The organism is Aequorivita echinoideorum (assembly GCF_018476645.1).
Taxonomy (GTDB): Bacteria; Bacteroidota; Bacteroidia; order Flavobacteriales; family Flavobacteriaceae; genus Aequorivita; species Aequorivita echinoideorum.
Genome location: NZ_JAHCTB010000004.1, coordinates 230,687 through 288,357, shown reverse-complemented (window position 1 = coordinate 288,357; position 57,671 = coordinate 230,687). Strand labels below are relative to the sequence as shown.

Genomic DNA, 57,671 nt, shown 5'->3' with positions numbered 1-57,671 from the left:
TTTTCTTTTGTGGCAAGGGTTTCCAATTTATCGTAATCTATTCTTCCGGTTTTTTCGTCAACGCCGTAAAATATAGGTTCATAGAGTTTTCCGGAAAAATTTACGGGAGAACCGTGGGTAAGGTGGCCTCCGTGGGAAAGATCGAAACCTAAAAATTTGTCGCCCGGCTTTAAACACGCGGCAAAAACAGCCGTATTTGCTTGGGAGCCACTATGCGGTTGCACATTGGCATATTCAGCCCCAAAAAGCGTTTTTGCCCTATCAATCGCAATTTGTTCCACTTCATCCACTACTTCGCATCCACCGTAATAACGCTTACCGGGATAGCCTTCCGCATATTTATTGGTTAAAACCGAACCTGCCGCCTCCAGCACTTGTTCGCTTACAAAATTTTCTGAAGCTATTAATTCCAAGCCGTTTAATTGGCGTTCTTTTTCTTCTTGAATAAGGTCAAAAATCTGTTGGTCACGATTCATATTCTATATTTCTTTTTAAGTTTTATATCTTGATTTTTGTTGAAATTATTTCGAAGTAAAACCAAGATTATAACACTGCATTTTTTTTGAAAGTTAATTAATTCCAAAAATACTAAAAGCATTCGTTTAGTATTATGAAATCTATATATTTGAAACATATTTTACTAACAAAAATTTCAGGCTCAAGTAAAAACTTCGCTAATTACATTATTAATAATCAATAGATTAAAAAAAATTAGTTAGATTTATTTATCTGAATTAAAGCTACTTAACAATGATTACCGCCAACGACCCTAAGCGCAAAACCTGGTTAGACACAAAACCGGATACCGACTTTCCCATACAGAACATCCCCTTCGGCGTATTTTTAACGCGCGATGATATTATAACCATTGGAACCCGAATTGGAGATTATGCCATCGATCTGGGCGCGCTTCACCAATTGGGATATTTTAATGGAATAGAACTTACCGATGATATTTTTCTTCAAGATACCTTGAATGACTTTATAAGTGACGGAAGAAAAACGTGGCGACTGGTGCGAAACCGAATCGCAGATATTTTTGATAAAGAAAACCCGAAGCTCCGTGATAATGAGGAGCACAGAAAACACATTCTATTTACGATGGAAGAGGTTGAAATGCAACTTCCCGTGCAAGTAGGTGATTATACAGATTTTTATTCAAGCAAGGAACACGCTACAAACGTGGGTACTATGTTTCGTGGGAAGGACAACGCGCTTATGCCGAACTGGCTCCATATTCCTGTGGGATATCACGGTAGGAGCTCATCCATTATCCCTAGCGATATAAATGTGCGCAGGCCGTGGGGGCAAACAATGCCCGATGGCGCCACCGAGCCCGTTTTTGGTCCGTCAAAATTAGTAGATTTTGAGCTGGAAATGGCTTTTATAACTACAGATGCCAATGCACTTGGCGAACCCATTCCCGTAAACGAGGCCGAGGAATATATTTTTGGTTTGGTGCTGTTCAATGACTGGAGCGCACGCGATATTCAAAAATGGGAATATGTGCCACTTGGGCCATTTTTGGCCAAGAATTTTGCTTCATCCATTTCCCCTTGGATTGTAACGTTGGATGCGCTACAACCCTTTAAAGTTGAGGGTCCTAAACCGGAAATGGAGCAACTCCCCTACCTTCAGTATAAAGGGAAAAAGAGCTATAATATAGAATTAGAAGTCTATATATGTCCGGAAAATGGAGAGGAAAATAAGATTACTTCGTCAAATTTCAAATATATGTATTGGAATATGGCGCAGCAATTGGCCCACCACACCATTAACGGTTGCAATGTAAACAGCGGCGATATGATGGGTAGCGGAACCATCTCGGGCCCAACTCCAGATTCTTACGGCTCTATGCTCGAGCTCACGTGGCGCGGTGAAAAACCCATCAAACTATCTGATGGAAGTGAGCGTAAATTCATAAACGATAACGATACCGTAATTTTGAGAGGACATTGTTCCAACGAGCATGTGCGTATAGGCTTCGGCGAATGTCGCACGAGACTGTTACCTGCAAACAAGCAGTAAGTTCTCTGTTTTTAAAATAATAAAACCAAGAATTCACGAAATAAATAAATCGTGGGTTCGTGGTTTTTTTTGGGTATCCCAAAGAATTTATGCCACTATTTTTTTAAGGTGTTCCGCATCAATGGAGTGGTGTGAATCGTGGTGGATTACCGTACCATTTTTAATTACGATCATTTGTGGACTTTCGTGACGTACGCCAAATCGATTGGCAATTTCATTTGAAATATCCCTATTTTCTAGAAGATCAAGAAAATACAATTTAATTTGGTCTTCATTCAAGTTATAATTTCGCTCAAACATTTTTAGGACTGCCCGGCTTATGCCACATCGGGTGGAATGCTTAAAAATGGCCACTGGCTTTTGTTGTGACTCTTCTACTAAAGTTTCCAGTTGTTCCAATTGGTTTAAAATGTGCCAAGGAACTTCCACAATTTCTTCCTTTACAATATCGCGTTGCGTTTTAAATTTATCAAAAAATCCCATAGTTGTTTCTCTTTTTGCAAAACTAAGATATATGACTGATTATTGCCGAAACTTCGCTGTTAAAACCGTCATAATGTCTGTATAAATGCAGGTTTTAGCGGACATTTTGTCTTAAATTTAGTGTGGCTTTATAATTGATTCCTGCTCGTGCGAAGAATAATTCTTCAGATAAAAATTAAGTAAAAACCAAGTTTTTCAAAATACTATATATATGAACTTCAATAATTTCACAATAAAAAGTCAAGAGGCCATTCAGCAAGCACAACAAATTGCTCAAGGCCTTGGACACCAACAAATAGAGAACGAACATTTACTGAAAGCTATTTTTGAAGTAGATGAAAATGTTCTCCACTTTATTCTCAAAAAATTAAATGTGAATCTTACCACACTGCAACAAATTCTAACCAAGCAGTTGGAAAGTTTTCCCAAAGTTTCTGGGGGTAATATTATGCTTTCAAGGGAAGCGAACAAAACGGTTTTGGAAGCTACAAACATAGCGAAGAAAATGGGCGACAAATATGTTTCCATTGAGCATTTACTTTTGGCGATTCTCAATTCCAAAAGTGGGATTGCCCAGAGCTTAAAGGATCAAGGCGTTACCGAAAAAACAATGAATGCGGCCATTGATGAGCTTCGCGGCGGCGAAAAAGTAACATCGCAAAGCGCCGAGGAAACTTACAATTCCTTAAATAAATATGCCAAAAACTTGAATCAGTTGGCGCGCGATAGCAAGCTTGATCCAGTAATTGGGCGTGATGAGGAAATTCGTCGAATTCTTCAAATACTTTCCCGACGCACCAAAAACAACCCTATGCTCGTGGGCGAACCGGGAACCGGAAAAACCGCAATTGCAGAAGGTCTTGCCCACAGAATTGTAGACGGCGATGTTCCCGAAAATTTAAAGTCGAAAGAAATTTATTCCTTGGATATGGGCGCGCTTATAGCCGGCGCCAAATATAAAGGGGAATTTGAGGAACGCTTAAAGGCCGTGATCAAGGAAGTAACTTCAAGCGAGGGTGATATTGTCCTTTTTATTGATGAGATTCACACCCTTGTGGGTGCCGGTGGCGGACAGGGGGCTATGGATGCGGCCAATATCCTGAAGCCCGCACTTGCCCGTGGGGAACTTCGTGCAATTGGTGCCACAACGCTGGACGAATACCAAAAATACTTTGAAAAAGACAAAGCGCTGGAACGCCGTTTCCAAAAGGTAATGGTTGATGAGCCCGATACGGAGAGTGCTATTTCCATTTTGAGAGGAATCAAGGAAAAGTATGAGACGCACCACAAAGTGCGCATTAAGGACGAAGCAATCATTGCTGCGGTAGAACTGTCTGAAAGGTATATTACCAATCGTTTTCTTCCGGATAAGGCTATTGACCTTATGGATGAAGCCGCCAGTAAACTTCGGATGGAAATTAATTCAAAACCCGAGGAATTGGATGTTTTGGATAGAAAAATTATGCAGCTTGAAATTGAAATTGAAGCCATAAAACGTGAAAAAGATGAAACCAAATTGAAATCCCTTCACGCAGATTTGGCCAATTTAAAGGAAGAGCGCAATGAACTTAATGCAAAATGGCAGAGTGAAAAAGAAGTTGTGGACAATGTTCAAAATCTGAAAACCCAGATTGAGGAATTTAAGCTGGAAGCAGAACGTGCTGAGCGCGAGGGTGATTTTGGGAAAGTTGCGGAACTTCGTTACGGAAAAATTAAGGAAGCACAAGAAAACCTAAATAAATTGGAAAACCAATTGGCTGAAAATCAAGAAGGTTCTTCCATGATTAAAGAAGAAGTAAACCGAGAGGACATTGCAGAAGTGGTGGCAAAATGGACCGGGATTCCGGTGACTAAAATGCTTCAAAGCGATAGGGAAAAACTATTGACGCTTGAGGACCATTTGCATAAACGTGTAGTGGGTCAAAATGAAGCCATTCAAGCTGTAAGTGATGCCATTCGCCGAAGCCGCGCGGGATTGCAGGATGAGAAAAAACCGATTGGTAGCTTCCTTTTCCTTGGTACAACAGGAGTAGGTAAAACCGAGCTTGCGAAAGCCCTAGCGGAATATCTCTTTGACGATGAAAACGCCATGACCCGTATTGATATGAGCGAGTACCAAGAACGGCACAGCGTAAGCCGTTTGGTGGGTGCACCTCCAGGATATGTAGGGTATGATGAAGGAGGGCAGCTTACCGAGGCCGTTCGCCGCAAGCCTTACAGCGTGGTGCTACTGGATGAAATCGAAAAAGCGCACCCAGATACTTTTAATATTTTATTGCAGGTCTTGGACGAAGGTAGGTTAACGGACAACAAAGGCCGTCTGGCGGATTTCAAAAACACGATTATTATTATGACCAGCAATATGGGCAGCCATATAATCCAAGAGCGTTTCGAAGCCGTGAAGGATCCGGACACTGCGATGGAAGGCGCCAAAGTTGAAGTACTCGCGCTTTTAAAACAAACGGTGCGTCCAGAATTTTTGAACAGGATAGACGATATTATTATGTTCACCCCGCTTTCAAAATCTGATATTAACAAGATTGTGGAATTGCAGCTGAAAGGTGTCTCAAAAATGCTTTTAAAGCAAAACATCGTGCTGGATGCCACGCCAGAGGCCATCGCCTATCTTTCACAAAAAGGATTTGATCCGCAGTTTGGCGCCAGACCTGTAAAGAGGATTATTCAGCGAGAGGTTTTAAACGAGCTTTCCAAAGAGATTCTTTCAGCAAGAATTACTACGGACAGTATTATTCTGCTGGATAGTTTTGATGATGGGCTGGTTTTTAGAAATCAGGAGAACTTGGTTGATGGTTGATGGTTGATGGTTGATTGTTGATGGTTGATGGTTGATGGTTGATGGTTGATGGTTGATGGTTGATGGTTGATGGTTGATGGTTGATGGTTGATGGTTGATGGTTGATGGTTGATGGAAAATAGAAAACCCCTTGCTTTTGCTTGGGGTTTTAAAATTTTATTATGCTTTTTATTTAAAATTGTATCACATAACAGCCATCTCCAGTTTTATATTTGAATTTTTAGTATAAATGTAAAAGAAAGTAATTTAAGTATATACATTTAGCCTGATCTTTTATTGTTATAGCCTTGCCCTATTTAGGTAGTTATTTATATTTTAAGTCCAATACCAATTTTCAGTAAGTTGACATTTGTGTTGAATTTTTCATTTGGGCCATCTTTTATATTCAGTTTGGTGAAATCATATTGAACTTGCACAAAAATCTTGTTACTAATGTCATAGGCAACGCCTAAATTTAGTCCAAATCCACTCAAATTTTCAGATATACCAGAAACATCTATTCCGTTATTTGAACCTGACAATTGATAGTTCATAAATGTATATCCTAAACCTAAAAAAGGATGTAATTTTTCGATTGATTCAAGATTTAGTTCTCCGAATACTTTAGGTTGAATAATATACGTAGTCACCAAAAAATCTTGTGGAGAATTATTTTGATTTGAATTATCTATTAGAACCCCACCATTTAGACTAACTCCAATCTTTATCGGGTTTAATTCCACAAATCTATACTTTAACCCAATATCAACTATACCATATGCATCTTGTAGAAAATTGTTGTCAATTGTAATGGGGTAATTAGCCTCAATACTGAATTTTGAATCTTGAGAATACGTATTAATTGTAAAAATCAATAATAATGTCAGTAATAAATTTTGTTTCATAGTTGTGTATTTAATTAATTATAAAGGTTTGTGTCTATTTTTGTCGCTTTCGAAACGCCATCTTGTTCTCAGAAATCAAAATTATCTGCGGAGCGAAAAAAGTGCCGTAGACCGCTCGCCCACCATAATCTTTATGCATTATTAAAAAGCATTTTTATATTGTTATAATTTCTATATCCTTTACTTCGATAAATTCTTCTATTGATGCTCCAATTTCTGGATCAATTGGGTCACACAGTCCATGAATTCGAACCTTATTATTTGCACCAAATTCAGATTTCGGTAATCCGTCACTAAAATTCAACTCAGGTATTTCAATAATAATTTCTGTTTCTGTTTCAGAAATTATTCCTGTGAAGGACTTTTTGAATGGTTTTTTTTTAGTGATTCTGAATTTTGTCGTTGATGTGTCATTTAAAAATTCATTTGATCTTTTAGTCCAGCTACCATTATGAATTCCTTTCTCACTATTTATTAAAGAAAATGATATTTGTAAATTCTTATAATTGTCGTATAGTCGGATTTCTTTTTCATCTTTTTGAGGCGCGATAAAAATGGTCAATTCAAATTCATCCCCAACATTATATGATTCCTTATCGGTATTGAAATATCGCTGTGTTTCATAAAAGTTCTCTGATGTGCAACTACAAAGAATAAATGATATAAATGACAATAGAATTGTTTTTTTCATTTGCAGTTTTTTAAATTAATTACAATGGGCGTGACTACATTTTCGGTACCTGAAATATTTGTGGATATTGTGCTATGCACAAATACTCACTAAATTTTTAATTTTCCCCCAAATATAATTATTCCTCACTTCCCCACCACCTGCATAAGGGTTTCCACCTTACTTTTCAACAATGCGTTCTCCGCCTCCAATGCCGCAATCCGTTCGGCCTGAACATTGTTTTGGGGCACATTGGTAGCGTATTCTTTTGGCATTTGGGCTGCGATGTCCGCAAAAAAATTATGTTCCAGCGCTATGGCTACATCCCACAATACCCGCACATGTAGGCTACTTCTTTGATCGTATTTTGCTACCGTTACCCTGTGCAGATTCAGTTTTCTGGCCAGTGCGGCCCTATTGATCTTGTGTTTTTTGTAGTGCATTTGCAACATTGATCCTACATCTGGGGCTTTTGTTTTTATTGAGGTCACCATTTTTTAAAAATTTTCAGTTTTAACATCACAAATGTAAGCAAAAAAGATACAGCGGTAAGTAAAATGGATACAGATGTAAGTAAAATGGATACAGCGGTAAGTAAAAAAGATACAGCTGTAAGTAAAAAGGTTACAGCGGTAAGTAAAATGGATACAGCTGTAAGTAAAAAAGTTACAGCAGTAAGTAAAATGGTTACAGCGGTATGTAAAAAGGTTACATAAAATATCTAAATATCAAGAGAAGCAATTTATTTTATGGTATTATATCCAGGGTCCTACCTCCTTGATTCTCAAAACGCCACCGCAGTTCTTCTACTGCCGTCCGCGCATTGGGAATTCCCACCTTGGCGCCCACTTTATACAGTTTATATTGAGTTGAAGCCATACCAAAAGATTCGTGATCTACTATTCTCGCCACATCCGCAAGGATATTCTCAATATTTTTAACGCGTTCACGAACACTTTTTATTTGTTTCCCCAATAGGAAATCTGTTTCCATAGCATCACTTTTTAAATCGGCAGGCAGCAGATTCTCACCAAGATTTTTCTGAACCCTTATTGCATCTTCCACAAATGCATGGTTGCGGACGTCTAGACTACGGTATTGCTTTCGTTCTTCGGGAGTTAGTGTTCCCAGTGGCAATAGCGCTTTAATTTCTTCAAGTTTTTGAAAGATTGTACTCATTCTGGTTTCATCCAGCGTCTCGTGAATTAGATTATAACTGAGGTTTGCCATGGTATATATTTTTAGATTATAAACTCTTCGACAGAATTAAATTTAAAAAAAATAAGAATCGAGAAACATTCATAGTATCCACAAAAAAAAGATCCGTCAAGATTTCAACTTGTGAAATTTTGACGGATCCGGCTTCAAATTAAGCGGTAATTAAAGTTTAGGGAAAATTACCACTTGTCAATCTGGCTCTTTAACTCTTCTTTGGTTTTACCAGTTTTTTCCTGAAGGCGCCCAAGTAATTCATCAGATTTTCCTTCAGCATATTTTAAATCATCATCGGTCAGGTTTCCGTAAGCTTGTTTCATCTTACCTTTTACTTGGTTCCATTTGCCTTTAAATTGATCTTCGTTCATAGCTTTTTGTTTTAAATTATTTTTAATGTTTACTTTAGTAAAGATAAGGCAATCTGTACCGCAGAAGTGGTAATTAAATATTAAAGAATGTATTTATTTAGTTATAAAATTGCCAAACTCTCTTAAATAGTGTTACATAAAAATTTTATCATGAAAAATCTGCTGTTATTGTTACTCATATTTTCAATTTCCAGTAATAATTCTGAAACAAAGACTTCTGAAATCAATAAATCCGAAGAATCCACGCAGCCAGAAACTTCCACCTATTATTTAATGAGACACGCCGAAAAAGTACGTACAAACGCTTACGATGAAGATCCCAATCTAAGCATTGAAGGTTTGCAACGCTCCAAGCGCTGGGCAACGCATTTTGAAACCATACCACTGGATGCCGTTTATGCCACCAAATATATTCGTACCAAACAGACCGTGTCCACCATTGCGCAACAGAAGCAAATTACCATACAGACTTATGTGCCGGAAAGACTTTTTTCTGAAAAATTTCTGGCCAACACCCGCGGGAAGAACATCTTGATCGTGGGCCACAGCAATACCATCCCGCAATTGGCCAACCAATTGATTGGTGAGGAAAAATATGAAAATATGGATGATTCAGATAATTCAACCCTGTTTATAGTAACCATTAACGGCAATGATAGAAATGTTGAAATCCTCACGGTGGAATAATTCTGTATTCATCAATCATTGTTCATTAATCATTCTACCTTTGCAGCTATGGCAATTCAGAAAAATATAAAGATTAAAAATCGCAAAGCGAAATTTGAATATGAAATCCTCGATACCTACACCGCTGGCATCGTTCTGCGTGGTACAGAGATAAAGGCAATTCGGGAAGGAAAAGCCTCCATTGCCGAAAGTTTTTGCGAATTCAGCAATGGCGAGCTGTTTGCCATTAATATGACCGTGCAGGAATATAGCCACGCCACGCATTACAGCCACGCCCCAAAAAGTGAGCGAAAACTTTTGCTGAACAGAAGCGAATTAAAAAAACTGGAAAAAGAAGTGAAAAACTCTGGGCTTACCATCATTCCACTGGTGTTGTTTACCAATGATCGAGGCCTTGCAAAGCTGGATATAGCACTTTGCCGCGGTAAAAAAGAATATGACAAGCGCGAAACTATAAAGGATCGCGACAATAAAAAACAGCTTAGTAGGATTAAAAAAGCCTTCAACAATTAGAATTTTCCAGATGCGCTTTACCTTTAGCCTGCTCTTCGTTTTTATTTCTGCCTCCATTACGGCGCAAATAGTTGGCAAGGTTACGGATGCCAAGGGCAATCCGCTGCCGTACGTAAATATTTATCTTCAAAATAGCTACATCGGTACTACCACGAATGATGATGGCAATTATATTTTGAATGCTTCCGAAGAGAAAAAATACGAAGTCGTCTTCCAATTTTTAGGCTATAAATCCACTACAAAGAGTATTGAACCTCAATCTTTTCCGTTTATATTGAATGTTTCACTAACTGAAGAATCCACCAGCCTAGAAGAAGTGGTAGTAACTACTGGCGAAGACCCAGCATATCGCATCATCCGCGAAACCATTGCACAGCGAAAGGAAAATCTGGAAAGGCTCAGCGCATTTACGGCAGATTTCTACTCCCGGGGTCTGTGGCGCGTGAAGGATTTGCCAGAAAAAATATTGGGGCAGGAAATTGGGGATTTTGATGGTGCACTGGATTCAACCCGGACGGGAATTGTTTATCTCTCTGAAACAATTTCAGAAATAGCTTATCAAAAACCAGATAATTTCACCGAAAAGATTATCGCAAGCAAAGTAAGTGGAAACGATAACGGCTTCAGTTTTAACAGTGCCCAAAGTGCCGAATTTTCATTCTATGAAAATACCGTTGAAATAAATGCGGCACTCGTTTCGCCTATCGCAAACAACGCTCTCTATTATTACAATTACAGGTTGGACGGGATTTTTTATGAAGGAAACAAACTCATAAATAAAATTGAAGTTATCCCGAAACGCCCCAACGATCGCGTCTGGAAAGGTTTTATATACATTGTGGAAGAGGATTGGCAGCTATACGGTATTGAACTCACCACTACCGGTGCGGCGATACAAATTCCATTTGTGAGTGCTTTAATGATTAAGCAGAATTACAAATATGACGGTGCAAATGATTTTTGGGTGAAAATTTCACAAACTATTGATTTTGGTTTTGGTTTGATGGCGATGGAAGGCGATGCGCGGTTTATTGCCGTCTATAGCAACTATAATTTTGCCCCCAATTTCAACAGAAAAAGTTTTACGAACGAAGTGATATCCTTCGCTTCCGAAGCGAACAAAAAAGACAGTATTTTTTGGAAAGGCATTCGGCCTGTGCCCTTAACCAATGAAGAATTGAAGGATTATGTGAAAAAAGACAGCATCCAGATTCTGCGGAGTTCCAAAACGTACTTAGATTCCCTCGATGCCAAATCAAATAAATTTGGCATTTTGGATCCCCTTACCGGGTATACTTACAAGAATAGTTTTGAAAAATGGCGCGTGAGTTATGAAGGGCCTATTTCAAAAATAAACTTTAATACTGTTCAAGGCTGGAATGCTTCGGCTGGGCTTAATTTTTTAAAGTGGTATGATGATAACCAGACCAACACACTTTACACGGCCTTAAATGCCAACTATGGAATTTCCGAAGGTAGATTACGATTTTCCGGGGTTTTGGTCCGCAATTTCAATTGGACAAATAAATCAAGGATAAGCATTACAGGGGGTAGCCAAGTAGCGCAGTTCAATGCACTTGAACCTATTTCGCCTTTAATAAATACGGTTTCTACATTATTTTTTGAAAGAAATTATATGAAACTCTACGAGTTGAATTACGGCAGGGTTGGTTATAGCCGTGAAATTTTCAATGGCCTGCACCTTTACGGCCGCGTAGGGTTTGAAAATAGACAGCCGCTTTTTAACACTTCAGATTATGTAACCATCCCAAATGCAGATGTAAGCTATACCAGCAATAATCCTCTGGCGCCTAATGATTTTAGCAATCCCGTAATTACGGAACATAATATCCTAAAATCCTACCTACGTGCCCGAATTAATTTTGCACAGAAATACGCATCGAATCCTGATATGAAATTCACTGTTGAGGATTCAAAATACCCAGAACTTAACATAATTGTTGAAAACGGCGCGGCATCCTCAAATAGTGATTATAATTATACCCAATTTCAAGCGAGCCTGAACCAATCAATAACTTTGGGAAATAAGGGTGAATTTGTATACAACTTAAAAGGCGGGACATTTTTAAATGCCGAAACTATTTCGTTCATCGATTATAAACATTTCAACGGAAATCAGACCCGTGTGGGCACTTCGCCAAATTATACGAATGTGTTCAATTTGCTTCCTTATTATCAATTGAGCACCAATAAAAGTTATTTTGAAGGGCATTTGGAACACGATTTCAGGGGATTTATTCTGGGAAAAATCCCCGGAATCAATCAACTTAATTGGAATCTAGTTGCGGGCGCACATTTTTTGAGCACCGAAAACCGAAAGCCGTATTCTGAAGTTTCGTTAGGCTTGGATAATCTTGGAATTGGGAAATTCCGTTTCCTCCGTTTGGATTACGTTCGCAGTTTTTTTGAAGGCGGAAATGAAGGTGCCTTTATTTTTGGACTTAAATTCTTAAATATTATCGATAGGTAATTAATTTTTGTCTTCCAGCAAAGGCACAAACTTGAATTCACCGTATTCCTTTTTTTCAAATTCAGTTTCGGATTTTCTGTGGAAAACTGTCATAACCTGCACATTTTCCCCAACTGGAATTACGAGCTTCCCTCCTATTTTTAATTGGGCCAGCAACGGCTGGGGTACAAAAGGCGCACCAGCAGTAACAATAATTCCATTAAATGGCGCTTCATCCTCAAGACCTATATAGCCATCACCAAAAATCATCCGTTTGGGCTTGTACCCTAATTTTGGGAGAAAAAGTCGTGTTTTTTTAAAAAGTTCATTTTGGCGTTCAATGGTATAGAGTAATGCATTCATCTCTAGCAATACCGCGGCCTGGTAGCCGCTGCCCGTCCCTATTTCCAAAATTTTATCGCCTTTTTTTACTTCCAAGAGCTCGGTTTGTCTGGCAACAGTGTACGGCTGGGAAATAGTTTGCTCCGCCGCGATGGGAAAAGCTTTGTCCACGTACGCGTGATCCACGAAACCGGAATCCATAAAAAGATGCCTCGGAATTTTACCGATGGCCTGCAAAACATTTCTATCGGTAATCCCTTTGGTTTTCAAGGTTTCAACCAATTTCTTTCGCATTCCTTGATGGGTAAAAGTGTCTTTCAAATTTAATTTTTCAGTTTATATATTTTCGGTTTTACAAAGTAACCAATTCTAAAGAATATGTTACAACAATCAATTCTTCAAATTTGAACTATTTCAGAAAAAAAAACTACTTCCGAAGTTTCGGAATATAAATATGCAAAAGTGCCAAAAATGAGAATTTCATAAACTTGCAAACCCGCCGCTCTTCTTCCCAAAAACCATTATCTTTGAAAAAAACACGTACACAATGCTAAAAGCAGGCGTTCTGGGTGCTGGGCACTTAGGAAAAATTCATTTAAAACTGCTCAAACAATCTGAAAAATATGACTTGGTTGGGTTCTATGATGCTAATCAACAAGCATCCCTTGAAATAGAAAAGGAATTTGGCTATAAAAGTTTTCCCTCGATGGAAGCGCTTATTGACGCCTGCGAAATGGTGGTTGTGGTAACGCCCACCAGCACGCATTTTGCCTGTGCCGAAAAAGTAATAAAAGCGGGTAAACATATCTTTATAGAAAAACCCATTACCCAAACCGTGACCGAGGCCGAGCAAATTCGGGATCTCGCCAAAAAGCACAAAGTGCGCGGTCAAGTGGGACAGGTAGAACGTTTTAATCCCGCGTTTACGGCAATCAAGGATAAAATTACCAACCCCATGTTTATAGAAACGCATCGCCTGGCGGAATTCAACCCGCGCGGGACGGACGTTTCGGTGGTTCTGGATTTAATGATCCACGATATTGATGCCATTTTGAGCGTGGTAAAAAGTGATGTGAAGAACGTGAGCGCCAGTGGCGTAAGCGTTTTGAGCGAAACACCGGATATTGCCAATGCGCGTATTGAGTTTGAAAATGGTTGCGTGGCAAACCTCACCGCGAGCCGGATTTCGTTGAAAAAAATGCGAAAGGCTCGGTTTTTTCAGCGCGATGCCTACATTTCAGTAGATTTTCTTGAGAAAAAATGTGAAGTTGTAAAGATGAAGGATGCACCAAAGGATGCCGATGATTTTGCGATGGTACTCACCAATGCGGAAGGAGTAAAAAAGCAAATTTATTTTGAAAATCCGAAGGTGGAAAACAATAATGCCATCCTAGATGAGCTCGAAAGCTTTGCCGAAGCCATAAAAGCAGACCGTGTTCCCGAGGTTTCACTGGGCCAGGGAACGGAAGCGCTTCGCGTGGCAATGATGATTATTGAAAATTTCAGAAAAATTTGAAGCAACTTAATTCCAAATATTAAAATCACATTCCGAAGAATTTCGGTTTTAAATTATATAGCCATTTATGAAAAATATTGCAGTAATAGGCGCAGGAACCATGGGCAACGGGATTGCCCACACGTTTGCGCAGTTCAATTTTAAGGTAAATTTAATTGACATCCAGCAGGCTTCGCTGGACAAAGGTTTAGCGACCATCACAAAAAATCTGGACAGAATGGTTTTAAAGGAAACAATTTCTGAAACCGATAAAACCAATACGCTGAAGAATATTACCACTTTTACAAATCTTGAGGAAGGTGTAAAATCGGTAGATTTGGTTGTAGAGGCGGCCACTGAAAATCTGGATCTCAAACTTAAAATCTTTCGGGATTTGGATAAATTCTGTTCAAAGGATGCAATTTTAGCGAGCAATACTTCTTCCATTTCTATCACCCAAATTGCCGCAGCTACTTCGCGACCGCAACAGGTTATCGGCATGCATTTTATGAATCCCGTTCCTATTATGAAATTGGTAGAAATAATAAAAGGCTACAGCACAAGTGACGCAACGTACAGTACGGTGGAATCACTTTCAAAAGAGTTGAAAAAAGTTCCCGTAGAGGTCAACGATTACCCTGGATTTGTGGCGAACAGAATTTTAATGCCAATGATCAATGAAGCGATTGAAACATTATACAACGGCGTGGCCGGCGTAAAGGAAATTGATACGGTAATGATGCTGGGAATGGCGCACCCCATGGGACCGCTGGCCCTTGCTGATTTTATTGGGCTGGATGTTTGTCTTTCCATTTTAAAGGTTATGTATGATGGTTTTAAAAACCCGAAATACGCGCCTTGTCCCCTTTTGGTGAATATGGTAATGGCCGGAAAGCTTGGCGCAAAAAGCGGAGAAGGTTTTTACGATTACAGTGAAAACAGGAAGGCTGAAGTGGTTTCGAAAATGTTTCTGAAATAATTTACGCAACGGTAACCTGTGTTCAGTGTTCAGTTTTCAGCATTCAGAAAAAAAACAATGAAGTTTCAAGAACTATTTGCTTATCAGAAATCAGTTGATCTTTCTATGGAAATTTTTTCAATATCAAAATCATTTCCAACGGAAGAAAAATATTCATTGACAGATCAAATAAGAAGGTCTTCAAGGAGTGTTTCAGCAAATATTGCAGAAGCATACCGAAAAAGACTTTATCTAAAAAATTTTATTAGTAAACTTACCGATAGCGATGCAGAAAATTCAGAAACACAGGTATGGCTTGAGTATAGTTTAAAATGCAACTATATAAATGATTCGGAATATAAAAAGTTATTTGATTCCAGTATAGAAGTTGGAAAACTTATAAATTACATGATAAGAAATCCTGAAAAATTTGGAGTAAAAATTTCATAAACCAATACAAAGTGATCAACTCAATACTGAACACCGGACACTGAATACTATAAGAAATGGCCAAAATCCTCCCATTTAAAGCAGTTAGACCCACTCGGGACAAGGTAAGTTTACTTGCGGCGCGTTCTTACGATAGCTATACGCCTGCCCAAGTAGAATCTAGATTGAGGGACAATCCGTTTTCATTTTTGCACATTGTAAATCCGGGCTACAAATACCAAAAGGAGATTTCCGGTGAATTGCGCTATTCCTTGGTAAGAAATAGATATCAGGAATTTAAGGAAGAGGGCATTTTTATGCAGGAGGAAAATCAATCATTTTACATTTATAAAATCGTAAACAGGGATGGTCTGGAATTTAATGGAATTGTGGCGGCGGCAAGTGTGGCGGATTATGAAAACGACATTATCAAAAAGCACGAGGACACGCTGGAATTTAGGGAAGTAGTTTTCAAGGAATACCTAAAAACCGTGGGGTTCAACGCGGAAGCGGTCCTTTTAACCTATCCGGACAATAAGGAATTGGAAGTCATTATCGATTTTGTGATGCAAAGCCGGCCGGAATATGAATTCACCACAACCTACCGGGACACGCATTATTTATGGAACGTTGATGATGAAACCATTCTCAAAAAAATCCAGAATATATTTTCGGAAATGCCCGCGCTTTACATCGCGGACGGTCATCATCGCTCCGCTTCCTCGTATTTGCTCGCAAAGGATTTGGAAAATGATAACCCCAATCACAATGGTTCAGAATTATATAATTATTTTATGAGCTATTTAATTCCCGAAAGCGATTTAAAAATCTACGAATTCAATCGGTTGGTCAAAGATTTGAACGGCTTGCAGAAAGACGAATTTTTAATACGGCTCGATGCATATTTCCGAATTGAAAACCGTGGGATGGAATATTACAAGCCTTCCAAGAAGCACCATTTCAGTATGTATCTGGACGGCGAATTTTACTCGCTTTACCTTCGGAAAAACAATTATGAAATCAAAAATGCATTGGACGCGCTGGATACCCAAATTTTATTTGAAACCGTATTGAAACCAATTTTGGGGATTGAAGATTTGAGAAATGATCAGCGCATTGAATATGCCCACGGCAAAAAGGACTTGGCATATGTGAAAACGGCGGTGGACTCTGGGAATTTTGCCGTGGGTTTTGGGCTCCTTCCCGTAACAACGGAGGAGTTAAAAAAAATTGCCGATGAAGGTTTAAGGATGCCACCAAAAAGCACGTACATAGAACCAAAATTGCGCAGTGGCGTAACGGTTTATGAGTTTTAAAGATTTCTTCATCTAAAGAAATTTGAATTAAGCTACAAAATGAATATTTCAGAAAATATAAAAGAATTTTATTCGGAATTGCCACAAAACGTGACCCTCGTAGCGGTTTCAAAAACAAAACCTGTATCAGATTTGATGGAAGCGTACAACGCAGGACAACGAATTTTTGGGGAGAATAAAATCCAGGAAATGGCGGGCAAGTGGCAGGAAATGCCGAAAGATATACAGTGGCATATGATTGGTCACGTGCAACGAAACAAGGTAAAATATATGGCACCATTCGTGAGTTTGGTGCACGCCGTGGATAGCCTTAAACTTTTGAAGGAAATAAATAAGGAAGCGAAAAAAAACGACCGTACCATTAATTGTCTGCTTCAGATAAAAATTGCCGAAGAGGACAGTAAATTTGGAATGGATGAAGCCGATGCCGCGGATTTGCTTGCTTCAGAGGAAATAAAAAAATTTCAGAATATTAAAATAGTGGGGTTGATGGGAATGGCGACATTTACAGATGATGAAGAACAAGTGAAGTCTGAGTTTCAGCATTTGAAACAGATTTATGATAAGTTCAAAACAAAAAACCCCGATCTAAACATTTTAAGTATGGGCATGAGCGGCGACTACAAAATAGCCATTGAAAACGGAAGCAACATGGTGCGAGTGGGCAGCGCTATTTTTGGGGAACGCAATTATAATGAGTAGTGAGTAGTGAGTAGTGAGTAGTTAGTAGTGAGTAGTTAGTAGTTAGTTGTTAGTAGTGAAAATAGCTTAATTCTAAATATTTAATCTTTTACTCTATTACTCTTTTACTCTTTTAGTCATTTAATCATTTAGTCTTTTAATCTCTTAACCTTTTAATCTTTTCAAAAATAATTTTCAGTGTACGCAATTTTAGATATAGAGACAACGGGCGGCAAATACAATGAGGAAGGAATCACGGAAATTGCGATATATAAATTTGACGGCCACACGGTTGTTGATCAATTTTCTAGCCTAATAAATCCCGAAAAACCTATTCAGCCGTTTGTTGTAAACCTTACGGGCATCAATAATGAGATGCTTCGGCACGCGCCAAAATTTTACGAGGTAGCCAAACGCATTATCGAAATTACGGAAGGTTGCATTCTCGTGGCGCACAATGCCCTTTTTGACCAAAGAATTTTGGCTACGGAATTTGACCGCTTGGGATATAATTTTGAGCGCGAATCCCTCTGCACGGTGGAATTATCGCAAAAATTATTGCCCGATATGCCATCGTACAGTTTGGGTAAATTGGTACGATCACTCGGCATTCCACTAAGTGATAGGCACAGGGCGCAGGGCGATGCCAAAGCCACGGTGGCTCTTTTTAAATTGTTGTTGGCGAAGGACACTTCAAAAGAAATAATAACGGAAACCATTCAAAAGCACTCCAAAGGAAAGGAAAAGTTACAGCCGAAACTGCTAGATATTGTTGAAAAGTTACCGTCGGAAATTGGGGTTTATTATATGCACAATGAAGCCGGGAAAATCATTTACATCGGTAGAAGTAAAAACATCAAAAAACGAGTGCTTCAGCATTTTACGAACGATAATAAAAAATCGAGACAGCTTCAAGCGCAGGTAAAAACCGTAACTTTCGAAAAAACTGGAAATGAACTCATTGCGCACCTAAAAGAAAATATTGAGCTAAAACGCAACAAGCCAAAATTCAGCAGTAGAGGAAGGAAAAATTTGTTTACACATCAATTGACTTCCGTTATTGACCAAAATGGATACATAAACCTTCAGATTGAACCAGCGGATGGCCGTAAAAAAGCGATAACTACCTTCAGTAATTACCAACAGGCAAAGACATCGCTATTCAAAATTACGAGTGAGAACCAGTTGTGCCAAAAGTTGAATGGGCTGGATAAAACTACGAAGGGCTGTTTTTTGTATGGAATTAAAGAATGCTATGGAGCGTGCCTTCAAGAAGAATCGCCTGAGTATTATAACAGCCGCGTAGAAAGATTTTTGGAACAGAACAGTTTTCAAAAACAGAGCGTAGCACTTATAGACAGAGGCCGGGAAGTGGATGAACGTTCTGTAATTTTAATAGAAAATGGTGAATTTATTGGGTATGGCTTTTACAGCTTAAATTATCAAATCAATAATCCAGAAATTTTAAAATCTATCATTACACCAATGGAAAATAATAGGGATACGCAGCACATTATTCAAAGTTATCTAAGAAAAAACAAGGTATTGAAGATTCTAAAACTAAGTCCAAAACCCGCTAATTAAGTAAAGTTGCTTATTTTAGCCCTTCAAAATCCCATTATTTGAAACCATACAAAAAAGATTCTTGGCGCTATAAACTTCATGAGATAATTTATGAAGCAGATACTCCCATGGGAAGACTTTTTGATATCGTTCTTCTTGCATTGATTCTGGTAAGCGTTGTCATTGTAATGCTTGAAAGCGTACAGAGCATTGATATTCAATACCATAGGTTGTTTTATATTATTGAATGGGTAATCACTATTTTTTTCAGCATTGAATATATAGCACGTGTACTTACGGTAAGAAAACCTTCAGCCTATATTTTCAGTTTTTATGGAATAATCGATTTGCTCTCTACCATCCCACTCTATCTATCATTCATTTTTGTAGGAAGTAACTACTTATTGACCGTACGTGCATTGCGGCTGTTACGCGTTTTTCGAATATTAAAAATTACGAGATACATTGGCGAGGGAAATAAATTAAGAAAAGCATTGATAGACAGCCGGGCAAAAATTTCAATATTCATTTTTGCCGTATTGATTGTGGCTATTATCGCCGGTACGCTTATGTATTTAATTGAAGGTGAGCAGAGTGGTTTTAAAAGCATTCCTGTAAGTGTATATTGGTGCATTGTTACGCTCACGACCGTTGGTTTTGGCGATATAGCCCCGGTAACGCCAGCGGGCCAATTTTTGGCAACGCTTATTATGATTTTGGGTTATGGTGTAATTGCAGTACCCACAGGTATTGTGAGCGCGCAGTACGCGGCAAAAGGAATGAATGAAAATGAAGATTATGTGCACGTAAACACACAGTCTTGCCGCCATTGTAATGCAAAGCGTCATCGCGATGACGCTAAATACTGCCATAAATGTGGTTATCCACTACATACCGAAGACCTCGACTTTAAGTCAAAACATAAAAAATGAGTGCCAGCAAGCCATTGCTCATATGCGTTGTAGGTCCTACGGCCATTGGCAAGACAAGGTTGGCAATCCAGATTGCGAAAGTTTTTTCTACTGAAATAATATCGGCAGACTCCAGGCAATTTTTCAAGGAAATGAAAATAGGAACGGCTGTTCCTTCAAATGAAGAATTGGCAGAAATACCACATCATTTCATACAGAATAAATCAATTTTTAATGATTACAGCGTTGGTGATTTTGAAATAGAAGCACTCGCCCTTTTGAAGAATCTTTTCAAAGAAAAAAATATTGTGGTAATGGTTGGCGGCTCCGGCCTTTATGTGGATGCGGTTATAAAGGGATTGGACCGTTTCCCACACGTTCCAAATGAAATTCGGCAAAAATTAAATTCTGAATTGGAAACAGCGGGTATTGAATACCTGCAAAATGAATTGAAAAGTGTCGATCCCATCTATTTTGAAAAAGTAGATATTCAGAATCCACACCGGCTCATCCGTGCTTTGGAAATTTTTAGGGCGAGTGGAAAAACATATTCTTCATTTTTAAAAGAAAAACCAAAGCAACGATTTTTTGACACCCAATTTATCGGTTTAACGGCAGCGCGTGAAATTATTTATGATAGAATAAATAAGCGGGTAGATTTAATGATGGCCGAAGGTTTATTTGAAGAGGCCAAAAATCTATACGAATACCGAAAAATAAACGCTCTCCAAACGGTTGGCTACCGTGAGATTTTTAATTTTCTGGATGGAAAATTCAGTAAAGAGGAGGCAATTTCAGAAATAAAGAAAAATACGCGACGGTTTGCAAAGCGGCAGCTTACGTGGTTCAAAAAAAATACCGAGATAGATTGGTTTGACTATCAAACGGATGCTTCGGAAATAATTGAATTTATAAAAGAAAAAAACGCCTTGAATTGAGGCGTTTTTTTACACTTATCTTATTTAAAAATTAGTTGTCAACTTCATCTTTTACAACCAACCGGAATCCTTCACCGTGAATGTTTATGATTTCGACACCGTCATCTTTACTTAAATATTTGCGCAATTTAGCGATGTAAACGTCCATACTTCTTGAAGTGAAGTAATTATCATCCCTCCATATTTTTGTAAGTGCCAATTCGCGCGGCATCAAATCATTTTTATGAAGCGCTAACAAACGCAGCAACTCATTTTCCTTTGGTGATAGTTTGATAGGATCCTCTTTCATATACGTTAAAAACCGCAATTTTGAATTAAGAAAGAAATTACCTATTTCAAACTCAAATTGTTTGCTGTCTGCAATGCTATCTGTTGCCTTGCGCTGGATGATTGCTTTTATTTTCATCAAGAGAACCTCACTGTCAAAAGGTTTGTTCAGATAATCGTCTGCCCCTACTTTATAACCTTTCAAAACGTCCTCTTTCATCGCTTTTGCGGTAAGAAATATAATCGGCACATCCTCATTCTTTTCACGAATTTCCTTAGCAAGCGTGAAACCATCCTTATACGGCATCATCACGTCGAGGATGCAAAGATCAAAATCGTCTTTTTTAAATTTTTCAAAACCTTCCATTCCATTTTTGGCGTGGGTAACGTTATAATCGTTCATGGCAAGGTAATCTTTCAGTACTGTCCCGAAGTTGGGATCGTCTTCAACTAGAAGGATTTTTTTGTTTTCAGTTTCCATAATTTTAAGATATTAAGTGTAGTTTTAGTATAAATGTGCTGCCTTTTCCTTTTTCGCTTTCCACGTAAATCTCCGCATCATGATCGTCAAGAATGCGTTTTACATAGGCAAGACCAAGGCCATGGCCTTTTACGTTGTGAATATCACCGGTATGCTCCCGGTAAAATTTTTCGAATATTTTTTTCTGAACCTGCTTGGTCATTCCCATTCCTTGATCGCGAATTTTTAGGATGATGCTATTTTTTACGTTTTCGGAATAAATATCAATTTTCGGTTCGTCCTCGGAATATTTAATGGCATTGTCCAGAATATTTACGATAACATTTCCCAAGTGGGAATCGTTTGCCAATACGGTAGATTTCAATGCGCCATAATGCGTTTTTATGTACCCGCCTCGATCCTCGACGATAAGACTTACGTGAGAAATGGAATCCTCAACCACATTTTGAAGATTTACGCGTTCCTTTGGAAGATCCAGTTCATTTTTTTCCAATTTTGAAATTCGTAATACGTTTTCAACTTGGGCGTGCATTCTTTTGTTTTCATCACGAATCATCCCTAAATATCTGTCCAAAAATTCACGATTATCCTTCACCTTAGGATTTTTCAAAGAATCCAGAGCCAAATTAATAGTGGCGATGGGAGTTTTAAATTCGTGCGTCATATTATTTATGAAATCCGTTTTAATCTGCGAAATCTGGCGCTGTTTATAAATTTGTGAAATGGCGCTAGCGTACGCCAAAATAATAACTGATGTGAAAATAAGGGAGAGAATGGCCATACCCAAAATGCTGTTCCATACCAATTTATTTTTTTCTGAAAAGCTCACGTATAATTCAAATCCAGTTTTTAAATCCTCATTCACAAAAAGTGGAACCACATATACGCTTTCTTCATCATTCACAAAATTATCTGAATGCACGTTGGTTTCAATATTATTACTGTAAACAGCATATTCAAACGGAATGTCTAGCCCGCGCTCGCTCAGCTCCCGTACCATTAGGTTTTCAATTTCTTCTTTGGAAACCCGTTTATAAATGGGTGTCATGGATGAAATATTCCGAATGAAATCCTCAAATTGGTTGCGTTCGTAATCTTTCAATCGCGAAAAGGATTCGGTACGGATATCGGTTTTGGCTATCCCGTCAATTCCCTGCGTTATAGTGGTCTTGGTTTTTCTGCTGGTTAATTTTTTGAATTGAATACTGTCAATATCCGTATCAAAACCTGAGGACAATTTATAATCCTGTTCCAGAATACCATCCGTAAAAATGTAAGTTTCGTTGCTGTTGTTATTTTTTATTTTGTAGGCCAATTCAGTAAAAACGGCATCATCCGGGACTTCGATACTATCTACATATTTACTGTAAACGTCATAATATTCCTTAACTTCCCGTAGCTGAATTTCCTGCGCAACGTCCAGTAGAATTTGGCGTGCATTTATGGCGAATTGTTCCTCTTTGGTTTGATATGCGTTTGTAATCCAATATCCTTGCACAAATACTATCCCTAACAAAGAGAGGCTCATGAGCGCTATGAGCAATACGAATAGCTTTTTGTTCATTCCCCAAAAGTAAGATTTTAACATTTAGCCCTTAGCCCCTTTAACCAAATGTTAACAATGAAAAATTTTGGGAATTTTAGATCATTTCTAGCAAGGATTTATGAATATATTTTACCGCATTTCTCGTTGATTCCAAATCTATGTTTATAATGGTAAAATCCGCGAATTTTTCCTTTCTTTCATCGCTCCATTGATTTTCCATTCGTTTTAAAATATCTGATTCGGTTGTTTCATCACGGGCTAAAATTCTTTCAATTCTAGTTTTTTTTGGTGCTGTGACCAGTATGTTGTAATCACACTCCTTATATCCGCCATTTTCAAATAAAATTGCGGCTTCTTTTATAACATATGTCGCATTTTGTTTTGAGGTCCATTCCTTAAAATGTTCAGCAATTCTTGGGTGAATTATGGAATTGAGCTTTTCCAACAATCCAGTATTGTTGAATACCTTATCTGCAATAAATTTTCTGTCAAGAATTGAATTTTGATATGCAGCTTCTCCGAAAATTTCAATTATTTCCTCGCGGATAATCGGTAACGTGTTTGAAAGATTTCTAGCTTCAATGTCTGCTATGTAAATGGGAACGCCCTCTTCGGCAAACATGTTGGCGACCGTAGTTTTTCCACTACCTATTCCTCCGGTAAGCCCTACAATTTTCATATAAAAATTTTTTCGAAATAAATTGATTTATTTGAAAACTAAAAAGTCAATTTTCTTTGGTGAAAATTCAACATTTCTTGCGCCCATCGGTTTTTTTTCCAAAATGGGAATCATAAAATTCTCGTCCTCGTTTCTTTTTGAAAAATCACAAACAACCCGAAAATTTTCCTTTGAAATCGTTGAAAAATCGTTCACGGAACTTTCATAGCTGATTGTGATTGACTTTTGAATTAACTTAATATTTAAATTGGGCGGGAGATTAATCACTTCAACAGGCAACATTATTTTCCCCTGTGAAAACTCAGCAACTTCTAATTTAATGGCTACCTCTTTTGGCGAAAAAGAAACTACGTCTGCTCCCGGATTTGCAATCTTTACGTTATCTGAAATTATGTTATCAACGTTCTTTGCCGTAAAGAGTTCGGTTTCCACAAATTCAATATTTTTTAAACTTCCCGCGGGACCAGATATTTTCACGGAATCTGGTTCCACGATAATGGAATCTGTAGCTTTAAAGCCATTTTTGAAAACAATCTGAGTATTGGCTATAATTTTTACATTTTTAAGAACAATGGGGTCCAAATGAACTATGAGCTGATCAACCGATAAATTCTTCACAGCTAAATTTCGATTGAATTTGGACTTTACAATTCGTGCAAGTTCATTATCGGAAATAATAAAATTTTCATTTTCTTTCGAATAATATTCACTTACCTGAATATCGATAGTTGGTCTTTTAAATTTATAGAACAAAATTTCAAAACCATTTGCCGTAAGGTCAAACGTTAAACTGCTTGGATTGTCTTCAGCCAGTACAGCGGTTTCAGGAATATTTTCATACTTGATTTTGGCTACCATGGTTGTGGTGAATTCTCTGCTGAATTTGGTCAAAAACCAAAATATTACTGCGAGAAACAGAAAAAAAAGAAAAAGCCGGACTTTTGAACTTTTGATGTTTGAAAAAAAATCTTTGAACATATTTAGATAATTTCCTTCAGCTTAAAATTACTTAAAAAATAAGGAGGGAAATTGTTTCTGTGGATCTTTCTTTAAGAATTTGATGTAATATGTTGATTTTAAGAATGCCATTCCATAGCCGAAAAATTGAATGTAAACCGCAATTATGGATAGAAATCCTATGTATGGGTTTCGATTTGAAATGGACGAGCCAAGAAAGATGAGCAGCGAATAGACGGCCAGCGGAAATAAAAAAATAGGCTGCCAAAATGCGAAAAATATAGAAAGTACTACGAAAAAAACGAACAGTGTGGGAAACCAAAAAGTAATTTTTTCAGAATGTGGATGCCAACTGTTCAAGATTGGGCGAACGGTACCGAATTTTTTTACCTGTGAATAAAATTTCGACCAAGAAATTCGACGTTTGTGATAAACAAAAGCACCAGGAATAAATGTGGATTGAAATCCAGCTTTATGTATGCGATGTGAGAGATCTGGGTCTTCACCGGGGTGTATTTTAGCAAAGCCACCCGTTTTTTCAAAAGCTTTTTTGGATATACCCATATTGAAGCTTCGGGGCTCAAAACTGCTTACACTGTTTTTACTTCCGCGAATACCACCCGTTGTTATAAAAGATGTCATCGTAAAATTTATTGCTTTCTGCAAAGGTGTAAAATCTTTATGCGCACCATCAGCTCCCCCAAAACAATGGTAAAAATTTTTGGTGAGAAATTCGTCTACAGTTTTAAGATAATGAGAAGGCAGGATACAATCTGAGTCCAAAATTATAAAATAGTTTCCCCTAGCTTTTGCCATACCGAAATTCCTAGAATCACCGGGCCCAGAATTTTTTTTTGAATAATATGAAATAGTAAGTTCATCCTGAAATTGGGACACTACTACTTCTGATGATTCCGTGGAACCGTCCTCAATGATTACAATTTCGAAGTCTCTTGAAAAATCTAGAGCAACGAAACTTTCAAGCAATTCCCTAACCTCCTGTGGGCGGTTAAAAACAGGAATAATGAATGAATATAAATTTTGCATTGCCCAAAAATAGTTAAAAAAAAACCACCCGTTTTATTGACGGGTGGTAAATAAACATATAAAACTATGTTTAGTTTTTCAATACTCTAAAAGTTCCAGTTTGACCATCAACTGTAACTTTCATAATATATGTTCCACTCTGTAATCCAGATAAATTAATGTCTGAAGTGGTAGCTCCAATATTTAAATCCATAACTTTTTGACCTAAAATGCTGAACATTGAAACAGCTTCAATATTATTCACAGATTTTAAAGAAAGAATATTTGAAGTTGGATTTGGAAAATAAGCAAAACCAGCAAGTGCGTTGTCAGATATGCCTAGTACATCACAAGTAACATCTGCTTCCCATCCTGCAGTCGTAACAGTATTATCGCTCATAAAAACAAAAGTTAATGCTCCACTAGAATCTGAAGATGTGAAAGGGCCAGGTATACTAGTTCCGTAATATCCACCTGCAGGAAATCCACTCTGCGTTGCTGGATTTCCACTTGAGATTAGAGGAAATGTAGCATCTGGACCATCATAAACATATAATGCATCCCAAGTATCTTCAACATTAAATGCTGTAAATGTAACAGTAACAGCATCACCAGGATTATCTGGAACAATCGTAGTTGTAACCATTTCATCATTTTGATAATTTGCTCCTGGCCCGCCAGTATCAAAGAATTTACCGTCACAAGCTGGTGGCGTAACCAATGTTGCGAATTCTACAGGTCCCGCAAATCTACTTAATCCATCACCATCGCAATCCGCAACAACGTAAAAATCATATAAAGTAGCATTTGTTAATCCAGATGCGGTGGCAGTAATAGTACCAGCAGGAGTTGTACCAGTATCTACAGGCGATCCCGTTATTGGATTTTCACCTTGATTCATCACATACCAAATATATCCATTAGTAGCATTGGGTTCAGCATCCCAAGATAAATCGACTGTGTTTTCAGTAATATTTGATACAGCAAGATTTGTTGGTTCCAAACACGTAGGCATCGGAAGTGTTTCTCCAATGGATACCCATCCAACTTGAGTAGTAGCTTCATCTGTAACAATTGGCCCAATCAATGTAGACATACCAGTTGTTGTATTAACTGATCGCCATTCTGCTTGGAAAGTTGTAGCATTGAAAGCTGCCATATAGACTGTATCAGTAAGTGCATCATAACACATTCCTTGCCCAAAACTTGCATCAAATCCTATTAGACCAACAGCAGTGGTTGCTCCATTGGTCAAATCCACAGTATATAAAGTATCATTTCCAATATCGTAAGTATATCCAACTCCAGATCCATTAATTGCTAGAGCTATTGGTACTTGAGTTACACCATCAAAACCTAAAGGCCCTACCAATGTTGCTGAAATAGCCGTTGTGTCTATTGTATATAATTCTGTTCCCGTGATTGCATATAGAATACCAGAGTTTTGATCATATTCCATTCCCAACCAGCTACCTGGGATATTCCCAATAAAAGTGTAGAATCCTGTACTGATATCAAAACTATATAAATCCCCACCATTATCTAGAGAGTAACCAGTTGTTGGATTGTTGGGATCAATAGCTCCAGCATTCTCAAAATTAACAGTTACAGGTGAAGTGGCAAAAACTTCAGTATTTAAAGGGTCAGCAACATTAAAACCTATAACATCTTGATTGCTATTGTTAATTCCATAAGCCGTATCAAGGACATTTCCTCCTCCACCAGCAGAAACATTAACACTATAATCCTCAGCTTGGCCAAAACCAGTAGCAAGACAGGGATCTAAGTAGTTTGTAGTACCAAACTGTTTTTTAACCCGCATTCTTGTAATGCCCAAAGATGCAGTTGGAGGAACTATTATCGTTCCTATAGATTGTTGACCATCGGTCCCTGTAGAATTAACAAGTAAGTTGGTAATTTCATAAACTTCACCAGCATCATTCAATACATCATTTTGATTCCAGTCAATAAACACAACAAAACGATTCGTAAAATTTCCATCAGTATTACCTTCAAGAGCAATGGTATAGCTCATGCCTAACTCCATATTTCCAGTTATAGAAGTAAAATCTTCGTGATCCGGCGTACCATTCACAGCTGCACCTGTTACATTATTTATATTTGCAACATTTACGAGTGTTATAGGCTCTACAGCATTTGTAAAGTCTAAAGGTCCACAATATGGCGGAATAGGCCTATCAGCAATTTCATTTTTTAAATAGTTCCTTAAAGTTTTTTGTTCTTCTGCGGTAAAGTATTCTGATACTGACCCGCTTTTCGTGCCAATAGTCCTATATTTAACCAGTAATTCTTCTAAAGAGAGAATTTTTTTTGGCTGTTGTACAGAAGATGACTGTACATTGTTTTGTAAGTTAGTTTGGGAATTTACATTAATACATAATAATCCTAAACATAAACCAAATAAAATAGTTTTTTTCATGTTTTCAAGTAATTAGTTAATAATTGTTTAAATGTATTTAAAATTTAAGTTAAATACAAAAAAAATGAATTTATTTTTATCAACCATTAAAATGAAAAAGTCCCACCATTTTGGGGGACTTTTCTTTTTCATGATATGAGAATTTATTTGTTACCTACAAAAGCTTCCATCACACCATCGCTCACGCCCATATTTGAGAATCCTCCGTCGTTATACAGATTCTGAAGGGTAACTCGTTTTGTAAGGTCGCTGAACATGGCCACGGTATAATTGGCGCAGTCCAGGGCGGTAGCATTGCCCAATGGCGACATTTTTTCGGCATAACTTATAAATCCATCAAAACCTTTTACACCTTGTCCAGCAGTGGTAGGCGTTGGCGACTGGGAAATGGTATTAACCCGCACTTTTTTATCCCTTCCGAAAAAGTACCCAAAACTGCGTGCTATACTTTCCAAATATGCTTTATTATCTGCCATATCATTATAATCTGGGAACACACGCTGCGATGCCATGTAGGTAAGGGCAATTATGCTTCCCCACTCGTTCATAGCATCTTTTTGATATAATACTTGCATAGTTTTATGGAAGGAACCCGCAGAAACATCCCATCCCTTGTGCGTCCAATCATAGTTTTGGTTTGTATAGTGATTGCCTTTGCGCACATTAATGGACATGCCTATCGAGTGCAGCACAAAATCAATCTTGCCGCCCAAAATTTCCATTGCTTTTTCAACCAAATTCTCAAGATCCTCGATACTTGTTGCATCTGCAGGAACTATTTCAGATTCTGTTTGTTGCGCCAAGTCTTTTATCTGTCCCATTCTCATTGCTATGGGTGCGTTTGTGAGAACAAATTTTCCGCCCTCTTCGTGGACTCTTTCAGCGGTTTTCCAAGCAATTGAATTGGCATCCAACGCGCCGAAAATAATTCCCCTTTTTCCTTTCAATAAATTATAAGACATATTCTTAATGGTTTGTAGTTTTTCTGTTATAACTGATTTTTTAAAATAAATGATTCTTAAAATTCCGAATAAGTAAAGATACATTTTAATTCAGTAATTCTTTTGCATTCGCTATTGCCGCTTCCGTAACGGTTGCTCCACCCAGCATTTGTGCTATTTCATTTATGCGTTCAGATTCGCTAAGCATTTTTAGCCTTGTGGTGGTTACATCATTTTCCTCACTTTTGTAAACCTTAATATGATACTCGCCTTTCGCCGCAATTTGGGGTAAATGCGTGATGCTCAAAAGTTGCACCCCGCCACTCATCCGTAACATTATATCTGCCATTTTATTTGCCACTTCCCCAGAAACACCGGTATCTATTTCATCAAAAACTATAGTGGGAAGTTTTTTGTATTTCGCCAAAACGGCCTTTATAACCAGCATAATTCGGCTCATTTCACCACCGGATGCTACTTTTTTCAAAGTGCCGTAGGCCAATCCTTTATTTGCTGTGAATAAAAGCTGAAGGGAATCCGTACCGTTATTTTTAAATTCTAATGAATTTTCCAGTTCAAACTGAAAGCGCGCATTGGGCAACCCAAGTGGTGCGAGCATTTCTTCCATTTCCCGTTTTAATTTTGGAATAGCTTCTGTTCTCTTGTTATGAAGTGCTTCGGAAGTTTTCAATGCGGCTTCACGAATTGTTACACTCTCTTTTTCCAAAGAATTAATTCTATCATCAAGCCCAAGCGTAGTATTTACTTTTTCTTCCAAAGAATTCTGAATTTCAACCAATTCCTCAACAGAAGTTACTCCATGCTTCTGTTGAAGTTTATAGAGTTGCTGCAACTTTTCATTGGTTTGGAAAAGCAGTTCGGGGTCTGCCTCAATATTTTCTGCGCTGTTCAATACCTCATTGCTCAAATCTTCAAGTTCAATGATGAGACTATTCAACCGTTGCCAAAATTCATCAAACGTTTTTGAAAATTCCTTTATTCTTCCCAATACTATCCGCGCTTCTTTCGCTGTTTCCAATGAACCTATTTGGTCTTCTTCAAAAAGTTTTGAAACCTGCTGAAGCGAATCCTGTATGGCCTCCGCATTGTTCAAAGTCTCGCATTTTTCCTCCAAATCCTGCTGATTTGTATTTTTTAATCCCACAAGTTGAAGTTCATTGTACAAAAAAGTATTGTAATCCAGTTCTTTGGCAGCATTTTCACGCTCTTTGTGTAATTTTTTTAGTTCTTCTGAAATTTTCTTGTATTCAGAAAATTGCTGTTGATACTTTTTAAGAAAAATCTCATTTCCGGCAAAGGCATCGATTATTTCCATCTGAAAATTTTCAGAAATAATTTCCAATGTATCGTGCTGGCTATGCACATCAACCAAAAAAGGTGCTAAAGCTTGAAGCTGGTTCAGTGTAACTGGAGTATCATTTACGAAAGCTCGGGATTTTCCACTTGGCAAAATCTCACGGCGAAGTATGGTCTGGGGTTCATAATCCAATTCATTTTCCTCGAAAATTTTCTCGAGACCATAATTATTTATGGAAAAGTAGCCTTCCACAACACATTTTTTTGAAGCATCTTTCACGCTGCTAATGTCCGCACGTTTTCCCAAAAGAAGCGCCAATGCACCCAAAAGTATGGATTTACCAGCACCGGTTTCGCCCGTAATTATAGTAAGACCTGCGTTAAGGTCAACTCGAATATCTTCAATGAGCGCGTAATTTTTTATGGCAAGTGTAGTAATCACCCAATCTTTTTTTGAATTCTAAAAATAATGAAAAGATGCGAAAAACGGCATATTGCAACAATAAGTTGCAATTAATTTATAAGATATAAAAAAGGGAATTTTAAAATTTAATCTCGCTCCAGTTACTTCGTTTTGTGGGCGCCATTCTGTTCAAGTTTTCAACCAGTTGGGCAATTTCAACTTGGGGTCCACCACTGAAGATGGCCTGGATTTCATCAACCTTGGCATCAAAAAATGTTCTTAATAAATAACTGTTAGGTCGTCTATCGTTAATACTCTTCAATTTGTTGATGGCATCCGCAACACCTTGTTTTCCAATTTTTGGGTCACTCGCCATTTGGTCCATTCCCTCGCGGTGATATAAATACATGGCATCGTGAAATTCCTTATAAACATTGGAAAGCAGCGCATCGTTATATTGGTATCTTGATTGATTGCCATCTGTGGGTTTCCAGCCCACAAAATTGCTTCCGGCCGCAGTATTCGTAATTTGCTTCGCAATTTGAAAATAATCCTCTCCCCCATAAGATGAATACGTGTCAGCGTCTAGACCAATAATCGTATAAACGTGGAAAGCTATAATAGAAATGAGATTTGACTGAAATGTGTTGATGTTGAAGTTTAATGGCTCAAATTCCTTATAGGTGAAATTCACCTGTTTATCAAAATAATTATAAACCGGGCTATCATAGGTAGAATCAAAAACCGGTCTGGAAGACTGGATTTGAAGCGTACCGCCAAAGGATGTTCCATCATATTGCGTAAGTATGAAGGTGAAATTGCAGTCTATTCGCTCTTGGTTTTTATATTCGCGGGAAGTCCATTTTGTATTGTTCAAAAATTCTGTAAGCTGGCCCTGCAAGGTCCGGAAAACCTGCTGATTGGGTTGCCCGGTCTGCTCGGCGTCAATGGTCACGGAGCAGTTGAGTTCTTGAGCGGTTGCCGCAAAAACAGTAGAAAAAAATAAGAGGAAAAGTATAAATTTACGCATGTGTTTGTTCTATAATATAATGTAAAATATCCTGTGCTACTTCGGTTTTAGACTTAACAGAAAAAGGCATCGTTTTATTGTCCTTGGAAATTAAAGTAATTTTATTGGTGTCACTTTGAAATCCTGCACCTTTGTCCCGAAGCGAATTTAAAACAATTAAATCTAAATTCTTTTTTTTCAATTTTGATTTTGCGTTCTCAATTTCGTTTTGGGTTTCAAGGGCAAAACCTACCAAAAACTGATGTTTTTTAATTGTCCCTAGCGAAGCAAGAATATCTTTCGTTTTAATTAATTGAAGCTGAAATTCATTTTCCGCTTTTTTGATTTTTTCCGAAGCAATAGCAGCGGGACGATAATCTGCCACGGCCGCGCTTAAAATCGCAATATCACACGTATCAAAAATTTGATGTGCGGCGTTGTACATTTCTTCAGCAGAAGTGACCCGAATCAATTTTACGGCGTTGTTTTTTATTTCCAAATGCACGGGACCAGAAATTAATGTAACCTCAGCGCCTAATTTTGCAGCTTCTTCGGCTAGGGCAAATCCCATTTTTCCGCTGGAATGGTTTCCTATAAAGCGAACCGGATCAATTGCTTCAAAGGTAGGACCTGCCGTAATCAGAATTTTTTTTCCATTCAGTGGCATTTTTTTCAGAATATCTTTTTCAAGAAATGAAACAATTGCCTCAGGCTCGGCCATCCTGCCCTCTCCCACCAATCCGCTGGCAAGTTCACCAAAAGCTGCCGGAATTTGGATATTTCCGAAATCTTTTAATTTTTGAAATGAATTTTCTGTAGATGGATGTTTGTACATATCCAAATCCATTGCCGGCGCAAAATATACGGGGCATTTGGCGGAAAGATAAACGGCAAGCAAAAGATTGTCAACCGTTCCACTCACCATTTTTGAAAGCGTGTTGGCCGTGGCGGGGGCGATTATGAAAAAATCTGCCCAAAGCGCAAGCTCAACGTGATTATTCCAAACGGCATCCCGATGATTATCGTCATCACCTTCATTTGTGAAAGAGGAAAAAACCTCATTTTTGGATAAGGTGGAAAGCGTAAGTGGCGTTACAAATTCTTTAGCGGCGGGCGTCATAACCACCTTCACGTTTGCGCCTTTTTTGATTAGTAACCTAACCAAAAAAGCTGTTTTGTACGCGGCAATCCCGCCAGTTACTCCAAGCAAGATATTTTTCCCGTGCAAAACAGCCATTGTATTTTTCAAATTTCAGGATCTACTTTTAAAACCCTGGATTGAACATTATTCTACCACTTCGTCTTTGGTATTTCGGTAATAGATTTTATTATCCATCCATTCCTGAACCGCCAATGCGTGTGGCTTCGGAAGTTTTTCGTAGAATTTGGAAACCTCAATCTGCTCTTTGTTTTCGAATATTTCTTCTAGACTATCATTGTAAGTAGCAAATTCATCCAATTTCTCAAGAAGTTCTTTTTTGATGTCGCCATTAATCTGCGTAGCTCTTTTCGAAATAATTGAAATAGCCTCGTAAATATTGTTAGTGGGCGCGTCAATTCTATTTTTGTCCAGCGTGACAGTATTGATTGGTGCTTCTGAATTTTTAATATCCATAATTAGTATTTAAGTAGTGGGTTCTGTTTCTGTAGTTACGGTTCTTGCATTGATATCCTGCATAATTTTTTCAGCCTCTGCCGCAAATTCCGTGTCCTTATAATATTTTGTAAAATTATTGTAGTATCCTTTCGCCGTTAGCAAACGCTCCTGCACCAAACTTGGTATACTCACAATTGCCAATTCGTAAGCGGATTCAAATCTTCTGAAAAATGCCTCGGCCCTAAATTCGGAACCTGGATTGTCCAGAATAAAGTTGTCAAATGCTTCAATTGCAGCTTTGTAATCCTCAACCCGCAAGTACTGTTTTGCCACTTCAAATTGCTTCTTTTCAAGTTTGTACCGAAGTTCAGCAACCAGCTCATTTGCATGTGGACGTTTGGCAGAATTGGGATATTGGTTTATAAATTCCTGAAGTTTTTCCAGGCCCTTATCGGTTTCTTTTTGATCTAATGAATATCTTGGCGAAAGTTCATAAAAGCTTTTGGCAGACTTAAACGCAGCCACTTCCGCACTATCACTCTGCGGATATGCTTGTGTGAAACGCTCAAACTGGTAACCAGCAAGGTAAAAATCCTCCAGTTCGTAATAGGTGTTTGCGTAAATGAACATCAAGCGTTCCGCTTGAGGTTTTCCGCGGTAGGCTGGAACAATTTGTTCCATTAACTTTAAACTTTTCTTGTATTTGCCCAATCTGTAAAGTGAATCTGCCATTGCATATTTTTTGGCAACGTCATCTTTTCTAAGAACACGCTGGTATTCGCTGCAAGAGGCGAAAACAAATAGAAGGCAGATTGCTACGAAAAAAGGTACTTTCATGGGTTTCAAAAACATCGGGCAAAAATAAGGAATTTAACGTGATTACAAAAACTTATTATTTACCGAAATTATTGTGCCTGAATTCAATAAATATCGAGAATTGAAAGAACTCCATTTCTACTGAAAAGAGGATTTTAAAATGATGAAATAAACGCATCGATTTTAGAGCGCAATCCGTCGCTTACGCCTACCAAAGGCAGACGCACGGTGTCCCCGCAAATATCCAATTTCTTGAAAACCGTCTTTATCCCGGCGGGATTTCCTTCCGCAAAAATATAATCGATGGCCGGAGCTATTTTATAGTGAATTTCGTAGGCTTCATCCACTTTTCTTTCCAAACCTAATTTCACCATTTTTGAAAATTCTTTTGGAAAACCCTCACCAATTACCGAGATTACTCCCGCCCCACCGGCCAAAATCATAGGCAGCGTAATCATATCATCGCCAGAAATCACGAGAAAATCCTTTGGGCAGCCAGAAATTAATTTCACTGCTTGTACTATATCCCCTGCTGCTTCCTTGATGCCGACAATTTTTTCAAAATCATTAGCCAAGCGAATTACCGTTTCCGGAAGCATATTTGATGCCGTCCTGCCCGGTACATTGTAAAGAATGATAGGCAGTGATGCAGCCTTCGCTATAGCCGCAAAATGCTGATAAATTCCTTCCTGTGTGGGTTTATTATAAAATGGCGAAACCGAAAGAATTGCCGTAAAGGGAGAAAGGTCGCGCGTTTCCATTTCAGAAATCACCTCTTGGGTATTGTTGCCGCCAATGCCCAAAACCAATGGCAATCTTCCATTATTGGCAGAAACTATTGTGTCGATAACCAATTGTTTTTCCTCTTTTGAAAGTGTGGCGCTTTCAGCAGTTGTCCCCAAAACAACTAAATAATCTATTCCATTTTCAATATTGAAATTGACTACTTTTTTAAGGCCTTCAACATCAACCGAAAAATCACTTTTAAAAGGTGTAATTAAAGCCACTCCTGTGCCAATCAGTTCTTTCATAATTATATTTTGTTCAGAATTTTTAAATATTTTTCTATTTCGTTTTTTGTGATTTCCAGATTCGATGGTTGCACATTAATCAGTAAATCGTACAATCGCGCATCGGCATCTTTAAAACCAATTTTGAACTTTGCCTTGCTTTTTGAAACCATAGCATCCAAAAATGTATGTTTTCCTTTGTAAAGACCTACCAAAACATCAAATGGAAAATCCAAAAATTCCGAAGCATTTTGGTTATCAATTTCTCCGCGCAGCGTAAATTCCTTATTGCTTATTTGGTTATTTCGAAGGGTTGGGATGCGCCGCTTTGTTTCAATAAAAGTGAAAATCTTCACATCTTTTTCCTTCAATCCCAGCTCTTTGCTAAACTCATAAAACGGCTGCAAATTCTTCTGAAGATTTTCATCAACCAAAAAACCCAAATAAACGAGTGGCTCATTTCGCTGTGAAATATCCCGCTTTTGCAAATTCCTTTCGATGGATTTTTTTAAAGAAAATCGTCTTATATTATCAAGCACTCCAGCAACTTATTAGCCTGCAAAAATAACGCTTCCTGCAAGGTTTTCAAAATGCACTTCAAGGTTTTCAAAACCTTGAAGTTTTACGTTATGAAATCATTTTTAAGAAATCATCTTCCGAAATTATGGAAACGCCCAGACTTTCAGCTTTTGTTTTTTTGCTCGGACCCATATTGTCGCCCGCAACCACACAATTAGTTTTTGATGAAATGGAACCGGAAACCTTGCCACCGTTGTCCTCAATGAGTTTTTTAAGCTCATCCCGAGTAACTTTCGTGAAGACGCCCGAGACCACAAAGGTTTTATCTTTCAGAATATCGGTTTGATTGGCAAGTTTTTCTGCGGAAATTTCAAGCTGTACGCCATATAATTTCAATCTTTCAATAGTTGCAATATTTTCTTCGGAAGCGAAAAAGGACACCACGCTTTGTGCAATGCGCTCGCCAATTTCATCCACGGCAATTAGTTTTTCTTCGGAAGTATTTTTTAAAGCATCAATACTTTTGAAATGTTTTGCCAATTTCTTCGCAACCGTCTCCCCCACATAGCGGATTCCCAAAGCAAATAAAACCCTCTCAAACGGAATCATTTTTGAATCTTCAATTCCCTTAATCAAATTTTCGGCACTTTTCTCGGCCATTCGCTCCAAAGGGATAATTTGTTCTTTTTTAAGCAGATACAAATCCGCATAGTTGTTTATCAATCCATTGTTCACCAGAAGCGCGACGGTTTCTCCGCCAAGCCCTTCAATATCCATTGCTTTTCGGGAAATGTAATGCTGGATGCGACCGATAATTTGAGGCGGGCAACCCTCTGTGTTTGGACAATAATGCAAAGCTTCGCCTTCATTCCGAATAAGTTGTGTGCCACATTCAGGGCATTCAGAAATATACTCCGTAGGATTGGAATTTGGGTCGCGATGTGTAAAGTCCACCCCAATAATTTTCGGAATAATCTCGCCGCCTTTTTCAACAAAGACCGTATCACCCTCGCGGATGTCAAGTTTTTCAATTTGGTCCGCGTTGTGCAGGGAAGCACGTTTTACGATGGTTCCCGCCAGTTCAACAGGCTCGAGATTGGCAACGGGAGTAATCGCACCCGTACGACCCACTTGGTAGGTTATCTTTTTCAAAACGGTTGAAACCTGCTCTGCCTTGAATTTATAGGCCATCGCCCAGCGCGGGGATTTGGCCGTGTAACCTAATTCCTCCTGCTGTTGAAGGTTGTTCACTTTCACTACTACGCCGTCAGTTTCGTAGGGTAGTTCGTGGCGGTGCACGTCCCAATAATTCACAAATTCTAAAACCTCATCTAGATTTTTGGCAAGTTTGGCTGCTTCGGGAACTTTAAAGCCCCACTCCCTTGCTTTTTGCAGACTTTCAAATTGTGTTTTTATGGGAAGCCGTTCGCCCTTGAGACTGTACAAGAGACATTCCAAAGGTCTTTTTGCAACTTCGGAGCTGTCCTGTAATTTCAAACTGCCGGAAGCAGTATTCCGTGGGTTTCGGTAAGGTTCTTCCCCTGCCTCTACTCTTTCCGCATTCATTTTTGTGAAACCTTCAAACGGCAATACAATTTCGCCGCGGATTTCAAATAAATCTGGATAATCGCCTTTCAACTTTAATGGAACAGAGCGGATTGTTTTCACATTTGCGGTAACATCATCCCCTTGAAATCCATCACCACGCGTCACGGCTTTTTTCAGCAGTCCGTTTTCATAGGTAAGGCTTATGGAAGCACCGTCATATTTTAGCTCGCAGGTGAATTCTACTTTTCCGTCCACGGTTTTTTCGATTCTTTTTTCCCAATCTTCCAAATCTTCTTTTGAATAGCTATTGTCCAGCGAATACATCCTGTAGCTATGCTGAACGGTTTCAAAATTTTTGGTGATTTCGCCCCCCACGCGCAAGGTGGGTGAATTGGCATCGTAAAATTCTGGATGTGCATTTTCAAGTTCCTGCAATTTCTTCAGCATTTGGTCGAATTCCAAGTCTGAAATGGTTGGGTTGTCCAGTACGTAATAATTATAATTGTGCTCGCGAAGCTGGTTGCGAAGGGCGGTTATTTGCTGTTCGATGTTCATAAAACAAATATAAAATATATACCTACAAGGTTTCGGAAACCTTGCAGGAAGTTTTGGAAAACTTGCAGGATGATTTTAAGTTCTTTCCACATTCAACCATTTCGGTTTTGGCGGCGGATTGAAGTTTTCCATTTTCTGAAGCAATTCCCCAATTTCTGAAGAAACCAGCACGAGCGCGCGATTTTCTTCGGAAAGAAATTTTCTTTCAACCATAGTATCGAGCATTTCGATTAGGGGTGAATAAAAATTGTTTGTATTGAGTAGACCTACAGGTTTGCTGTGCAGGCCCAACTGCAACCAAGTGAGTATCTCAAAAAGTTCTTCCAAAGTACCCATACCGCCCGGTAAAGCGATAAATCCATTGCTAGCTTCCTGCATTTTCAGTTTACGTTCATGCATGTTCTGGGTGGTGACAAGTTGGGTTAGCCCCAAATGCACCACTTCCTTTGTCTTTAAAAAATTTGGAATGATACCGATAACTTTACCGTTGTGGTCCAGAACGCTTTTTGCAAGCGTACCCATAACGCCAATTTTAGCAGCGCCATACACCAAGGTTATTTTTTTCTCCGCTAGAATTTTGCCGAGCTGGATGGCGGCTTCCGTAATTGCGGGATCGTTGCCGTCACTGCTTCCGCAGAAGACACATATTTTTTCTAGTTTTTCTATCATAATTTGCAGGCGAGCATTCGGTTTTTTCCAAATATATCTTTTTTAATTTTTATATCGATAAAACCCAAATCCGTTATTAGCCCGCACATTTCCTCAGCTAAAAATTCATTTATTTCAAAGAAAAGTTTGCCGTTGGTTTTAAGATGTTTTTTTGAAATTGTTGCTATTGCGCGATAAAAAATAAGCGGGTCTTCATTTGAAACAAACAGTGCACCGCCCGGTTCGTACCTTAAAACATTGGGTTGCATTTGGGTTTTTTCCTTATTGCGAACGTAAGGCGGATTGGAGACGATAACATCATATTTAGCTGGAAGCGTGTGCGTTTTTAAAATATCAGCTTCAAAAAAATTGATTTCAACATTATTGATTTCAGCATTCATCCCCGCCATTTTTAAAGCTTCTTTTGAAATATCCATTGCAGAAACTTTTACATTTTGAAGATTCTTTGCAAGCGAAATTGCAATACAGCCGCTGCCCGTTCCTATATCAAGCAATTGTTGATTGCTGATTGTTGATTGTTGATTGTTGAATTGATTTAAAATCCACTCGACCAGCTCCTCGGTTTCGGGACGAGGGATTAAGGTATGCTTGTTCAAATTGAAGGGAAGTCCGTAAAATTCGGTTTCGCCTACTATGTATTGTATAGGTTCGTGGTTTTTCAGCCGAAGCATTGCCAAATTGAATTTTTGAAAATCCTCAGCATTAATTTCCTTTTCAGGATTTAAGGCGATTTCGATTCGGGAGAGATTCAGATATTTTTCAGAAAGAATATTAAAAAAAGATTGTACTTCTTCCGAAGGATATATTTCTGAAAGAGCTTTTTTAAAATGGTTTTTAAGAGCTGATAAATTCAAGTTTTTGATGCTATGGATGCTGTTGTTACTATTGATGCTGTGGATGCTGTGGATGCTATTATCTTAACTTGAGGTTTAAAATTTGGAATTTGGGGGATTTAAAGATCCCTGATCATATGCACGGGGCAGGAATAATGGCCGGTATCGCCCAGTGCGCAATCAATATATTCAAAGCCTGCTTGTTTATACAGTTTTTGGGCGTGCGTCATGTATTCCATGGTTTCCAAATATATTTTTTCAAAATTAAATTCGCGTGCCTTTCCAATACAGAATTCCATCATCTGTGCGCCTATGCCCTTCCCTCTGGCTTCAGGCAAAAAATACATTTTCTGGAGTTCGCATACATTCCCTTCATAATTATCCAATTTTGCTACGCCAGCACCGCCAATTATCCTTCCGTTTTCCTCAACAACAAAATAAACGGAATTCGGTTTTTGGTATGTTTCAAACATTGTGTCCAAAGATTTATCCGCATAGGCAGTGCCTACTTTCGGGACGTTGAAATCCTCTAAAACTGTACGAATTACTTTTGCAATTTGTGCATTGTCCTTCTCTTCAATTAGCCTAATTATTGGGGTGTCCATTTTCCTAAAACCTTGTATTTTTACGCTGTGAAGATACACGAAAAATATATGGCGCGCTGTATTCAATTGGCCAAAAATGGGCTTGGAACCACCTATCCTAACCCATTGGTGGGCAGTGTAATTATAAATCAAAATAAAATCATCGGCGAGGGCTGGCACTTTAAATCCGGCTTGCCACACGCCGAAGTCAATGCTATTGCGAGCGTAAAAGATCCCGGCCTTTTGAAGCAAGCAACCATATATGTGAGCTTGGAACCGTGCAGTCATTTTGGAAAAACGCCGCCCTGCGCCGATTTGATTATTGAAAAAGGGATCCGGAACGTGGTAATAGGCAGTACAGATCCAAATCCGCAGGTAGCAGGTCGCGGTATCAAAAAATTGATTGATGCAGGTTGCGAAGTGATTGTGGGCGTCTTGGAAAAGGAATGCAATGAGTTGAATAAGCGATTTTTCACATTCCATCAACAAAAAAGACCGTATATTTTTCTGAAATGGGCAGAAACAGCGGACGGTTTTATCGCTCCCAAAAATGAAAATCGAAAAGAAAAAAAACCGGTTTGGATTACAAATGAATTTTCACGACAGCTTGCCCATAAATTACGAAGCGAGGAAATGTCCATTCTCGTGGGCACAAGCACGGTTATGCAGGACAATCCTTCGTTGACGGTGCGGCATTGGCAAGGTGAAAATCCTGTGCGGATTATAATAGATAAAAATTTGAAAATTCCCGAAAATTATTCGGTTTTGGATGGAAGTGTGCAAACACTTGTTTTTTCTGAAAACAATCACCCTAAAAAAGAAAATATTGAATTTATAGAAATCGATTTTTCAGAAAATATAGCAAAGCAAATCTGTAATGTTTTGCATAAGCGAAAAATTCAATCGCTTATTGTTGAAGGTGGAGCAAAAATCCTTCAAACTTTTATTGATGCAGGTTTATGGGATGAAGCGCTGATTTTTAAAAGCAACATATCCTTTTCAGAAGGGGTTACGGCCCCAACTTTCTCGGGATATTTGGTTTCAGAAAAAATCATTAAGGATGATAGATTGCAAACCTTCAAAAAAGAAAAATTTTGACGGCATTACTTTTTAGCATTCTGGCTTCAACGGTCATTTTCGTGGTTTTCAAATTGTACCCAAAATTCAATATCAATACCCTGCAAGCTATTGTTATAAATTATGTAGTGGCTTGCTGCTGTGGACTTTATTTTCAACAAACAGATTTCAGAGTTGTTGAAATCCCACAAAATATTTGGTTTCCGTACACACTCATTTTAGGCGTACTTTTTATTACCGTTTTTTTGTTGATGGCAATTACTACGCAGCGTAGCGGACTTTCGGTTGTCTCGGTTGCAACAAAAATGAGTGTTGTAATTCCTATAATCTTTGGATTGATATATTATAAAGAACACTTGGGGATTCTAAAATTCTTAGGGATTTTGCTTGCATTAATTGCCGTTTATCTGGCTTCCATCAAAAAACAGGAGGGATTGAAAATAAAACCCAAGAATTTAATTTTTCCGGTTTTGGTGTTTTTGGGCAGCGGAATTATTGATACGACCATAAAATTTTTGGAAGGAGAATTTGTGGCGAAGGACGACACCCCGCTGTTTTCGGCAACCATATTCTTCGCCGCGGCGATTATTGGAATTGTCACTTTGATTTTTAAAGCTTTTCGGGGAAAATTCCAATTTGAATTCAAAAACGTAGTGGGCGGGATTTTTTTGGGAATTCCCAATTATTTTTCAATCTATTTTCTGGTGCAAGCCTTGCGCAGCAACATTTTTGAAAGCTCCGGCGTGTTTACTATCAACAACGTAGCAATTGTGTTGACCTCAACATTTTTGGGAATTCTACTTTTTAGGGAAAAATTATTGCCTAAGAATTGGTTGGGAATCGTGCTCGCAGTAATTGGTATTGTATTGATAGCTTCGGAAAAATACTAAGGAATAAAATTTAATCTGAAATTTAAAAGTAAATTTTGACAACAAAAAGGGATACGTACAAAACGATTTTAAAACCTTCAAAAGAAACGCTTTTTAAAGAAAAAGGAAGCAAGTTTTTTGGGTATGCGTTCCCTATTTTTTCTGAAGAGGATGTAAAGCATTGTATTGAAAAACTTCAAAAGAAACACCACACCGCGCGCCACTTTTGTTATGCTTGGCAATTGGGAAAAAAATACGAAAACTACAGGGCGAATGATGACGGTGAGCCATCCAATAGCGCTGGAATGCCAATTTATGGGCAATTGCAATCTTTTGATGTTACAAATATTTTGGTGGTGGTTGTTCGTTATTTTGGAGGTACAAAACTAGGTGTGGGCGGATTGATACAGGCTTATAAAACCTCAGCACAATTGACGCTGGAAATTTCAAAAATTGTTGAAAAGACCATTGATGAACATTTTATTTTGAAATTTGAATACCCAGAAATGAATACCGTAATGCGCATTATTAAGGAAGAGAATATTTCCATGGAATCCCAAACCATGCTGCTGGATTGCGAGATGGAAATCTCCGTAAGGCAAAAGGAGGCCGAAAAGGTTTTTCAAATTTTTGATGGAACCTATAAAGTTTCCATAAAAAAGAAAGAGGAATAGTTTTGCCTTATTTCTCTTTTAATTTTTCCATCAAATAGTCCGGGGCGCGCATCAATTTTTTGGTGGTGCTGTTCACGAATACCAAAACCGTTTCGGCAGTGATTAAAAGTTGGCCAGCTTCATTAAAGATTTCGTAATAGAATTCAATTTTTGCGGTGGGCATTTGCTTCAATGTTGTTTTCACCGTTAAAACATCATCATAGTAGGCGGGCTGTTTATAATCTATAGTAAGGTGTACAACGGGAAGATGGACGTTATTTGCCTCCATCCATTTATAGGAAAAGCCCAATTCACGAAGCCATTCGGTCCTTCCCTGTTCTAAATATTGGGCGTAATTTCCATAATACACAACGCCCATTTGATCTGTTTCGCCATAGCGAACCCTTATATTTGTAGCTGTATTCTTCACGATTTTTAGGTTATAAGAAATTCTTTTTTTGTAGTTTTAGCAAAAGGGAAGTATGCGGAAAAAAAAGTAAAAATTCAACCCAACTCCAGTTTTTTTTTAAACTTTTTTGTTCACATATTTGCACTGTTAGAAGATATCGCGGAAATACTCTTTTCCCTATTTTTTGGCCGCCCTTTTTTTAAAAAAACAAAACTCAATAACTTACTATGAGCAAAACTGCGGAATCGGTTTGGAACAATTGTTTGGCCTTCATTGAAGATAATATTACCTCACAGGCTTACAAGACTTGGTTCGAACCAATTAACGCCGTAAAGCTTACAGATACTGCGCTTAGCATACAAGTGCCGAGTAAGTTTTTTTACGAATGGCTTGAGGAGCACTATGTAAAAATACTGAAAGTAGCGCTTACCAAGGAGTTGGGCCCCACGGCAAAACTTGTTTACATAATTAGGATGGAAAATACCTACGGAAACAAGCAGCCATTTACTGAAAAAATACCGAGTGCAAACCGAAGCAACCTGCAATCCCAAGAAGTGGATGTGCCGCTGAAAAATAAAAGTCCGGAACTTAAAAATCCATTTGTTATTCCGGGAATACGGAATGTAAAAATAGAATCGCAGCTCAACCCAAATTACAATTTTGATAGTTTTCTGGAAGGCGAATCCAATAGATTAGCCCGCAGTGCAGGTTTAGCAGTTGCCAACAAACCCGGCGGAACTTCATTTAATCCATTATTGGTTTTTGGGGGCGTTGGTTTGGGGAAGACCCATTTGGCACACGCCATTGGTGTTGACATCAAGGACAAATATCCCGAAAAAACCGTTCTTTATATTTCTGCTGAAAAATTTACGCAACAGTACATAGAATCCGTAAAAAAGAACAATCGAAATGATTTCATTCATTTCTATCAAATAATTGATGTGTTGATTGTTGATGATATTCAATTGCTTTCTGGAAAAGCTGGAACGCAGGATGTTTTCTTTCACATTTTCAACCATCTGCACCAAAACGGGAAACAGGTTATTTTGACCAGCGACAAGGCGCCCGTGGATATGATAGATATTGAGCAACGTTTACTATCGCGTTTTAAATGGGGACTTTCCGCAGAATTGAACCATCCAGATTATGATACGCGCGTTGCAATCATTAAAAACAAACTATATAGAGACGGTGTGGAAATGCCCGAGGATATTGTAGAGTTTTTGGCGAATAACATTAAAACAAACATCCGCGAACTGGAAGGCGCCATTATTTCATTGATTGCCCATTCCTCTTTCAATAAGCGCGAAATCACTATAGACCTCGCCCGTAGAATTGTTGATAACTATGTGAAGCACACCAAACGTGAGGTTTCCATAGATTATATACAGAAAGTGGTGAGTGATTATTTTCAAATGGATGTGAATACGTTGCAATCCAAAACAAGAAAAAGACATATTGTACAGGCCAGACAGCTCGCTATGTTCTTCGCGAAAAAATTCACCAAAGCATCGCTCGCTTCCATTGGTTCCCAAATAGGCCAACGCGACCATGCTACTGTGCTTCATGCTTGCAAAACCGTTGATAATCTATCAACTACGGACAAACAATTTCGAAAATACGTAGATGATTTGACCAAAAAACTTACGCTGTAAATAGCACAATTAAAAATTTCTATTGCATTCTAAAGTCAAGCTTCTTTGTTTTTTAAGAAATTCTTTTCATAAATAATCTATATCCATTTTGGAAAAAGTAAAAGTTTTAATGGTATGCCTAGGTAATATTTGCCGATCGCCATTGGCGGAAGGTATCCTTAAATCCAAAGTAGATACTACTAAAGTCTATGTAGATTCCGCTGGTACGGGCCACTGGCACGTGGGAGATTTACCGGATAAACGAAGTATTGCAATAGGGCAAAAAAACAAGATTGATATTACCTCCCAACGCGGAAGGCAATTCAGTAAAAAAGATTTTGATGAATTTGACCATATATATGTAATGGACAATTCAAACAAAAAAAATGTTTTGGCCCTCGCGGAAGATGATCATCAGAGAGATAAGGTGAAACTAATTTTGGATGAAATTTTTCCAGGTGAGAATGTGGATGTCCCCGATCCCTACTTAGGCGGAAATGAGGGATTTGAAAACATTTACAAAATGCTGGACGAAGCATGTATAAAGATCGCAAAAAAACTTTCCCACTAATAATCCACTCTTTTTGTGTACATTAGTAATTCACTAAAAAAAATTGAGCTATGAAAAAATTAATACTTTTCTTCCCGTTACTATTTTGTGCGATAGGTTTTTCACAAGATGTTGATATTGAACTTTTCAAAAATGGTTTTTCTTCGCCGCTGCACATTCAGAATGCTGGCGATGAGCGTTTATTTGTAGTGGAGCAAGGCGGAAGAATAAAAATCATCCAAGCAGACGGTTCCATAAATGCTACACCCTTTCTCAATATCTCTTCATCCATTTCGAGCGGTGGCGAGCAAGGCTTATTAGGTCTCGCGTTTCACCCCGATTATGCCAATAACGGCTTCTTTTATGTGAATTATACCAAACCAAATGGCGACACACAGATTTCACGATTTTCAGTGGACAGCGGCAATCCCGATCTTGCTGATGCTGGCTCAGAACTGCCCCTTTTGGATTATGCGCAGCCCTTCACAAACCACAACGGTGGAAATCTTGCTTTTGGCCCGGATGGGTTTTTGTATATTTCTTCCGGGGATGGCGGTAGCGGCGGTGATCCCGGTAATCGTGCACAAAATATTGAACTTCTATTGGGAAAATTATTGCGGATTGACGTAGATAATCCTTCCGGAGGAAATAATTACGGAATCCCTGCCGATAATCCTTTTGCCAGTAATCCTTCGGCAGCACAGGAAATTTGGGCCTATGGACTTCGCAACCCGTGGCGGTTTTCATTTGATTTCACGGCAAATAATATCTGGATTGGTGATGTAGGTCAAGGTGAAGTGGAAGAATTGGATAGAGCCAGTGTAACCGAAGCTGGGTTGAATTACGGCTGGCGCTGCTATGAAGGTTCACAAACTTTCAATACAGCAAATTGCCCACCTGCCAGTGACCTTACTTTTCCTTTCGGCGAATACTCCTCTGGCTCAGGCTCTGGAAATTGCTCAGTAACTGGCGGTTACGTTTATCGCGGTTCTGTATATTCTGATATACAGGGACTTTATTTTTATGCAGATTATTGCAGCGGTTTAATTGGCACCATTGACGATGCAGGAAACATGCAAGAATACGGCAATTTTAACGGAAACTGGGTTTCATTCGGCGAAGATGTAAACAAAGAACTGTATATTGTTGATATAAGCAGCGGCAGTATATATAAAGTATTGGGGGGAACATTGGCAACGGAAGATTTTAATTTAGCTGATGTGCAAATCTTTCCAAATCCTACCAAAGATAATTTCACGATTTCAATGAAGAACGAAAAAATCTCAAGTATTGAAATTGTGGATTTAAAGGGAAGTGTTCTTATATCTGAAAAAAATCTTTCAGTTTCCGATGTAAATATTTCAGCTTCAAATTTGAACAGTGGAATTTATGTTGCTAAAATTGAATCGGAAAATGGCGCTACTGCTATTAAAAAACTGGTAATAAATTAAATGAAACAAAAAGGAAGCGTTTATTTAATTCCGTGCCCTATGGGTGACGTTTCACCAATGACTATTCTGCCTTTATCTGTTCAAACTGCAGTATCACAAATTGATCATTATATTGTTGAGCACGAAAAAAACGCGCGCCGATTCATTAAAAGTATTTTACCTGAAAAAAAGCAATCTGCTCTAAAAATTCAGGAAATAAATAAGTACACGGTAGAAGAAGAAATTCCAGCCATGTTAAATCCTTGTTTGGAAGGTTTTGACGTAGGCGTAATTAGCGATGCCGGTTGTCCAGGAATTGCTGATCCGGGCGCACAAGTAGTCCATTTTGCACATTTACAGGATATAAAGGTGATTCCATTAGTTGGTCCTTCCTCAATTTTGATGGCTATGATGGCGAGCGGTTTTAACGGTCAAAATTTTGCTTTCAATGGCTATTTGCCCATTGATAAACACGAAAGAAAAGCGGAAATAAAAAGGCTTGAAAAACTTTCAAAAGAAAAGGATCAATCCCAACTTTTTATTGAAACACCATACCGAAACAACCAAATGCTGTCCAGCCTAATTGAAAATCTGCATCCACAAACTAAAATTTGCGTGGCCTGCGATATTACGCTTCCTTCAGAATATATAAAAACCGCTTCGGCAGAACTTTGGAAAAAAATAAAGGTGGACCTTCACAAAAGGCCCACCTTATTTATAATCCATCAACTTTAGGCAAATTACATTACCATAGGTCTTCGATTGGGAACGATATGTGAAGTATCATAACCCGAAAATTTCTTCAAATAATAACGGATTGAAGCTCCGTTGGCATCTTCAAAGCGATCCTCGCCTGCGGTTCTAAGGAATTTTTTCACATTGCCAGCCCCCGCAAGATGTGCCGCGGCAAGTATTCCAGATTCGGTCACCTTTATTCCCGCAATTTTTTTACCGGAATATCTTTTAATATCCTTCCGCAATACCCACTTATTCAACGATGTATAAGCCAAAAATGCTGCTTCCTGTTGGCGGGTATCATAGAGGAAATTATCAGAATTCTTGATGCCTAAAATTCGCAAAGTGGCAGCTGAAAATTGATATTTCCCCATATATCCAAACGGATTTGTGATGTGGTAATTGCCACGGGATTCTTTAAAGCCAAGCGCTTCTTTAAAACCTACATAGGTTTTCCCCAAAAACAAGTAGTATTTGGGTGCAACAGGAGCAGCAAATTCTGAAATTTCTGCCTCTGTGGGAACATTGTAGTTTAACTCTAACCCTTCAGTACTGTAAGCTGAAAAATCAAAGCTATCTCTTGAAATAAAACCTGTCCCTACAAGTAGTGTAACAACAAGCAAAACTGCAATTAGATAAATATTCTTTTTCATTCTTGTTTAAAAATCAGAAGTAAAATGCACCTCTGTGTTTAAGCGCGCAAATATACAACATATTTTAAAAATCTGATTATAAAGCCGTTAAATATATGTGAAAAGAAATATATACGTTACAAACCCTATCTATTCAGACCTTGATTATTCAACCAACGAACGTATTCCACTTTATTTATATTGTGCTGCGCAAGTGTTTTCGCAAATTTATGATAGCCAAAATTAGAAACATCAGCGACAAAAAAGTAATAGTCGTGATTTTCAGGAGTAAGGATTGCATCAATCGAAGAAATATCGGGCATTGTAATGGGTCCTGGTGGTATTCCTGAGTATTTATATGTATTGTAAGGCGAATCCAGTTCCAAATCCTTATAAAGAACCCGTTTAACCACTTGGCTATAATCACCACTTTCCTTTTTCATTGCGTAAATTACGGTGGGGTCTGCCTGTAAGAGCATTCCTTTTTTTAACCTATTGATGTAAACACCTGCCACGCGTGGACGCTCATCAACTTTTGCGGTTTCCTTTTGCACGATTGCGGCAAGCGAAATTACTTGTTGCTTGGTTAAATTCAATTTCTTTGCCTTTTCAGTTCTTGTTTCGTTCCAGAATCGCTCGTATTCCAATTTCATTTTATCGCGAAAAGTTTCAGCAGAACTGTTCCAGTAAAATTCATAGGTATTTGGAATGTAAAGGGAAAGTGCCGTATTCTCATCCAGATTATTTTCCTGTAAGAATTTTGAATCACGCATTGCGGTTATCAGCGAAAGACTATCCGCCTCAATACGCTGTGAAATATGCCCTGCGAGATCCTCCAATCGTTCTTGGTTATTGAATTTCACATTAATGGGAATATTCCTGCTTCGCAACGTGTTTATAATATCATTGTTCGTCATTCCACGCGTAATGATGAAATGGCCCGGCTTAATATTTCCTATATATTGCTTTTGTTTTGCCACGGCGTAAAATGATCCCGTATCCCGCAGCAATGGTTCAAGTTCATCGATTACATCTTCAATTGTGGCATTTGAAGGAATATAAACGTGCGCTTCCTTATTATTGAATGCCGTATTTCCTGAAAACGCCACACTGTAAACATACCACGCAAATGCACCCATAGCGACGGCACCCATTAAAACTACTATTACTAGAATCTTTTTAATATACATAGCGGCTTAAAAATTGGAAATTAGTGATTTAATAATTGGTACAAATATTCATTTTTAAATTTCCCGTTTGAAAAGATCCAATCTTTTTTTTCTCCCGTCCTTTTGAAACCGCATTTTTCAAATAGCCGAATACTGCCTAGATTATCCTCCGTTATTCCCGCAAAAATTTGATGTGCGTCCAAATGGGAAAAAACATATTCTGAAATAAGATGTATCGCTTCAGCAGCAAAACCCCTTTGTTTATCTTCTTCAGAAAAAATAACGATTCCCAACCCAACCCTTTTATGTTTTGGATCAAAATCGTATAAATCCACAAAACCGATGGATAAATTTGTTTCCTTTTCACAAATTACCAAGCGTAATTGCTTTACATCATAAATATCACGGTGAGCATTTTCAAGATATTGTTTTAAAACGAATTTGGAATACGGGGTTGTGGTATTGCTCACTTCCCAAAGAGTCTCATCATTTTCCAATTCATACAGAAAATCAAGATCTGAAACTTCTAATGCCCTTAAGAATATTTTTGTTCCCCTGAGTGTCATATTTTCCAAACTCCTTTGAAAACTTGTTTTGCCGGACCTTCCAAGAAAATGTTTCGGTAGCCATTTTCACTTTTGTCGAAATTCACCTTTAAATTTCCACCCGGAGTTTTCACTGAAATTTTATTTTCAGAAGTATATCCATTTTCAAACATCGCTATGGCAACCGCCGTGACTCCCGTACCGCAAGAAAGCGTTTCGTTTTCGACGCCACGCTCATAGGTACGCACAACGAAAAGATCACTTCCCTCCTGCTCCACAAAATTTACGTTTGAACCTTCACTACCGTAACTATTACGAATTCTTTTTCCTTCAGAAAAAACATTGTATTCTAAAAGATTGTGAACCATCTGCACGTGATGAGGCGACCCGGTATTCAAAAATGTGAATTTTTCTGATACATCAACCCTTTCAACATCATTCATTTTTAGCGAGACCCAATCTTCCGTGATGGTTGCATCGTGCAAACCGTCTATAGCTTCAAAGGTTGTTCGGTTTGAAATGATATTTAAAAATTTTGCGAAATGCACTATACATCTGCCTCCATTACCGCACATGGAACTTGTTTTTCCATCAGAATTATAATAGACCATTTTGAAATCATTTACTTGGTGATTTTCCAAAAGTATAAGACCATCCGCACCTATACCGAATTTTCTATCACACATTTGTAAGACCAATTCGGTATTATATTTTGGGAAGAATAGACTTCTATTATCAATAATCACAAAATCATTTCCGGTACCTTGATATTTATAAAATGTGATTTCCATTGCCGCAAAGATATAAAAAGCACTTTCGGGAATAGAATTATTTACCGCGTTAAATGGAAGTTAAAAGCTGGATTTTGGCATACTATTTTCTAGTTACAGTAGTTAATTTTGTTGAGCTGTTTTAAAAAAAGAATTCTTCAAAATTTGGAATTCATTCCCCAACTTTCTGTTGGAATGGATTCAAGTTAATAATAAAATGTAAGTGTGTTGCTATAACCTTTGCATATTAAAACCTTTTATAACTTAAAATTTTTCGTAAAATGAAACAGACAATTCGTTTATTTTTAGTCGCGCTTGTAGCCGGTGCGGCGACTTTAGGTGGCTACAAATTGCTGGAGAAAGACGAAACAATTTCTTTTGCGCCCCAAAATTCAAATTCTTCAAATTTCATTCCCACAAATTATACAGGAATGGAAAATGCGATGGAAACCGATTTCACACAAGCGGCTGACAAAAGTGTGCACGCCGTGGTCCACGTAAAAAACACAACGGTAAGCACGAGACCCACCAATATCTTTGAATATTTCCAAGGTGGCGGTCAGCCCAGGGAAATGGTAGGTAGCGGTAGTGGCGTAATCATTTCGCCAGACGGTTACATTGTAACAAACAATCACGTTATTGCCAATGCCACAAACCTGGAAGTTACCTTAAACAATAATAGAACCTACACCGCAAAATTGATAGGTACGGACCCAATGACTGATATCGCCCTGATAAAAATCGATGGCAGCGATGAATTTCCATACATTCCTTTTGGGGATTCAAATAATATCAAATTGGGCGAATGGGTTCTGGCCGTTGGTAATCCATTCAATTTAACGTCTACCGTAACGGCGGGAATTATTAGCGCGAAGGCGCGTGATCTCAACCAATTTGATGGCAATCCGCAATCCTTTATTCAAACAGATGCTGCTGTAAACCGTGGAAATAGTGGCGGCGCGCTTGTAAATACACGCGGTGAATTGATAGGGATAAACACTGCAATCACATCAGAAACGGGTAGTTATGTGGGTTATTCCTTTGCTGTACCTTCCAATAATGCAAGAAAAGTTATTGAGGATATTATGGAATACGGTAACGTACAACGTGGAATTTTAGGTATTCAAGTTGGCAATCTCAATTCAGATTTTGTTGAAAAATACGGCTTGAGCACTGCAGAGGGAGTTTTCGTAGGCGGTATTGAAAAAGGAAGCGGTGCGGACAAAGCGGGTATAAAACAAGGTGACATTATTAAACAATTGGATGGATATCGCGTAACAAAATTTGCCGATCTTTCCGGTTATCTGGGTTCCAAAAGACCGAATGATGTAGTTGAAGTTACTGTTTTAAGAGATGGAAATGAAAAAGTAATTCCCGTTACACTTGTGAAATTGGAAACGTTCTCAATAGACGACCTTGGCCTCGAGGTGAAAAATACCACTTCGGCAGAACTAAAAAACAGAGGGCTGAAAAATGGCGTAACCGTAACACGCGCGCTCACGCCAGACATTGCACAATATAAACTTGAAGGTATTATCATTACCCAAATAAATGACAATGCTGTTAACGATATTGATGATGTAAAGAAAATTATGAGCCAGCGCGATCCCCGAACACCCATAAAAATGACTTTTATGGATAGTAAAGGAAATATGAATTCCTTTATTTTTAGATAGAATCTCATACAATTAGATTAAAGCTGACAAGATGTACACATTTTGGCAGCTTTTTTATTTTGAAATATTATAAGCTGAAAACGTTTGAAATGAGTATTTTTGCACCAATTTTAAACCCTCTTAAAAATCCTTCCTTATGAGTTTTGATGACGTTTACGAAAAAGAACTTTCTTTTCAAACAGACCGCCGAAAAGCTTCCGTAGAATTTATTAAAATCGTGAGCGACCTATGGTATGATAAATCCATAGAACTGGTACTATTCCGCAACCAGCTTATTGATAGAAACGTAAGCGAAATTTTGAACCTGCATGAATATGCTGGGGAATTTGTTCAAAAGCCAATCTCAATTTTTGATTCCGTTGAAATTGCCCAAGCCATAAAAACCCTGGATTTGCCTCCTGCAAAATTGGATATTGGTAAACTTACATACGAGTTCCATTTAGAAGACGATAAATACTCAAATGCCTTGGCTTTTGTTTCAGATAAATTGAAAAATGCCAAGGAAACCAAAAACATTGTTCCAAAAGATGTGGTACTATATGGCTTTGGAAGAATAGGAAGAATTTTGGCCCGCGAGCTTATGACACGTACTGGCAAAGGAAACCAATTGCGACTTCGTGCCATTGTGGTACGTGGAAAAATGGATCAAACCGTTTTGGATAAACGCGCATCATTACTTCAGTATGATTCCATTCACGGAGATTTTCCCGGAACAGTCCGCACAGACCTTGAAAATAATGCGTTGATAATCAATGGAACAACCGTTCACTTAATTTCGGCCAACAATCCAGAGGAAATCGACTATACGCAGTACGGAATTGAGGATGCCTTGGTTATTGACAACACGGGTGCTTTTCGCGACGATAAGGAACTCAGCAGACATTTGAAATCCAAGGGTGCTGCAAAAGTGTTATTGACCGCACCCGGCAAAGGTGTGCCAAACATCGTTCACGGTGTAAACCATACCGATTATGACCCAGAAAAAATAGATATTTTTTCCGCGGCCAGCTGTACCACCAATGCAATAACACCCATTTTGAAAGCGGTAGAAGATTCCTTCGGAGTAGTACGTGGGCATTTGGAAACGATCCACGCATATACAAATGACCAGAACTTGGTGGACAACATGCACAGCAAATACCGTCGTGGTCGGGCAGCTGCACTTAATATGGTTATTACCGAGACCGGTGCAGGAAGCGCAGTGGCAAAAGCATTGCCATCGCTTGCCGGAAAACTTACCAGCAACGCCATCCGTGTCCCAGTACCTAATGGATCCTTGGTAGTTTTAAATCTGGAAGTCCAAGGCACCACATCTGTGGACAGCATAAACGCTACGATGAAGAAATACGCCCTCGAAGGAGATTTGGTAGAACAAATAAAATACTCCCTTAGCAATGAATTGGTATCTAGCGATATTGTAGGGTCTTCAGCTCCTGCAATATATGACAGCAACGCAACTATCGTAACGGAGGATGGCAAAAACGTGGTACTGTATGTTTGGTATGACAATGAGTACGGCTACAGCCACCAGGTTATGCGCTTGGCAAAATACATTGCAAAGGTTCGCAGGTTTACTTATTATTAATCATAATAAAAAATTTGCTCCCGCTGTGATTCAGCGGGAGTTTTATTATTTATCAACCTCGTTAAAAGTCTAAAATTGGTTCTATATGCAATAAAATTTTTATTTGTTGATTTTGAATTAATTGACGGTTTAAAAAATTATTCAAATTTCATATCAATATCCTGTAGATGTCTTTTTTAAAGTTTCTCAAAAAAATAGTTGTTTCAGAAAAGGCAAAATATCTTTTTCCAATTTATCTTTATTTAATAATAGAATATTTTCTAACCCTAGATATTCCTTTTTTTTGGGATGCCTTATCTAAATTTTGGCGCGCGAATTGGATTTTTGAAAACAATTTTAGCAGTTTCATTGTTCCTAGCACTATGAACTCTGGCCATCCGCCACTATGGATTACGAGTTTGGCGCTAATCTGGAAAATATTCGGTAGATCCCTTTGGGTATCAAGGCTATTGTTACTTCTCGTTACTATGGGGGTATTTTACCAACTCTTCATTTTGGCAAAATCCTTATTCGCGAAAAATGTTTCGATGTTACTTTTCTTTTTTATTTGCTTAGAGCCCACGTTACTGGCCCAGACCACAAGTTTGAACAATGATATGTTACTTCTATTTTTCACTTTATTGGGCTGTAATGCTATTCTGAAAAATAAATCACTATTGCTTGCCATAGCATTGGCGGGTGCGTTATTGACAAATTTGCGGGGCGTTTATATATTTTTTGCCTTAGGTATCTGCCACTGGGTATTATATAGAAATCATTATATAAAAAGTTCGAAAACACAACTTTTTGCATATGTAAGCGGCTTAATAACGTTTCTACTTTTTGCTATTTATCAATATCACGAAATAGGATGGGCAATTATTACAAAACAAACAAATTTCGCAAAGCACAGAGAAGTGGCAACGTTTCAATCTATAGCAAAAAATGTGCTTGTTTATATAAAATTCTATCTTGACTTTGGTAGGGTCTTTATCATTGTGCCTTTATCAATTTTACTGTTGAAATATCGAAAACAAGCTATAAGATTTAATGGCGAGACACATAAAACATTTTTAATGTTAATAGTTTTTGTAATTGTTTTTTTCTTTGGAATTGTGCCGTTCAGCAATCCAGCGGGTCCTCGGTATTTAATGATCGCCTATATTTTAGCAATGATCTTATTTGTAAATTTATTTTACGATGAAAAAAACCAAATCAATATTAAAAAATGGCTTATTCCCGTGGTATCAATTGGTTTGATTTCTGGGCATTTCTGGATTTATCCTCCTAAAATTGCGCAGGCGTGGGATAGTTCATTTGCCCATTTAAACTATTTTTCTATTGAAAAGAAGATGCTAAAATATATTGATAACCATAATATCCCAAAAGGTCAAATTGGCACTTATGTGAGAATTAACACCACAGAGAATACCGCTCTTGAAAATAGTGCCAATTTCAGCTATTTTCCTTATCCCGATATAAATAAGGATAAATACATTATAATGAGCAACATAGAAAATACGATGACCGATGAAACCTTGGACATTATTTTTAAAACTTGGTCTCTAAAACAAGAGTATTCACAATTAGGAGTTTTTATCGCTTTATATGAAAATCCCAACCTTTGACATTTTTTTCATAAAATGATATTGAATGAAATAAGCAAAGTTTAAAATGTTAACAATTCACATCAATTTCTTGTTGATTACTTTCCCAAGTATCGGTTTCACAAGTGCTCCCGTATATTTATATTAGCAACCCTACACCAAATCTTTATGGCCGAAACGCAATATACCGAAGAAAATATACGCTCGCTCGATTGGAAGGAACACATCCGAATGCGTCCGGGAATGTACATCGGGAAACTCGGCGATGGTTCCTCGCCGGACGATGGAATTTATATCCTTTTAAAGGAAGTTATCGACAATTGCATCGACGAATTTGTAATGGGCGCAGGAAAAACCATAGAGGTGCGCATCAAGGACAAAGAAGTAAAAGTTCGCGATTACGGCCGCGGAATTCCATTGGGAAAAGTGATAGATGTAGTTTCAAAAATGAACACTGGCGGAAAGTACGATAGCCGTGCGTTCAAAAAATCTGTTGGTCTTAATGGTGTGGGAACCAAAGCTGTGAATGCGCTTTCGGTATTTTTTAAAGTGGAGTCCGTTCGCGACAACCAATTGAAAGCGGCGGAATTTTCCTTGGGTGAATTGACAAATGAAGCACCAGTTGAGGAAACGACCAAGCGAAAGGGAACTAAAGTAGTTTTTATTCCGGATGAAAGCATTTTCAAAAACTTCAAATTCAGAAATGAATATGTGGAGAAAATGCTGAAAAATTACGTTTACCTCAATCCGGGGCTTACGATAGATTTCAACGGTGAAAAATTCCATTCCGAAAACGGATTGAAGGATCTTTTGAGCGAAAATATTTCCGAAGAGGATAGTGCTTACCCAATAATCCATTTGAAAGGTGATGACATCGAGATTGCGATGACGCACAGTAAAACGCAATATAGCGAAGAATATCATAGTTTCGTAAACGGTCAGAACACCACTCAGGGCGGAACGCATTTGGCTGCTTTTCGGGAAGCATTGGTGAAAACAATCCGCGAATTCTTCAATAAAAATTACGATGCCAGCGATGTGCGAAAGTCCATTGTTGCCGCCATAAGCATCAAGGTGATGGAACCGGTTTTTGAAAGCCAGACCAAAACAAAGCTTGGCTCAACCGATATGGGCGGCGATCTGCCAACCGTGCGCACGTTCATAAATGATTTCGTAAAAACCCAGCTGGATAATTTTCTGCATAAAAATCCTGAGACAGCGGATGCCATTCAAAGGAAAATAGTCCAAGCTGAACGGGAAAGGAAGGAACTGAGCGGGATTCGAAAACTTGCGAAGGACCGCGCAAAGAAAGCCAACCTTCACAATAAAAAACTGCGCGATTGCCGTGTGCATTTGCAGGACATTAAAAACGAACGCAATCTGGAATCTACGTTGTTTATTACCGAGGGAGATTCCGCGAGCGGAAGCATCACCAAAAGTCGGGACGTAAATACGCAGGCCGTTTTTTCACTGCGTGGAAAACCGTTGAACACCTACGGAATGACTAAAAAAATCGTTTACGAAAACGAGGAATTCAATCTTTTACAAGCGGCATTGAACATAGAGGATTCCATGGAAGATTTGCGCTACAATAATATCGTTATCGCCACCGATGCCGATGTGGATGGTATGCACATCCGTTTACTTTTAATTACATTTTTCCTGCAGTTTTTTCCTGAATTGATAAAGGAAGGTCATTTATACATTCTGCAAACGCCGTTGTTTCGAGTTCGAAATAAAAAGGAAACCATTTATTGCTATTCCGAAGAGGAGCGAATAAACGCCGTAGAAAAGCTAAAACCAAAGCCAGAGATCACACGTTTTAAAGGCTTGGGTGAAATCTCGCCAGATGAGTTTGTGCATTTTATAGGCAACGACATCCGTCTCGATCCCGTGATGCTCGACAAAACGATGAGCATTGAGGAATTGCTTTCGTTTTATATGGGAAAAAACACGCCCGATAGGCAGGAGTTTATTATTGATAATTTGAAGGTGGAGTTGGATAGGGTTGAGGAGTGAAAGTGTTCAGTTTCCAATGGCAGTTGGTATTTAGTTTAGGAAGATATTTAAATTATGAGAAATAAAATTATAATAATTTTAAGTTTTATTATAATGTTTTCTTGTGGTAACGATGATTGTGAGAATATTTTCCCACTGATACCACAAATAAGCATTTCAATTGAAGATATAGACGGTAATTCATTACTTGGAGAAGAAAATATTTATAAACCTTCAGAAATTACGCTTACACGTGGAAACCAAAATATTCAGCTGATTTTCGAAGAAACTGAAGGGAAGATTATACTTTATTTGGATTATACAGATATGGAATCTGGTCAAGATTATTTACTGAAACTAAATGATGTAGAAACAGATATTTTAAATCTC

General features: G+C 38.2%; 57 protein-coding genes (2 of these 57 running past the window's edge). 26 read left to right on the top strand and 31 right to left on the bottom strand.

All coding sequences use genetic code 11. The features are described from left to right. On the bottom strand, window positions 1–476 hold the 5' portion of the coding sequence (gene glyA, locus KIV10_RS10605) for a serine hydroxymethyltransferase (RefSeq protein ID WP_214113487.1). Its footprint begins 799 nt before the window's first position; only the first 476 of its 1,275 coding nucleotides appear in the window; it begins with the start codon at window positions 474–476; the stop codon falls past the left edge of the window. Between the two features lie 274 nt (window positions 477–750). Between glyA and fahA the strand changes: the two genes are divergently transcribed. Continuing rightward, window positions 751–2,028 carry a fumarylacetoacetase gene (gene fahA / locus KIV10_RS10600; RefSeq protein ID WP_214113486.1) on the top strand — a complete coding sequence of 426 codons (1,278 nt, stop codon included), beginning with the start codon at window positions 751–753 and terminating at the stop codon, window positions 2,026–2,028. Between the two features lie 87 nt (window positions 2,029–2,115). Here the strand turns inward: fahA and ytxJ are convergent, their stop codons facing one another. Further along, entirely contained in the window at window positions 2,116–2,511 is a 396-nt protein-coding gene (ytxJ, locus tag KIV10_RS10595; RefSeq protein ID WP_214113485.1) for a bacillithiol system redox-active protein YtxJ, read from the bottom strand. 211 nt (window positions 2,512–2,722) lie between these two features. Between ytxJ and clpB the strand changes: the two genes are divergently transcribed. Continuing rightward, window positions 2,723–5,326 carry an ATP-dependent chaperone ClpB gene (gene clpB, locus KIV10_RS10590; RefSeq protein WP_214113484.1) on the top strand — a complete coding sequence of 868 codons (2,604 nt, stop codon included), beginning with the start codon at window positions 2,723–2,725 and terminating at the stop codon, window positions 5,324–5,326. 308 nt (window positions 5,327–5,634) lie between these two features. Here clpB and KIV10_RS10585 read toward each other — a convergent pair whose 3' ends face one another. The 3 genes from KIV10_RS10585 to KIV10_RS10575 form a co-directional block, all read right to left on the bottom strand. Continuing rightward, a complete protein-coding gene (locus tag KIV10_RS10585; protein ID WP_214113483.1) occupies window positions 5,635–6,210 on the bottom strand; it encodes an outer membrane beta-barrel protein in 576 nt (191 codons plus the stop codon). A 154-nt stretch (window positions 6,211–6,364) separates the two neighbouring features. After that, the gene (locus tag KIV10_RS10580) at window positions 6,365–6,901 is read right to left on the bottom strand and encodes a phage tail protein (RefSeq protein ID WP_214113482.1); all 537 of its coding nucleotides are present in this window, start codon (window positions 6,899–6,901) and stop codon (window positions 6,365–6,367) included. A gap of 125 nt (window positions 6,902–7,026) precedes the next feature. Continuing rightward, window positions 7,027–7,374 carry a hypothetical protein gene (locus KIV10_RS10575; RefSeq protein WP_214113481.1) on the bottom strand — a complete coding sequence of 116 codons (348 nt, stop codon included), beginning with the start codon at window positions 7,372–7,374 and terminating at the stop codon, window positions 7,027–7,029. Window positions 7,375–7,437: 63 nt separating this feature from the next. Here KIV10_RS10575 and KIV10_RS10570 point away from each other — a divergent pair, with 63 nt between their 5' ends. Continuing rightward, entirely contained in the window at window positions 7,438–7,596 is a 159-nt protein-coding gene (locus KIV10_RS10570; protein ID WP_214113480.1) for a hypothetical protein, read from the top strand. 31 nt (window positions 7,597–7,627) lie between these two features. Here KIV10_RS10570 and KIV10_RS10565 read toward each other — a convergent pair whose 3' ends face one another. Both KIV10_RS10565 and KIV10_RS10560 read right to left on the bottom strand, forming a co-directional pair. Next, a complete protein-coding gene (locus tag KIV10_RS10565; RefSeq protein ID WP_214113479.1) occupies window positions 7,628–8,110 on the bottom strand; it encodes a hypothetical protein in 483 nt (160 codons plus the stop codon). A gap of 167 nt (window positions 8,111–8,277) precedes the next feature. Next, complete coding sequence (locus tag KIV10_RS10560; protein ID WP_214113478.1) at window positions 8,278–8,463, bottom strand: CsbD family protein; 186 nt, start codon at window positions 8,461–8,463, stop codon at window positions 8,278–8,280. A 150-nt stretch (window positions 8,464–8,613) separates the two neighbouring features. Here KIV10_RS10560 and KIV10_RS10555 point away from each other — a divergent pair, with 150 nt between their 5' ends. Genes KIV10_RS10555 through KIV10_RS10545 form a run of 3 tightly spaced genes read left to right on the top strand, consistent with a single transcriptional unit; the run spans window position 8,614 to window position 12,154 of the window. Next, window positions 8,614–9,150, top strand: a complete 537-nt coding sequence (locus KIV10_RS10555; protein WP_214113477.1) for a SixA phosphatase family protein — start codon at window positions 8,614–8,616, stop codon at window positions 9,148–9,150. 48 nt (window positions 9,151–9,198) lie between these two features. Further along, window positions 9,199–9,663: an SsrA-binding protein SmpB gene (smpB, locus tag KIV10_RS10550; protein ID WP_214113476.1), complete on the top strand. Its 465-nt coding sequence runs from the start codon at window positions 9,199–9,201 to the stop codon at window positions 9,661–9,663. A 10-nt stretch (window positions 9,664–9,673) separates the two neighbouring features. Then, window positions 9,674–12,154: a DUF5686 and carboxypeptidase regulatory-like domain-containing protein gene (locus KIV10_RS10545; protein ID WP_214113475.1), complete on the top strand. Its 2,481-nt coding sequence runs from the start codon at window positions 9,674–9,676 to the stop codon at window positions 12,152–12,154. Here the strand turns inward: KIV10_RS10545 and KIV10_RS10540 are convergent, their stop codons facing one another. After that, window positions 12,155–12,796, bottom strand: a complete 642-nt coding sequence (locus tag KIV10_RS10540; RefSeq protein ID WP_214113474.1) for a protein-L-isoaspartate(D-aspartate) O-methyltransferase — start codon at window positions 12,794–12,796, stop codon at window positions 12,155–12,157. Between the two features lie 226 nt (window positions 12,797–13,022). Here KIV10_RS10540 and KIV10_RS10535 point away from each other — a divergent pair, with 226 nt between their 5' ends. The 8 genes from KIV10_RS10535 to miaA all read left to right on the top strand — a co-directional run bounded on the left by KIV10_RS10535 (window position 13,023) and on the right by miaA (window position 20,766). After that, the gene (locus tag KIV10_RS10535; protein WP_214113473.1) at window positions 13,023–13,991 is read left to right on the top strand and encodes a Gfo/Idh/MocA family oxidoreductase; all 969 of its coding nucleotides are present in this window, start codon (window positions 13,023–13,025) and stop codon (window positions 13,989–13,991) included. Between the two features lie 67 nt (window positions 13,992–14,058). Beyond that, a complete protein-coding gene (locus tag KIV10_RS10530; protein WP_214113472.1) occupies window positions 14,059–14,949 on the top strand; it encodes a 3-hydroxybutyryl-CoA dehydrogenase in 891 nt (296 codons plus the stop codon). 57 nt (window positions 14,950–15,006) lie between these two features. After that, window positions 15,007–15,378, top strand: a complete 372-nt coding sequence (locus KIV10_RS10525) for a four helix bundle protein (RefSeq protein ID WP_214113471.1) — start codon at window positions 15,007–15,009, stop codon at window positions 15,376–15,378. A 56-nt stretch (window positions 15,379–15,434) separates the two neighbouring features. Continuing rightward, entirely contained in the window at window positions 15,435–16,673 is a 1,239-nt protein-coding gene (locus tag KIV10_RS10520; RefSeq protein WP_214113470.1) for a DUF1015 domain-containing protein, read from the top strand. 39 nt (window positions 16,674–16,712) lie between these two features. Beyond that, window positions 16,713–17,375, top strand: a complete 663-nt coding sequence (locus KIV10_RS10515) for a YggS family pyridoxal phosphate-dependent enzyme (RefSeq protein ID WP_214113469.1) — start codon at window positions 16,713–16,715, stop codon at window positions 17,373–17,375. Between the two features lie 177 nt (window positions 17,376–17,552). After that, a complete protein-coding gene (locus KIV10_RS10510) occupies window positions 17,553–18,938 on the top strand; it encodes an exonuclease domain-containing protein (protein ID WP_214113468.1) in 1,386 nt (461 codons plus the stop codon). Window positions 18,939–18,976: 38 nt separating this feature from the next. Next, window positions 18,977–19,849 (top strand): ion transporter, encoded by an 873-nt coding sequence (locus KIV10_RS10505; protein ID WP_214113467.1) that lies wholly within the window; start codon window positions 18,977–18,979, stop codon window positions 19,847–19,849. Then, complete coding sequence (gene miaA / locus KIV10_RS10500) at window positions 19,846–20,766, top strand: tRNA (adenosine(37)-N6)-dimethylallyltransferase MiaA (protein ID WP_214113466.1); 921 nt, start codon at window positions 19,846–19,848, stop codon at window positions 20,764–20,766. Before KIV10_RS10505 ends, miaA begins: the two co-directional genes overlap by 4 nt. A 31-nt stretch (window positions 20,767–20,797) precedes the next feature. Here miaA and KIV10_RS10495 read toward each other — a convergent pair whose 3' ends face one another. The 18 genes from KIV10_RS10495 to KIV10_RS10410 all read right to left on the bottom strand — a co-directional run bounded on the left by KIV10_RS10495 (window position 20,798) and on the right by KIV10_RS10410 (window position 39,984). Continuing rightward, window positions 20,798–21,514 (bottom strand): response regulator transcription factor, encoded by a 717-nt coding sequence (locus tag KIV10_RS10495; RefSeq protein WP_214113465.1) that lies wholly within the window; start codon window positions 21,512–21,514, stop codon window positions 20,798–20,800. Between the two features lie 4 nt (window positions 21,515–21,518). Further along, on the bottom strand, window positions 21,519–23,078 hold the full coding sequence (locus KIV10_RS14115; RefSeq protein ID WP_214113464.1) for a sensor histidine kinase: 1,560 nt from the start codon (window positions 23,076–23,078) through the stop codon (window positions 21,519–21,521). Window positions 23,079–23,154: 76 nt separating this feature from the next. Continuing rightward, window positions 23,155–23,739, bottom strand: a complete 585-nt coding sequence (coaE, locus tag KIV10_RS10485; RefSeq protein ID WP_214113463.1) for a dephospho-CoA kinase — start codon at window positions 23,737–23,739, stop codon at window positions 23,155–23,157. 27 nt (window positions 23,740–23,766) lie between these two features. Then, window positions 23,767–24,597: a CdaR family protein gene (locus KIV10_RS10480; RefSeq protein ID WP_214113462.1), complete on the bottom strand. Its 831-nt coding sequence runs from the start codon at window positions 24,595–24,597 to the stop codon at window positions 23,767–23,769. 147 nt (window positions 24,598–24,744) lie between these two features. Continuing rightward, entirely contained in the window at window positions 24,745–25,743 is a 999-nt protein-coding gene (locus KIV10_RS10475) for a glycosyltransferase (RefSeq protein ID WP_214113461.1), read from the bottom strand. Between the two features lie 70 nt (window positions 25,744–25,813). After that, window positions 25,814–28,162, bottom strand: coding sequence for a GEVED domain-containing protein (locus tag KIV10_RS10470; RefSeq protein WP_246516267.1), 2,349 nt, complete (start codon window positions 28,160–28,162; stop codon window positions 25,814–25,816). 143 nt (window positions 28,163–28,305) lie between these two features. Beyond that, window positions 28,306–29,124: an enoyl-ACP reductase FabI gene (locus KIV10_RS10465; protein WP_214113460.1), complete on the bottom strand. Its 819-nt coding sequence runs from the start codon at window positions 29,122–29,124 to the stop codon at window positions 28,306–28,308. A gap of 85 nt (window positions 29,125–29,209) precedes the next feature. Next, window positions 29,210–30,862: a DNA repair protein RecN gene (gene recN / locus KIV10_RS10460; RefSeq protein WP_214113459.1), complete on the bottom strand. Its 1,653-nt coding sequence runs from the start codon at window positions 30,860–30,862 to the stop codon at window positions 29,210–29,212. Between the two features lie 100 nt (window positions 30,863–30,962). Further along, on the bottom strand, window positions 30,963–31,853 hold the full coding sequence (gene porD / locus KIV10_RS10455) for a type IX secretion system protein PorD (RefSeq protein ID WP_214113458.1): 891 nt from the start codon (window positions 31,851–31,853) through the stop codon (window positions 30,963–30,965). Beyond that, on the bottom strand, window positions 31,846–33,069 hold the full coding sequence (gene coaBC / locus KIV10_RS10450; protein ID WP_214113457.1) for a bifunctional phosphopantothenoylcysteine decarboxylase/phosphopantothenate--cysteine ligase CoaBC: 1,224 nt from the start codon (window positions 33,067–33,069) through the stop codon (window positions 31,846–31,848). Before coaBC ends, porD begins: the two co-directional genes overlap by 8 nt. 48 nt (window positions 33,070–33,117) lie before the next feature. Further along, on the bottom strand, window positions 33,118–33,447 hold the full coding sequence (locus KIV10_RS10445) for a DNA-directed RNA polymerase subunit omega (protein ID WP_214113456.1): 330 nt from the start codon (window positions 33,445–33,447) through the stop codon (window positions 33,118–33,120). 9 nt (window positions 33,448–33,456) lie between these two features. Further along, window positions 33,457–34,266, bottom strand: a complete 810-nt coding sequence (locus KIV10_RS10440) for an outer membrane protein assembly factor BamD (RefSeq protein WP_214113455.1) — start codon at window positions 34,264–34,266, stop codon at window positions 33,457–33,459. 134 nt (window positions 34,267–34,400) lie between these two features. Further along, window positions 34,401–35,276, bottom strand: a complete 876-nt coding sequence (dapA, locus tag KIV10_RS10435; protein ID WP_214113454.1) for a 4-hydroxy-tetrahydrodipicolinate synthase — start codon at window positions 35,274–35,276, stop codon at window positions 34,401–34,403. Between the two features lie 2 nt (window positions 35,277–35,278). Beyond that, window positions 35,279–35,794, bottom strand: coding sequence for a DUF6913 domain-containing protein (locus KIV10_RS10430; RefSeq protein WP_407650182.1), 516 nt, complete (start codon window positions 35,792–35,794; stop codon window positions 35,279–35,281). Window positions 35,795–35,882: 88 nt separating this feature from the next. Then, on the bottom strand, window positions 35,883–37,877 hold the full coding sequence (ligA, locus tag KIV10_RS10425; protein ID WP_214113452.1) for an NAD-dependent DNA ligase LigA: 1,995 nt from the start codon (window positions 37,875–37,877) through the stop codon (window positions 35,883–35,885). 75 nt (window positions 37,878–37,952) lie between these two features. Then, a complete protein-coding gene (locus tag KIV10_RS10420) occupies window positions 37,953–38,546 on the bottom strand; it encodes an LOG family protein (RefSeq protein WP_246516266.1) in 594 nt (197 codons plus the stop codon). Then, window positions 38,543–39,400 (bottom strand): peptide chain release factor N(5)-glutamine methyltransferase, encoded by an 858-nt coding sequence (gene prmC / locus KIV10_RS10415; RefSeq protein ID WP_214113451.1) that lies wholly within the window; start codon window positions 39,398–39,400, stop codon window positions 38,543–38,545. The genes KIV10_RS10420 and prmC overlap by 4 nt, the downstream gene beginning before the upstream one ends. Before the next feature lie 98 nt (window positions 39,401–39,498). Then, complete coding sequence (locus KIV10_RS10410; RefSeq protein ID WP_214113450.1) at window positions 39,499–39,984, bottom strand: GNAT family N-acetyltransferase; 486 nt, start codon at window positions 39,982–39,984, stop codon at window positions 39,499–39,501. Between the two features lie 27 nt (window positions 39,985–40,011). On the opposite strand from KIV10_RS10410, the gene ribD reads away from it, so the two are divergent. Genes ribD through KIV10_RS10395 form a run of 3 tightly spaced genes read left to right on the top strand, consistent with a single transcriptional unit; the run spans window position 40,012 to window position 42,583 of the window. Further along, on the top strand, window positions 40,012–41,061 hold the full coding sequence (ribD, locus tag KIV10_RS10405; RefSeq protein ID WP_214113449.1) for a bifunctional diaminohydroxyphosphoribosylaminopyrimidine deaminase/5-amino-6-(5-phosphoribosylamino)uracil reductase RibD: 1,050 nt from the start codon (window positions 40,012–40,014) through the stop codon (window positions 41,059–41,061). Next, a complete protein-coding gene (locus tag KIV10_RS10400; RefSeq protein WP_214113448.1) occupies window positions 41,058–41,930 on the top strand; it encodes a DMT family transporter in 873 nt (290 codons plus the stop codon). The genes ribD and KIV10_RS10400 overlap by 4 nt, the downstream gene beginning before the upstream one ends. 35 nt (window positions 41,931–41,965) lie before the next feature. Beyond that, window positions 41,966–42,583, top strand: a complete 618-nt coding sequence (locus tag KIV10_RS10395) for an IMPACT family protein (RefSeq protein ID WP_214113447.1) — start codon at window positions 41,966–41,968, stop codon at window positions 42,581–42,583. A 7-nt stretch (window positions 42,584–42,590) separates the two neighbouring features. Here the strand turns inward: KIV10_RS10395 and KIV10_RS10390 are convergent, their stop codons facing one another. After that, a complete protein-coding gene (locus KIV10_RS10390; protein ID WP_214113446.1) occupies window positions 42,591–42,992 on the bottom strand; it encodes an acyl-CoA thioesterase in 402 nt (133 codons plus the stop codon). 206 nt (window positions 42,993–43,198) lie between these two features. On the opposite strand from KIV10_RS10390, the gene dnaA reads away from it, so the two are divergent. The 4 genes from dnaA to KIV10_RS10370 all read left to right on the top strand — a co-directional run bounded on the left by dnaA (window position 43,199) and on the right by KIV10_RS10370 (window position 47,320). Beyond that, window positions 43,199–44,626, top strand: a complete 1,428-nt coding sequence (dnaA, locus tag KIV10_RS10385) for a chromosomal replication initiator protein DnaA (protein ID WP_214113445.1) — start codon at window positions 43,199–43,201, stop codon at window positions 44,624–44,626. A 109-nt stretch (window positions 44,627–44,735) separates the two neighbouring features. Further along, a complete protein-coding gene (locus KIV10_RS10380; RefSeq protein ID WP_214113801.1) occupies window positions 44,736–45,176 on the top strand; it encodes a low molecular weight protein-tyrosine-phosphatase in 441 nt (146 codons plus the stop codon). Window positions 45,177–45,226: 50 nt separating this feature from the next. Then, entirely contained in the window at window positions 45,227–46,606 is a 1,380-nt protein-coding gene (locus KIV10_RS10375; protein ID WP_214113444.1) for a PQQ-dependent sugar dehydrogenase, read from the top strand. Next, entirely contained in the window at window positions 46,607–47,320 is a 714-nt protein-coding gene (locus KIV10_RS10370) for an SAM-dependent methyltransferase (protein ID WP_214113443.1), read from the top strand. It begins immediately after the preceding gene. A gap of 5 nt (window positions 47,321–47,325) precedes the next feature. Here the strand turns inward: KIV10_RS10370 and KIV10_RS10365 are convergent, their stop codons facing one another. The 4 genes from KIV10_RS10365 to dapF form a co-directional block, all read right to left on the bottom strand. After that, the gene (locus tag KIV10_RS10365) at window positions 47,326–47,973 is read right to left on the bottom strand and encodes a peptidoglycan-binding protein LysM (RefSeq protein ID WP_214113442.1); all 648 of its coding nucleotides are present in this window, start codon (window positions 47,971–47,973) and stop codon (window positions 47,326–47,328) included. 125 nt (window positions 47,974–48,098) lie between these two features. Continuing rightward, window positions 48,099–49,142, bottom strand: a complete 1,044-nt coding sequence (gene mltG / locus KIV10_RS10360) for an endolytic transglycosylase MltG (RefSeq protein ID WP_214113441.1) — start codon at window positions 49,140–49,142, stop codon at window positions 48,099–48,101. 20 nt (window positions 49,143–49,162) lie between these two features. Next, the gene (locus KIV10_RS10355; RefSeq protein WP_214113440.1) at window positions 49,163–49,687 is read right to left on the bottom strand and encodes a GNAT family N-acetyltransferase; all 525 of its coding nucleotides are present in this window, start codon (window positions 49,685–49,687) and stop codon (window positions 49,163–49,165) included. Then, window positions 49,684–50,457 (bottom strand): diaminopimelate epimerase, encoded by a 774-nt coding sequence (dapF, locus tag KIV10_RS10350; protein WP_214113439.1) that lies wholly within the window; start codon window positions 50,455–50,457, stop codon window positions 49,684–49,686. Before dapF ends, KIV10_RS10355 begins: the two co-directional genes overlap by 4 nt. Window positions 50,458–50,717: 260 nt before the next feature. Between dapF and KIV10_RS10345 the strand changes: the two genes are divergently transcribed. From KIV10_RS10345 to KIV10_RS10325, 5 genes are all read left to right on the top strand, one after another. Beyond that, window positions 50,718–52,112, top strand: coding sequence for a trypsin-like peptidase domain-containing protein (locus KIV10_RS10345; RefSeq protein WP_214113438.1), 1,395 nt, complete (start codon window positions 50,718–50,720; stop codon window positions 52,110–52,112). Between the two features lie 136 nt (window positions 52,113–52,248). Then, window positions 52,249–53,697 carry a glyceraldehyde-3-phosphate dehydrogenase gene (locus KIV10_RS10340; protein ID WP_214113437.1) on the top strand — a complete coding sequence of 483 codons (1,449 nt, stop codon included), beginning with the start codon at window positions 52,249–52,251 and terminating at the stop codon, window positions 53,695–53,697. Window positions 53,698–53,864: 167 nt separating this feature from the next. Further along, entirely contained in the window at window positions 53,865–55,304 is a 1,440-nt protein-coding gene (locus KIV10_RS10335) for a glycosyltransferase family 39 protein (protein WP_214113436.1), read from the top strand. A 147-nt stretch (window positions 55,305–55,451) separates the two neighbouring features. Continuing rightward, window positions 55,452–57,302: a DNA topoisomerase IV subunit B gene (locus KIV10_RS10330; protein ID WP_214113435.1), complete on the top strand. Its 1,851-nt coding sequence runs from the start codon at window positions 55,452–55,454 to the stop codon at window positions 57,300–57,302. A gap of 54 nt (window positions 57,303–57,356) precedes the next feature. Then, a protein-coding gene (locus KIV10_RS10325; RefSeq protein WP_214113434.1) for a hypothetical protein crosses the window boundary here: on the top strand, window positions 57,357–57,671 show its 5' portion. It continues 117 nt past the right edge of the window; the window shows 315 of its 432 coding nt (coding positions 1–315); it begins with the start codon at window positions 57,357–57,359; the stop codon falls past the right edge of the window.

What these genes read in the sequence shown, in the direction of transcription:
- mltG (WP_214113441.1), bottom strand. Translation starts at nt 49,142, where the DNA reads ATGTATATTAAAAAGATTCTAGTAATAGTAGTTTTAATGGGTGCCGTC.
- KIV10_RS10570 (WP_214113480.1), top strand. Translation starts at nt 7,438, where the DNA reads ATGGATACAGATGTAAGTAAAATGGATACAGCGGTAAGTAAAAAAGAT.
- fahA (WP_214113486.1), top strand. Translation starts at nt 751, where the DNA reads ATGATTACCGCCAACGACCCTAAGCGCAAAACCTGGTTAGACACAAAA.
- KIV10_RS10330 (WP_214113435.1), top strand. Translation starts at nt 55,452, where the DNA reads ATGGCCGAAACGCAATATACCGAAGAAAATATACGCTCGCTCGATTGG.
- ligA (WP_214113452.1), bottom strand. Translation starts at nt 37,877, where the DNA reads ATGAACATCGAACAGCAAATAACCGCCCTTCGCAACCAGCTTCGCGAG.
- porD (WP_214113458.1), bottom strand. Translation starts at nt 31,853, where the DNA reads ATGCGTAAATTTATACTTTTCCTCTTATTTTTTTCTACTGTTTTTGCG.
- dapF (WP_214113439.1), bottom strand. Translation starts at nt 50,457, where the DNA reads ATGGAAATCACATTTTATAAATATCAAGGTACCGGAAATGATTTTGTG.
- KIV10_RS10365 (WP_214113442.1), bottom strand. Translation starts at nt 47,973, where the DNA reads ATGAAAAAGAATATTTATCTAATTGCAGTTTTGCTTGTTGTTACACTA.
- coaE (WP_214113463.1), bottom strand. Translation starts at nt 23,739, where the DNA reads ATGAAAATTGTAGGGCTTACCGGAGGAATAGGTAGTGGAAAAACTACG.
- KIV10_RS10475 (WP_214113461.1), bottom strand. Translation starts at nt 25,743, where the DNA reads ATGCAAAATTTATATTCATTCATTATTCCTGTTTTTAACCGCCCACAG.
- KIV10_RS10575 (WP_214113481.1), bottom strand. Translation starts at nt 7,374, where the DNA reads ATGGTGACCTCAATAAAAACAAAAGCCCCAGATGTAGGATCAATGTTG.
- KIV10_RS10495 (WP_214113465.1), bottom strand. Translation starts at nt 21,514, where the DNA reads ATGGAAACTGAAAACAAAAAAATCCTTCTAGTTGAAGACGATCCCAAC.
- KIV10_RS10580 (WP_214113482.1), bottom strand. Translation starts at nt 6,901, where the DNA reads ATGAAAAAAACAATTCTATTGTCATTTATATCATTTATTCTTTGTAGT.
- smpB (WP_214113476.1), top strand. Translation starts at nt 9,199, where the DNA reads ATGGCAATTCAGAAAAATATAAAGATTAAAAATCGCAAAGCGAAATTT.
- KIV10_RS10585 (WP_214113483.1), bottom strand. Translation starts at nt 6,210, where the DNA reads ATGAAACAAAATTTATTACTGACATTATTATTGATTTTTACAATTAAT.
- KIV10_RS10335 (WP_214113436.1), top strand. Translation starts at nt 53,865, where the DNA reads ATGTCTTTTTTAAAGTTTCTCAAAAAAATAGTTGTTTCAGAAAAGGCA.
- ytxJ (WP_214113485.1), bottom strand. Translation starts at nt 2,511, where the DNA reads ATGGGATTTTTTGATAAATTTAAAACGCAACGCGATATTGTAAAGGAA.
- KIV10_RS10470 (WP_246516267.1), bottom strand. Translation starts at nt 28,162, where the DNA reads ATGAAAAAAACTATTTTATTTGGTTTATGTTTAGGATTATTATGTATT.
- clpB (WP_214113484.1), top strand. Translation starts at nt 2,723, where the DNA reads ATGAACTTCAATAATTTCACAATAAAAAGTCAAGAGGCCATTCAGCAA.
- KIV10_RS14115 (WP_214113464.1), bottom strand. Translation starts at nt 23,078, where the DNA reads ATGAACAAAAAGCTATTCGTATTGCTCATAGCGCTCATGAGCCTCTCT.
- coaBC (WP_214113457.1), bottom strand. Translation starts at nt 33,069, where the DNA reads ATGGCTGTTTTGCACGGGAAAAATATCTTGCTTGGAGTAACTGGCGGG.
- KIV10_RS10525 (WP_214113471.1), top strand. Translation starts at nt 15,007, where the DNA reads ATGAAGTTTCAAGAACTATTTGCTTATCAGAAATCAGTTGATCTTTCT.
- dnaA (WP_214113445.1), top strand. Translation starts at nt 43,199, where the DNA reads ATGAGCAAAACTGCGGAATCGGTTTGGAACAATTGTTTGGCCTTCATT.
- KIV10_RS10465 (WP_214113460.1), bottom strand. Translation starts at nt 29,124, where the DNA reads ATGTCTTATAATTTATTGAAAGGAAAAAGGGGAATTATTTTCGGCGCG.
- KIV10_RS10515 (WP_214113469.1), top strand. Translation starts at nt 16,713, where the DNA reads ATGAATATTTCAGAAAATATAAAAGAATTTTATTCGGAATTGCCACAA.
- KIV10_RS10355 (WP_214113440.1), bottom strand. Translation starts at nt 49,687, where the DNA reads ATGACACTCAGGGGAACAAAAATATTCTTAAGGGCATTAGAAGTTTCA.
- dapA (WP_214113454.1), bottom strand. Translation starts at nt 35,276, where the DNA reads ATGAAAGAACTGATTGGCACAGGAGTGGCTTTAATTACACCTTTTAAA.
- KIV10_RS10545 (WP_214113475.1), top strand. Translation starts at nt 9,674, where the DNA reads ATGCGCTTTACCTTTAGCCTGCTCTTCGTTTTTATTTCTGCCTCCATT.
- KIV10_RS10560 (WP_214113478.1), bottom strand. Translation starts at nt 8,463, where the DNA reads ATGAACGAAGATCAATTTAAAGGCAAATGGAACCAAGTAAAAGGTAAG.
- KIV10_RS10345 (WP_214113438.1), top strand. Translation starts at nt 50,718, where the DNA reads ATGAAACAGACAATTCGTTTATTTTTAGTCGCGCTTGTAGCCGGTGCG.
- KIV10_RS10520 (WP_214113470.1), top strand. Translation starts at nt 15,435, where the DNA reads ATGGCCAAAATCCTCCCATTTAAAGCAGTTAGACCCACTCGGGACAAG.
- KIV10_RS10535 (WP_214113473.1), top strand. Translation starts at nt 13,023, where the DNA reads ATGCTAAAAGCAGGCGTTCTGGGTGCTGGGCACTTAGGAAAAATTCAT.
- miaA (WP_214113466.1), top strand. Translation starts at nt 19,846, where the DNA reads ATGAGTGCCAGCAAGCCATTGCTCATATGCGTTGTAGGTCCTACGGCC.
- KIV10_RS10530 (WP_214113472.1), top strand. Translation starts at nt 14,059, where the DNA reads ATGAAAAATATTGCAGTAATAGGCGCAGGAACCATGGGCAACGGGATT.
- KIV10_RS10370 (WP_214113443.1), top strand. Translation starts at nt 46,607, where the DNA reads ATGAAACAAAAAGGAAGCGTTTATTTAATTCCGTGCCCTATGGGTGAC.
- KIV10_RS10420 (WP_246516266.1), bottom strand. Translation starts at nt 38,546, where the DNA reads ATGATAGAAAAACTAGAAAAAATATGTGTCTTCTGCGGAAGCAGTGAC.
- KIV10_RS10565 (WP_214113479.1), bottom strand. Translation starts at nt 8,110, where the DNA reads ATGGCAAACCTCAGTTATAATCTAATTCACGAGACGCTGGATGAAACC.
- KIV10_RS10480 (WP_214113462.1), bottom strand. Translation starts at nt 24,597, where the DNA reads ATGGTAGCCAAAATCAAGTATGAAAATATTCCTGAAACCGCTGTACTG.
- KIV10_RS10380 (WP_214113801.1), top strand. Translation starts at nt 44,736, where the DNA reads ATGGTATGCCTAGGTAATATTTGCCGATCGCCATTGGCGGAAGGTATC.
- KIV10_RS10440 (WP_214113455.1), bottom strand. Translation starts at nt 34,266, where the DNA reads ATGAAAGTACCTTTTTTCGTAGCAATCTGCCTTCTATTTGTTTTCGCC.
- KIV10_RS10445 (WP_214113456.1), bottom strand. Translation starts at nt 33,447, where the DNA reads ATGGATATTAAAAATTCAGAAGCACCAATCAATACTGTCACGCTGGAC.
- KIV10_RS10340 (WP_214113437.1), top strand. Translation starts at nt 52,249, where the DNA reads ATGAGTTTTGATGACGTTTACGAAAAAGAACTTTCTTTTCAAACAGAC.
- KIV10_RS10375 (WP_214113444.1), top strand. Translation starts at nt 45,227, where the DNA reads ATGAAAAAATTAATACTTTTCTTCCCGTTACTATTTTGTGCGATAGGT.
- KIV10_RS10555 (WP_214113477.1), top strand. Translation starts at nt 8,614, where the DNA reads ATGAAAAATCTGCTGTTATTGTTACTCATATTTTCAATTTCCAGTAAT.
- KIV10_RS10410 (WP_214113450.1), bottom strand. Translation starts at nt 39,984, where the DNA reads ATGGACACCCCAATAATTAGGCTAATTGAAGAGAAGGACAATGCACAA.